This is a genomic window from Streptomyces sp. NPDC057271 (assembly GCF_042668715.1).
Taxonomy (GTDB): Bacteria; Actinomycetota; Actinomycetes; order Streptomycetales; family Streptomycetaceae; genus Streptomyces.
This window is the reverse complement of record NZ_JBHUYJ010000036.1, coordinates 1-55,449: the sequence shown is the minus strand read 5'-3', so window position 1 is coordinate 55,449 and position 55,449 is coordinate 1. Positions and strand designations below refer to the sequence as shown.

Here is a 55,449-nt window from a genome sequence, read left to right as displayed (position 1 = left end):
TCTGTACAGATCGGCACCCCGCCGTCGACGCGGTTCACGCCGTCGATGAAGCGCCGGAAGTCGATCTCCAGATAGCGGTGGACGGGCGTGCCCGTCATCCGCTCGACGGCCTCGACGGTGAACGCGGGTCCGCCCTCCGTGTGTGCCGCGTTGATCTTCGCCGGGTGCGGCTTGTGCGTCTTGCCCGTCCGCTGGTCGACGTGCTCCCGGGGGAACTCGGTGAGCGAGTCGCGGGGCAGACTCACCACGCTCACCCGGTCGTTCGCGGCCGAGATGTGCACCAGCATCATCACGTCGGTGCAGTCGCACCCCGTGCCGCCGGCGCGATAGCGCTTCAGCTCCGCGGACGTGAGGCCCTCCCTGCTGTCCACCCCGGCCACCAGGATGGTCAGCCCGTGCCGGGGGGCCGGCAGGTTCGGCAGGGCCGGGGCGCCGGCGATCGCCCCCGACGCGAGGGTGACGAGCGCCGCGGAGGCGAACACGAGCCGGCCTGGGCGGCGGAATCTGCTGACGGTCACGGGGCACACCACCTGACTGCGGGAAATGGGATGAGCGCACGATAGGTCTATATGCCTCGCACACAGGTTCGCGACGCGACATGGGGCGGACGAATCACTCGGCTGCGGAGTGTGTGTAATGATGCGAGAACCGCTGTGGATGGGAGGGAAGATGGCACCCGATCCCGGGAAATGGGAACGGATGGCCTTCATTCCGAAGAGCCGTTATGTGGCGGACCCGCCGCCCGCCGACCGGGGACCCTTCCCCGTCTATTCATCGCTGGTCCAGCAGTGGGCCCTGGCCGGGCGCACCGTTCCGGGGATGCCGGACCGTGAGTGGGAACGGCTGGTCTCGACGCCGGTCTGGCCGCGATGACACCTCCCCTCGAGGGGGCCGGGGCTCAATGGAGTGAATACCGGCCGGTCGGCGATAAGCCGGTTTCCTTTTCGGGGCATGGTCGTTGTGATGTGTGCGGCGGAGGCCGGGAGACTTCTTTGTCCACCGGCGATTCGCGAAATCCGTGAAATTCCGTCCGCCGCGGAAGGGACGTAAGAGAAATGAAGTGCAAGAAGGCCGCGGTCGTCGTCGCCGGACTGTTCATGGCCCTGGGTGCCGCCGCCCCCGCGATGGCGGACGCCGACGCGTACGGCGCGGCCATCGGTTCGCCGGGCGTGCTGTCCGGGAACGTCGTCCAGGTTCCGATCCACGCTCCCATCAACGTCTGCGGCAACTCCGTGAACGTGATCGGGGTCCTGAACCCGGCCGCCTTCAACACCTGCGTCAACGCCTGACGCACGCTCAGGGCCGGTCCCCGGGAGAGTCCTTCGACACCCCGGGGACCGGCCCTTCGTCATGCCCGCGCCGACGGCGTCCGCGCCTGGCCCGTCCGAGGACGGCCCACCACGCCACGGGACGAGGCCCGCAGTCGCTGCCGCACGCCCCGCACCAGCCGCCCCGCCGTGTAGCCCGCGCCGAACACGAACCGCATCGACGGGCCGTACGAGGGCGCCGTCAGCAGCCCCGCGAGGAACAGGCCCGGCCGGGACGACTCGAACAGCGCCCCCACCTCCGGTGCCCCGCCCGCGCCGACCGTCCGCAGCGACGCGCGCAGCTCGGGCGCCAGTACCTCCGCCCGCGCCAGGCTGGGGGTGAACCCGGTCGCCGCGATGACGTGGTCGGTCTCCAGGACGGTGGTGCCGTCCTGGCCTGCCACGTCGAGGCGCAGCCTGTCGTCCCGGGTGAGGGTGGCGGAGGTGATGCGCCGACCCAGCCGTACGTCGGTGACGGCCGCGAACCGCTCGCGCAGCCACCACGCGCCCGCCGGACCGAGTGCCGAGTCGAAGACGCGCTCACGGGTGGGGGCGGGCAGCCGCCGGAAGAGCCCGGGGGTGTCCGCGTACAGCCGGTTGTGCCAGCCGCAGCCCAGGCCCGTGTGCGGAGCGCGCAGCGACTGCCACGGGCCGCGGTCGAGGGCGGGCGGGAGGGTGTTCCAGTTCAGCCGGTCCGAGCGCGCCAGGACGCGGGTCCGCGCTCCCTGTTCGGTGAGGATCGTCGCCGTCTCCAGTGCGGCCTGTCCGGAGCCGACGACGGTGACGTCCCGCCCGGCGAAGCCGTCCAGTTCGCCGTGGTGGCTGCTGTGGGTGACGTACCGGCGGGGGAGTCCGCGCAGCGGGCCGGGGATCTCCATGAACGGCAGGACACCGACGGCGAGGGCCACCGTGCGGGTACGCAGGCGCTCGCCGTCCTCCGTGACGACCTCGAAGCCGTCCGCGTGCGGGGCGACCGAGGTGATCAGGCGCTCGTCGAGAGCGGGGACCGCCCGGCGGGCGAACCAGTCGCCGTAGTCGGCGAAGAACCCGACCGGGAGCGGGACACCGTGCTCGGCGCGGACGCCCCGCGTGGCCGCGTACGCGTCGAGCCCGAGGGCGCCGCGTGGGTCGGAGAGGTGCGAGGCCCACGGCTCGGACTTCAGGAACATGCCCGAGGGCATGGCGTGCCAGGAGGCCATCGGGCGGCCGAAGGTCCGCAGGTTCAGGCCGTGGGCCGCGGCGTGGGCGGCCACGGAGAGACCGTAGGGTCCGGCGCCCACAATCACCAGGTCGTACATCGTGCCTTCCGTCTTCATCGTCGGGTCGTGCGGTCGGAGGCGGTACGGGACCGGGGCCCCGGCGGCGGAGACACGGCGGTCACGCTCCGGTGGGGGCTGCCCGGCCGCAACAGCCGGCGGAGCGTCGTCCGTCCCTTGCGCAGGGCGTGGAGGAACCAGGCGGCGACCATCGCGAACGCGGGCGCGAGGTCGTCGGCGGCGAACCAGGCCGTCTCCGTGCGTCCGCGCGGGGCGCCGTCGGGCTCGGCGCCGTCCCGCCGGCGGGGTGAGGCGAGCACGGAGAGGGCGGCGTAGTTCTCGACCACGAACCGGCGCCCGTACGAAGGGGAGTGCGCCGGGATCCGACGGCCGGTCAGGTCCAGATGCATGGCCCGGACGACATCGAGCCCGGCCGGGTCCGCGAAGAGCCTGAACTGGGCGCCGGGCCGGGGGTTGAAGTCGAGCAGGTGGTACGCCCCGGTGGAGCGGTCGAGCCGGAAGTCCAGGTCGAACACGCCCCGGTAGCCGAGCGCGGAGAGCAGTTCGCCCGCCATCCGCTCGATCACGGGGTTCGCGACCCAGCGGCCCACGGCCGTGAGTCCCGCCCGGTGCGGCCATGACCGCTCCTTGCGCCCGGCCGCCCGTGCGGCGCAGCGCCCTGCGGAGTCCGCGTAGCCGTGCACGAACCAGTCCAGATCGCGCCCCGGGGGCAGCAGTCGCTGGAGCAGCAGCCGACTGCCGGCCTCCGGTGTACGGGCGTACAGGGCGCGGACCTCGGCGAGCGACCGCGCGATCGATGTGCTGCGCAGTCCGGCGCCGGGCGGGAGCAGCCAGGGCCGGCTCCACTTGGCGACCACCGGAAGCCCGAGCGACCAGGCCATGGCGGCGGCGTCGTCGGCGCTCTCCGGGAGTTCGGTCGGGGGGTGGGGGAGGGAGAGGGCGCGGCAGGTCTCGGCGAGGGCGGCCTTGTCGGCCACGGTGGCGAGCTGCACGGCCGACTGGTCCGGCAGGAGGTAGCGGTCCGTCAGTTCGGCCCGGTGCTCGGCCAGGGCGAGAGCGCCGAGGTCGTCGAGCGGGACGAGGAGCGCCGGGCCCGCGTGCTCGGCCGGGAGGCGCAGCAGGAGGTCGGCGAGGGCGGCGGGCAGGGTGGTGGGGGAGGCGGACGCGGGGCGGGTGTGGACGGAGCGGACGTAGCGGGAGCGGGCGGCGGGGCTGGTGGTCGATTCGAGGACCGCGTGGACGGGGACGCCCGCCCGGCCCAGTGAGCGGGCGGCTCCCAGGGTGCCGTGATGAAAGGGGTTCCGGTCGAGCCGTACGAGGACGGCGGGGACACGGGTGTCAAAACTCGGCACGGATTTCCTTCATCTCGGTCCCCCAACTGGGCGATGAAATACACCAATGGACTACTGATCAGGTCGGCGCCGCGTTCACGGTCGGCTCATTAGGAATACTTTCCGAGTATCGGACTGACGGTGCATCAAGCGGCGTGGATCGTGAAGGAGTGGCCATGGCCAACAGGAAGCGGAAGGCATCGAGAATGTGGTTGGGGGTGTTCACCGCAGGTCTCCTCGCCTCAGGTTCCGTCGTGCTGTCCTCTCCCGTTCACGCCGCCGAATCCGTAACGACACGAGACCCCGAACCGACTCTCTCCTCCACCGCACTGGGCGCGTTCCTCGAATCGGGACCGCCCGGCGTCGGCCGGATCGGCCAGCTGGAGCGATGGCTCGGCGGGCGGGAGCTCCGCGTCGGCCACACCTACCTCCCGGGTGACCTCTGGTCGAACATCGAGAGCCCGCCCGGGTTCCTGGACGCCTGGGCGGCCTGGCGCAACCAGCGGGCCGACCGGATGTTCGTCCTGAACGTCCCGATGCTGGAGCGGAACGAGGCCGGAGTCTCCGACCGCGAGGTCCGCCGCCAGCTCCAGCTCGGCGCGGCGGGGTACTACGACCACCACTTCAAGAAGCTGGCCGAGCGGCTCGTCGGCCTGAAGGCCAAGGACACCGTCATCGTCCTCGGCTGGGAGATGAACGGCACGACGTACACCCACCGGTGCGCGCCGGATCCCACTTCGTGGAAGAAGTACTGGACGCGGATCGTCACCGCCATGCGGTCCGTTCCCGGCCAGGAGTTCCGCTTCGACTTCAATCCGAGCCGGGGTACGGACGCCATTCCGTGGACGGAATGCTATCCGGGTGACGACGTGGTCGACATCATCGGCATGGATTCGTACGACCAGCCGGCGGGGTCGGACTTCGACCGGCACATCGACGAGCCGTACGGGCTGCAGAAGCAGGTGGATTTCGCGGCCGAGCACGGCAAGGAGATCTCCTACCCGGAATGGGGTCTCTTCCGGAACGGGGACAATCCCGAGTACATGCGGCGGATGCTCGAATGGATCGACGAGCACCAGCCGCTGTACCACACGATCACGGACTACTGCCCGCACGGCGTCTGGCAGTGCGACGACAACCCGAAGTCCTCGCAGGTGTTCCGGCAGATGCTGATGGGCGTCGAGCCGGAGGTCCCGGAGGTACCCGAGGTACCCGAGGTACCCGAGGTACCCGAGGTACCCGAGGTGCCGGAGGTGCCGGAGATCCCGGCCGAGCCCGAGATCCCGGAGATCCCCGAGATCCCGGAGATCCCGGAGATCCCGGCCGAGCCCGAGATCCCGGAGATCCCCGAACTCCCGGAGATCCCGGCCGAGCCCGAGATTCCCGAGCTGCCTACGCAGCCCGAGGAACCGACGGTCCCCGAGCCGAAGCCGCAGGTCCCGCCCCAGCCGGAGCCGAAGCCGGAGCCGAAGCCCGAGCCGAAGCCCGAGCCGAAGCCCGAGCCCAAGCCGGAACCGAAGCCCGAGCCCAAGCCGGAACCGAAGCCAGAACCGAAGCCGGAGCCCAAGCCCGAGCCGAAGCCGGAACCGAAGCCGGAGCCGAAGCCGGAACCGAAGCCGGAACCGAAGCCGGAGCCCAAGCCCGAGCCGAAGCCGGACTGCTGGACCGTGGGGCTCGGTTCGTGGGTCGAGAACTGGATCGGCGGCCCCGTCTGCGTCCCCAAGGAGAGCTGGAAGGACGAGGACACCCTGGGTCTCGGCGGCGACTGGGAGGAGATGCTGAACGGCATCTGGCCCTTCTGAGGCCATCCCGCACGGCGGCGGAGGAGGTCATCCTCCGCCGCCGCGCGGCCGTACCGGCAGCCGTTCGACCGCCCTCCGCACCCAGGGCCGTTCCCGGGCCTGCCGTGCCGCCCAGCGCCTGCCGTCCGCCGCGGCCGCGCGCAGCCACAGCAGCGGAGCCGTCCCCCGGCCCGTCAGCATCAGCCGCTGGTTGGGTACGGCCTCCGGCCGCCAGCGCCGCTTGTACGGTTCGTCGCCCCGCAGCATGCTCAGCGTGGTCCGTCCGCTCGCACCGGCCTCCCGGGCCCCGTACCGCAGCAGCATCGTCGCCACGTCGACCTTCCGCGCGCGCAGCGCGGGATCGGCGCCGTAGAGATATCCGCCCGCGAGGCGGGGCGACATCAGGGTCAGGTCGGCCGCGACGACGTCCTCACCCAGCCGGAACTCCGTCACGCGCGCGGCCCCGCCCTCGACCATCGGCCGCACCGCCCGCGCGAGATGCTGCGCGAACCGGTCGCTGGTGTGCTCGGCGGTCACGCCCCGCCCCTGCCATTGAAGCCGATGCAGTCTCAGCAGCCGGTCGAGTGCGGCCGGCACCTCGTCCCCGGGCACGATCCGCTCGTCGATCCCGAGCGCGTCCAGCTTGCGCAGCTTCGCCCGCACCCGCTGCTGGGCCTTGCCCGTGGGGATCCGTTCGAGCAGGGTGTCCATCGGCTGGGCGGGCAGCTCAAGGCAGAGCGAGTCCGGGAGCCGTCGACGCGGCCCCCGCCAGCGGGCGAACACCTGCTCGGCCGACGCCCCCGGGCGGACCTCGCGCAGATCGATCACCGCGCCGCGCGCCGCCCCGGCCAGCGCCCCGGCCAGCGCGGCAGCGGCCTCGGGGCAGGCGTCGTCGAGCAGGACGTCCGTGAAGTCGGTGATCGCGCCCCCGAGCTGGGTGAGGACCGGGAGCGGACCGCGGGCGCGCATCAGGGGTGCCGCCGCGACCAGTTCGCCGTCCTCCCGTCGTACGAGCACGACCCGCAGGGCGTCCGGCCTGCCGTACGACACCCACCAGGAGTGCAGCCAGGAGTGGGACTGGAAGGGAGTGGCCGTGGAGCAGCGGGCGAAGAGCGACGCCCACCGCTCGCCGAGCCGGCCGAACTCCGCGCCGTCCCTGCACACCTCGCTTCTCCAGCCATCTCCCGACACCCCGTTCCCCGACACGCCGTCTCTCGACACCCCGTTCCCCGACATGCCGTCCCCCGTCACACCGTCTCCGACGCCGGTTCAGGCTGGGTGCCGCCCGCCGTCGGGCCGGGGACGGAGGCCGTGGCCGGCCGGGAATGCCGGGTCTCCGCGAGCGCCGCGCGCCGGGGGCGTACGAGCAGCGCCAGACCACCGAGCAGCCCGCCCGCGCAGCCTCCGACCAGCGCCGAGAGGGAGGCGGACGGCGAGACGGGCTCCACCGGCCTGGTCGCCCGGGAGAACTGGACGACCTTCACGCCCGTGCTCCCCGAGACCTGCGTGCTGTTGAGGACCAGGGCGCGGGCGACACCGTCCGCCATGGCGACGGCCTTGCCCGGCGTGGTGGACCGTGCCGTGAGGGAGATCATCGGCGCGTCGGGGGAGGTCTCCGCGAGCACGCTCTCGCGCAGGGTCGCGGCGGTGACCCCCGACCACGCCTGGGCGTCGCCGGTCACCGCGATGTCGGTGGCGACCCTGCCGTACGCCTGGGCGAAGCCGAGAGCGGCGGCCGGGTCGGACTTCTCGCCGGGGACCACGATGACGTAGCTCGTGGCCGCGTACTGCGGGGTCTTCACGGCCCCGTAGCCGCCGCCGAGCACCGCGCCGATCAGCACGGACGAGGGCAGCACCCACCAGCGGCGGGGGGTACGCAGGGCCGTCGCGAGACGGGAGCGTCGGGGACTCAGGGAGTTCATCGGTGACTCACTTCGCAAGGGGAGGGGTGCCGTGTACGGCCTGTTCGTAGAGGGACATCAACTGCCGGGCGCTGTGCGCGATGTCGTAGCGGCGTGCCGCGGCGGGCTGCGGCAGCCGGGTGAGCCGGGCGTCGCTGATGCCGCGCAGCGCCGAGATCAGCTCGGGTACGGACTCGCCGACCCGCCGGGCCCCGGGGGCCTCGTCCGGCGGCAGGTCGTCGATCGCCGGGCAGGCCACGTACAGCGCCGGCAGCCCGGCGGCCAGCGCCTCGACGACCGCGAGCCCGAAGGCCTCGTCGGGGGAGGTGGAGACGAAGACGTCCATGGCGGCGAGCAGCGACGGAAGATCGGGGTCGGGTGAGAACGCGGAGGGCGGGTCCTCGCAGGCGCCCGTGAGGAGCACCCGGTCGGCCGCCCCGCACTCGCGCGCGACGGCGAGGAGCCGTGCGCGCTCCTCCCCCTCGCCGACGAGCAGCAGCCGCGCCTCGGGCACCGACGCCGCCGCCCGTACGAGCCGGTCGAAGCGCTTGCCCGGGGCGAGCCGGCCCACCCCGCCCACGACGAACGCGTCCTCGGGCAGGTCGAGCCGCTTCCTGGCCGTCCGCCGTGCGTCCTCGTCGAAGCCGAAGCGGGCCCGCTCGATGCCGTTTGGGACGACCTGGACACGGGAGGGCGCCACCCCCCATGCCTCCAGACGGCGGGCGACGCTGGGCGAGACGGCGACCGTCGCCGAGCCCAGCCGCTCCGTGGCCCGGTAGAGCGCACGGGTGCCGGACGACAGCGGCCGGCCCTCGATCTGGGTCTCCCCGAGGGAGTGCTCGGTCGCGACGACGGCACGGACACCGGCGAGGCGGGCGGCGATCCTGCCGTACACGCACGCCCGGTACAGATGGGTGTGGACGAGGTCGTACCCGCCCCGGCGGACCAGCCCCGTGAGGCGGGGGAGCGCGCTGAGGTCACGGTTGCCTGTCATGCCGAGATGCGTGACCGGAACCCCGTCGGACTCCAGGCCGCGGGCGACCGGGCCCGGGTTGGTGAGCGTGACGACCTCGCTGCTGACCGGAAGGTGACGCAGCATCAGCCGTAGCTGCTGCTCGGCGCCGCCGATGCCGAGGCCGGTGATGACGTGGAGGACCTTCATGACGCCTCCCGACCCGCGTCGCGACCCGCGTCGCGACCGGACGCGGCCGCGAGGCGGGTGCCGGTGCCGACGCCGGTGCCGAGGTCGTCGTCGAGGTCGCGGGGGTGGCGGCGGCGCAGGGGGTGCAGGAGGCGCTTGGCGGTGAGGCGCAAGGGGGTGTCCTGCTCGTCGATGTGGACCCGGGGCAGCGCGTGCGCGCAGGTCAGCGGGCCCGGGTCGATGGCGCAGCCGTACCGGTACCCCGCCTCCCGTACGGACCGCACCGCGCGCGCGTCGATGTGTCCGTACGGGTAGCAGAAGCCGTGCACCGGGCCGCCCGTGATCTCCTCCAGGAGCTCTCGGCTGCGGCGGGTCTCCTCGGCGAGCGTCGCGGTGTCGACCGTGGGCAGCGAGACGTGCCGCAGCCCGTGCGAGCCGATCTCCATGCCGGCCTCGGCGACGGCCACGATGCCGTCCTCCGTCAGCAGCGGTTTGCGCGGGCCGTTGTCGTCCCAGGCGTTCTCGCCGCCGATCCGGCCGGGCAGGACGTAGACGGTGGCGGTGAAGCCGTGGCGGCGCAGCAGCGGCAGGGCCGAGTCGACGAAGTCGGCGTACCCGTCGTCGAAGGTGAGGCCGACGAGCCCCTTCGCGCGGCCCGCCGCCCTCGCGTCGAGCAGCTCGCGCACGGAGACACCGCGCAGCCCCCGGTCGTTGAGCCAGTGCAGCTGCCGGGCGAAGCGCACGGGGGAGACGGTCACCCGGTACGGGTCATCCGTGGTGTCCGCGATCGAGTGGTACATCACCACCCACGGGGGCGGCTTCGGCAGCAGTCGACGGATCGCGGCGGCGCGTGGCGCCGTGGCATCGGGCATGGGCGAGCCTTCGGGACGCGGTGCGGGTGAGGGGAGGGATGTCCGGCGCATGGGCGGAGCAGGCGAGGAGGAGCAGGAAGACGGCGGCGGAGACCACGCCCGCGACGGCGAGGGAGAGGAGCGCGGGCTCGATCAGGACCGAGCACAGCCAGCCGGCGGCGGTGGCCAAGGCGGCTGCGGTGGCGAGCCGCAGCAGTCCCTCGCCGAGGTGGCGGATCCGGACCGGGATGGCCTGGCGGCGCGCGCCCAGCAGCATCATCGCGGCGGTGAGTGTGATCCCGAGTGCGTTGGCGGCGGCGATGCCGACGGCGCCCCAGAGCCGGGCGCCGACCACCCCGGCGACGGCGGTCGCGGCGAGACCGACGGCCATGGCGGCGGCCGGGTACCAGAGCGGGCGGGAGGCGGAGAAGTAGCAGCGGACGAGCGTGCCGACCGTCGTCTGGCCCAGCAGACCGAACGCGTAGACGCGCATCACGGCGGCGGTCGCGGCGGTGTCGGAGTGGTCGAACGCGCCGCGCTGAAAAAGGACTTCGACGATCTGGGGGGCGGCGGCGATGACGATCGAGGCGCCGGCGAGGACGACCACGGCGGCGAGCAGCAGGTCCCGCTCGACGCGGCGGCGCGCGCCCTCCGTGTCGCCCGACGCCATGGCGCGGGCGACGACGGGGAAGCTGACCGTGCACAGCATCAGCGAGAGGATCATCGGCATCTGCGCGACCTTCTGCGCGTAGTTCAGATGCGAGATCGCGCCGGAGGGCAGGGGTGAGGCGAGGAAGCGCTCGATGAGGATCTGCGACTGGCGGGAGACCGTGAAGGCGATGACGGGGGCGATCAGTCCGAGCACGAGGAGCCGTCCGTCGGCGGTCGGCGCACCGTGCGACACCCGCGGTCGGCGCCGCAGCTCCCGTACGAGGTAAGGCGCCTGGACCGCCACCATCAGTACACCGCCGACGGCGACCCCCGCCGCCGCCGCCCGCACGCCGAAGGGCTCGCGCAGCGCCACGATCGTGCCGATGATGCCGACGTTGTACGCGACGTAGATGGCGGCCGGCGGGAGGAAGGAGCCGTGTGCGCGGAGCGCGGCCGAGCAGTAGCCGGCGAGCGTGAAGGTCAGGACGCAGGTCGCGGTCAGCCGGGTGCAGTCGACGGCGAGCCGCGGGTCGGGGAGGCCGGGCGCGAGGGCGGCGACGAGGAGCGGCGCGGCGAGGACCAGGAGGCCGGCGAGGGCTGACATGACGAGCGCGAGCCGGGGCAGCGTGGAGCGTACGAGCGCGCGGACGGCGCCGCGGCGGGTGAGGGCCCGGCTGAACGCGGGTACGAGGATGAGGGCCATCGCGTCCTCGATGAGCAGCGTCGACGCGAACTCGGGCACGGTCCAGGCGACGAGGAACGCGTCGGTCTCCGCCCCGGCGCCGAAGTAGTGGGCGAGGCTCTGGTCCCGTACGAGACCGAGTACGGCCCCCGCCGCGGTGAGCCCGGCCGTCACGGCCGCGGCCCGCGCGAGGAAGCCGCCGGAGCGGGCGGGCTTCGGCGCCCTGTGCCGCGCCCGCCTCGGTGCTCCGCCGTCCGTGTCACGTGGCAGGCGGGGTCGCCAGTCGCCGGGATACTCCACCGCCGCCGGAGCGTCGGCCGCCCGGTGGGCCGGCGGCTGGACGGCCGTCGCGGCCGCACCGGGGCGGGTGCCGGTGGGGCTCATGGCCGTCGGGCGACCGACGGGACGTACCGCTGCCGGGCCCATGGCCCCGCCGTGAGGCCGACGGCCCCACGCATCGGCCTGCGGCTGGTGCCGGACGAACCGCTCGTCCGCGTCCGTCGGTCCGGTGCGCAGGGCGTTCGATGCCGAGCCGTCGGCTCCGCCGTACGGCGGGCGCGGGGGCATCGGGGCGACGGACGGAGGGAGCTGCCCGTCGCCACCCGTCGTGCCGGGCACGACGGCTCCGCCGTACGGCGGCGGGGCCGACGGGGCCGGGCCCGCGCGGTGGCCGGACACGGACCCGAGCCGAGGGGCCGCGGCGGGCCCGCCTTGGGGGTGGCTCCGGTCGGCACCGGCCCGGCCCGTAGGGCCCTCGCCGGACCGGACCACCGGACCACCGGGCCCCCGGCCACCCGCGGTCACCGGACCACCGGGCCACCGGCCGCCCGCGGTCTCCGGGCCACCCGCGGTCTCCGGACCACCGGGCCACCGGCCGCCCGCGGTCTCCGGACCACCCGCGGTCACCGGACCACCGGGCCACCGGCCACCCGCGGTCTCCGGGCCGCTCGCGGCGGGGGCAGGACCCTGGCCGGTCCGGCCCGCGAGGCCGTCCGGGACCGGGGACGTCGTGCCCGCCCAGCGCCGGCCGCCCACCGGGAGGTCGGGCATGGGCCACGGGTCCGCCCAGACGGGTGGTCCCGCGGCCCCCGAGCCCTCCGGAGGGGGCACCCGGTCCGTCGACTCGGGCTCCCCGCCCCAAGGGTCACGCACGTTTCACCTCCGCCAGCGACCACCAGGCCGCGAGCCCGAGGACGACCGACATCAGGACCGTCGAGGGCCCCCCGATGTCCGCGTAGAAGAAGTCGATGAGCTGCCACGACAGCACGCCGATGGCGACGAGCCCCATCCGCCGCACCGCCCCCACCAGCAGCGCCGCCCAGCTGCCCACGAGGGCGAGCAGCCCCAGCAGCCCCTGCTCGCTGAGCACCAGCAGATACATGTTGTGCGGGGAGAGCAGCGGCTGGCGGTGGAACGCGGCGCCCGCGCCCGCCGTGTCGCTGCCGGACGACAGCGCCAGCGAGGCGTGCGAGTCGCGGTACGCGGGGAAGCCCTTGAGCCCCACACCGGTCAGCGGATCCGACCGCCACATCTCCCCGGCCGCCGCCCACATCGTGTACCGGTCCGTCACCGACTGGTCCGGCGCTCCCGCCACCTGCGTGATGCTGGCGACCCGCTCCTTCACCATGGCCGAACCGACCCCGAGCCCGCCCACCAGGACCACCGCGAGCGCGCCCACCGCGAGCGCCACCCGCCCCGCCCGCCGCAGCCCCGACAGCACGAGCTGGATCGCGATCGCCAGCACCGTCGCGATCCATGCGCCCCGGCTGAACGAGAGCACCAGCGGGACGAACAGCAGCCCGGCGCAGACCAGCGCCGCGGTCCGAGCCCGGCCCCGCCCGCTCCCCAGCGCGATCCCCGTGACGATGACCAGGCCGTACGAGACGACCGTGGCCATCCCCATCACATCCGTCGGACCGAACGTCCCGACCGCCCGGATGTCCTCGCCCTGATACGACGCGCCCGTCCCGGTCAGGTACTGCGTGACCCCGACCGCGCCCTGGAGCAGTGCCAGGCCGACCAGCGCCCAGGCGACCGTCGCGAAGTCCCGCCGGTCGCGGATCATCAGCAGCACGGCCGCCGGGACGAGCACGAAGACCTGGACGTAGCGGGCGACCCCCGGCAGACTCGCCGCCGGATCGTTCGAGGTGATCGCCGCCAGACAGATGCCGAGCACCGGCAGCCCGATCACGACCGCGGCCGCGCGGCTCAGCGGCCGCGCCCCGCTGCGAACCACCCGCACCAGACAGATCAGTACGAGCAGCCCCGAGGCCGCGTCCGCGATCGTTCCCGTACCGCCGGTGCCGCCCTCCGTGCCGCCGCCGCCCGGGACGAGCAGCAGCGCGATCACCGCCAGGACCGGGGACAGCGCCCAGGCCCGGCGCGCCCGGTCCCGTACGTCGGTGCCGGCCGCCCCGGGCTGCGCCCAGGCCGCCGTCGCCATCATCAGCTCCCCGCCGGTCGGACCAGGCCGGCCGCGGTGCGCAGCAGGATCCGGACGTCCTGCCAGAGTGACCAGTGGTCGATGTAGTGGTTGTCGAAGCGGCAGCGGTCCTCGATGGACGTGTCGCCGCGCAGCCCGTGCACCTGAGCCAGGCCCGTCAGACCGACGGGCATCCGGTGCCGGTCCGCGTAACCGTCGTGGACACGGCTGAACTGCGTGACGAAGTAAGGACGTTCGGGCCGTGGCCCGACCAGGCTCATGTCCCCGCGCAGGACGTTCCACAGCTGCGGCAGCTCGTCGAGCGAGGACTTCCGCAGGAAGCCGCCGACCGCGCTCATCCGCCGGTCCTCGGCGACGCTCCACCGGGTCGCCGACTCGGTCTCGTCGGCCGGCCGGATCGTACGGAACTTCAGCAGCGTGAACAGCCGCCCGTGCTGCCCGACACGCTCCTGCCGGAAGAGCACCCCGGGCCCGTCGGAGAGCCGTACCGCCAGCGCGCACAGCAGCAGTACCGGCAGGGCCAGCACGAGCGCGGGCCCGGCCAGCACCACGTCGAGCGCGCGCTTCGCGCCCCGCCCGGGCCGCTCGTCCAGCGGGACCAGACGACGGCAGGCGTACCCCCACAGGTGGTCGCCCATCGGCCCGTCCTGATCCCGGCCGCCCACCCGCCAGGTGGTGCAGCCGTAGTGCTGGAACAGCGTCACCAGGCTGCTGTCGTCGGTCAGGAAGACGGCGTCGCGGACCGTGTTCTGGATGACCGCGCGGTGGATCTCCTCGGCCGACGTGAGCACCGGAAGCCCGGGCTCTCCGTCCGGCCGCGACCCGACGATCCCGACCGGCCTGATGCCGTACTCCGGGTGCTGCGCCAGCGCGGCCGTGAACCTGCGCGCGGCGGCGGGACCGCCGACCACCAGCGCGGAGCGCGGATGCGTCCGGGCCCTGCGCCGCCCGAGGGCGTGCACCGCCGCACGGGCCAGGCCGACGGCGGCGAGCTGTGTCGCGTACGCGGAGCAGAGCGCGACCGGCCCGATGGCCAGGGCCGGGGTGAACGCGGCGACGGCCGCCGCGGCCACGCACCAGGCCACGCCGGCGCGCGCCGCGAGCACGGGCAGTTCGTCCAGTACGGAGGCGGTGGCGCCGGCCGGCCGGTGCAGGCCCGCGTGGGCGTTGAGGGCGAGCACGCACGCGGCGACCAGCAGGAACAGCCGGAGCGTGCGCTGCGGTTCGGGCAGCAGCACGGCCGCGAGCAGCACGGCGAGACCGTCGGCCGCGATCAGCGGTACGGCGGTCAGCCGTGGCGGCGCCGGCCGGCGCGGCGGCAGCGCGAGCCGGTCCGGCCTGCCGCGCTGCGGTGCGAGGGAGGCGAGTCCGGGGACGGGGCCCTGGACCGCCGAGGGCCAGGGGCCCGGTGAAGGAGGAACGCTGGTGCTTTCCGTAGTCACGGCGAAATCGGCTCTCTGTGCTCGGTGCACCGCACTCCGGCCAGCTCGCGGTACACGTCCGCGACGGCCGCGCCGGTGCGCCGCACATCGAATCTGCTGAGTACGTGTTCGTGGGCCTCGCGGCCCAGGGTTCGCCGCGGCTCCGGACCGCCGAGCAGGCGGCCGACGGCGGCGGCGAGGGCGGCCGGGTCCTCGGGCGGGACCAGGCACAGGGGTTCGTGGCCGGGCGGCAGGCTCTCGCGCGCCCCGTCCACGTCACTGACCACGACCGGGCGGCCGCTCGCCATCGCCTCCAGTGGCGCGAGCGCCATGCCCTCCCAACGGGACGGCAGGACGACGAGATCGGCCGCCCGGTACCAGGGCGCGGTGTCGTCGACGTTGCCGGTGAACCGCACCGACGGCGGAGCCGCGGCCCGCAGCCGCTCCGCGTCGGGCCCGTCGCCCACCAGGACGAGCCGGGCCGTCGGCACCTGCTCCAGGACGGCGGGCCAGGCGGCGAGCAGGACGTCCTGCCCCTTCTGGCGGCAGAGCCGCCCGACGCAGACGACGGTGGGCCCGTCGGCGGGGCTGTCGGAGCCGTCGGTCCCGAGGTCCGCCCCGGCGGCCGTGGACGTCCCGAACCGCTCGACGTCCACACCGTTGTGGATGACCGACCAGGGCGCGCGAACGCCGGCCGCCTCGCCGGTACGGCGCTCCGCCTCGCTGACGCAGACGATCCGGTGCGTCCAGCGCGCCGCCCACCCCTCCCAGCGACGGGCCGCCGCGGCGACGGCTCCGTCGACCGCCTCGAAGGACCAGGCGTGCGGCTGGTACACCGTCGGGATACGGCCCCGCACGACCAGCCGGGCGCAGAGCCCGGCCTTGGCGCTGTGCGCGTGGACCAGTGCGGGACGGACCGTACGGATCACCCGCGCGAGTTCGCGGGTCTCGCGGACCAGACGGGGGCCGGGGTCGCGCCCGGCCCGCCAGTCGTACGGGTCCGCGCCCTCGGCCCGGACGGCCGAGGCCAGCGGAGTGCCCGGCGGGCACGCGACGGCGACCCGCAGCCCCGCTTCGAGCTGGGCGCGCACGAGGTCGACGACGACCCGCGCGACCCCGCCGTCACCGGGCTGGACCGCGTGGAGAACGGAGAAGGAACGCATGTCAGCGCCCGACGTCCGCCTGGAGGAAGAGCGCTCCGAGCCAGACGGTGTCCTGCCGGGCGCCGAAGCGGACGTGGAATCGGTCGGCTCCATGGCGCAGCGCACCCTCCAGATCGAAGACGTCGGAGTCGTACCCCAGGGTGTTCTGATGAGCGGGAAGTCGTTCGATCCGACCGGCGCCGAAATCGGTGATGCTGGAGTTCATCACGTCGTCCGCGGAATTGGCGGAATCCGAGAGCAGAACACTCCCCGATCCGCTCGTCTCCACCGCCAGGTAATCCCCGCGAGTTCCCCGGTCACCGTCGTAGGCGACCACTCCCAGTCGTCCGGAAGCGCCCTTCGGAACCGCCGTGTCCCCCAACTCGACCCGCAGCTCACCGCTGTTCGGACCGACCGTTTCGAAGCCGTCCCAGAGCGTGAGCCGGCGCAGCGGGTCGGCGGCGTTCTCGTACGCGACGACCAGCGTCCATCCGCCCCAACCACCGACTGCCGAACGGCCCATGGCCACGTTCACCTGGGCTACCGTCCACAGCCCGTCCCGGGCCGACCGGACGAGCTCGGTCACGTCCGCGGAGGCTTGGAAGGCGTCGGCGCCGTCCGCCGTACGGTGGCCGATCGTGGAGTCCGCGAGGACCGCCTTGTACCGGCCCCCCGGCTCGGCGATCAGGACCCGGCCGTTGTCCTTGTGCGGCTTCTGCTCGCCGACCTTCAGGTTCCCGCCCCAGTAGAGACGGGCGTAGCTGACCCGGGAGCCCGCGGGGACACGGACCTCGGCGCTGCTGGAGTTGTAGGTGTTGGGGTCGCTGTCGACGTCGACGTACCCGATGGCGAAGCCGTCGTTGCGCGTTCCCGCGCTCGTGGCGTTCCGGGCGGCCGTGGCCGAGGTGTTGGCGGCGCGGACGATCCCCCCGTGCTGCACCGCCTGGTACCGAGGGGCGAAGGGAACGCGGGGGGCTTCCTCGGGTTGCGGTGCGGCGGCGGAGGCGGCCGGCAGCGCGGCGGACAGGGCCGCACACGACAGGGCACACAACAGACCGCGGCGCACAGCACGAACCACTGAATTCCGCATACAGGTTCTCCGCTTTGATGAGAGAAGCAAGGGAACACCCGTGTAGACCGGGGGAGAAGAAGATGTCGACCGCGCGAAAGGGGTGATCGCGCGGCTGGACCGTAGGCGACGCTCGGGAACGTTATAGCCCCGACGTCGGGCGATAGTAAGCATTAGATGCTCGCGAAAGCTAACTCCCGCATCTGCTCGGCAGTTTCTTCGTTGTGCGTGTTGCGCCATTCTTCGGTCAGTCGCTCGAATGGCCCTCTTATGGCCCAAAGATCGGTTGAACGTCACCCGTTCGGGAGAGCAACCGATGAATTTCCGAAGCGTTGTTGAAGGAGCCGGGCGAAACCGTCCGCGCCGTCTCACAGGTTCGTCAACAATCGAGGAGCGCTTCTCCATGTCCCGTATCGCGAAGGCTGTAGTCCTGTCCGTGGGTGTCGCCGCGTCCGTCGCGGGTGCCACCGGTGTCGCCGCTGCCGACTCCCTGGCCGAGGGCGCGGCCGTGAAGTCCCCGGGCGTCCTGTCCGGCAACCTCGTCCAGGTCCCGGTGCACGTCCCGGTCAACCTGTGCGGCAACACCGTCAGCGTCATCGGCGCCCTGAACCCGGCCTTCGGCAACACCTGCGCCAACGTCTGATCTCGCACGCCGGATCGTGGTCCTTCCGAGGCCGGCGCGCCGCCCCGTACCGGGGGGGGAGCGCTGGCCTTCCGCATCATTCGGACGCACCCTCGTGCGCCGCCCGGTGCAACGGCGCACGCCCCCTCGGAGGGGCAGGTCAGAGGGACGGATTCACCCGAACGGAGGGGGTGGCGCTCCGTAGTTCTCCTGTTGCGGAGCGCTATGTGTGCAGCGCACGGTGGCCGAGATGTTGTCCGACGCATAAGGAAAAGGAACACATATGCGTCCCCTCGCTTGCAGCCGCCTTACCGTCCTGGCGATAACCGCCGCCCTCACCCTCGGCGCGGCCGGAACCGCCCTCGCCGACGAACAGCACCCGTCCCGCGTCCCGGCCGTGACAGCCGAGGCGCCCCACTCCGAGATCGAGGCGCTCAAGGCGAAGGTCACGACGGCGGTCGACGCCGCCGAGGGCATCACGCCGGAATCGCGCCCCGCCTCGGTCGCCGTCGACGGGACGACGGCCGCGAAAGCGGTGGCCGCCGACCCCGTCTCCGACGCCCTCGCAACCGTCCAGAAGGTGATCGCCGATCTCCTCGCGACGGTCACCAGTGGCGTCAGCGGTGTCGTGCCCCAGGTCACCGCGACCCTCACCTCGCTGATCAACTCGGTTCTCTCCGGGGTGCTCGGCGGGCTGCCGGCGCTGCCGACGCTGCCGGAACTCCCCGTCGAGGTGCCCACGCTTCCGGTCGAGCTGCCGGAGGTGGAGGTGCCGGAGGTGGAGCTTCCCGAGGTCGAACCGCCCGAGCTGGAACTGCCCGAACTGGACCTGCCGGTCCGCTGGTAGCTCCGCCTCGCCCCTGACGCCGTGCCGCCCGGTCTCCCCGGACGGCACGGCGTCCGGGTATCCGATCCGTAAATAGCACCAGGTCCAGTCATTCGAGTGCAGTGGAGAGAAATCCCTCCTCTCGGAGTTTCCGTGGAGCGCACCTCTCGTTACAGAAGGCAGAACGACGTACAGGAATCGGCCAAGAGGCCTGTACAGCAAGCGACTTGCTTGCGCAGTGACGCCAAAGAGGAAGGATTCGATTCATGAAGCCCACCAAGGTTGCCGCGGTCGTCGCCGGTTCTGTGATGGCCCTGGGTGCCGCCGCGCCCGCCATGGCCGCCGAGGCGATGACCCCCACCAGCCTGAACGGTGGTCTCGGGGCGCTCGCCAGCGAGGGCCTGAAGACGGATGCGCTGAGCAGCACCACCGACGGCTCCGTCGTCAAGACCGTGGGGGACACCGCGAACCAGCTCAACAAGACGACCCAGAGCGCCCCGCTGCTCGGTGGCCTCCCGATCGGCGGCTGACCGTCCCTCCCCGCAGGACCGCCTGACCCGCGCTGCTTCCCGGCGCGGCGGACCGCGCCATCGGTCCCGACCCTCCTGGATCGAACCCTCGCTCCGCCTGGCCCCGGGCGGACGCTTTCGCCGAGCGTATGCCGCCCCCCACAGTGATCGGCTGATCGAATGATTTTCAGATCAGCTGCCGTGTGGTCGCGGCTCCCGCGGTGTGCCGCTCTCTAGGCTCTCGCCGACCCCTCACGGAAGGTCGGCCCATGGAGAGACCGAGGGCGGCAGCGCTCGACCTCGCGCCGCTGTCCGCGGCGCCGCTGCCCGGTGTCCCTGAGCCTGACGTTCCGTAACCAGTGCGTCAGTAGACCGACGCACTGCGTGCGCGGCAAGGCCGGTCGGAGCGAGGGGGGTCCCGCCGGTCTCTCCCTTCTCCAGAGGAAGATCGGTATGCGATCCAACATCAGCAGGAAGCTGATCACCGCGGCGGCGACGACGGGAATCCTGTCGCTGACGGGAGGTCTCGCCCTGGCGGCGAACTCCCTGAGCAACGCCGGTCATTCGCCCGACCCCGGCGCGGGCCACCACGTCCAGGTCCCCGTCCCTGTCCCCCCGGACCTGTGCGGCGACCACGCGCAGTTCGCCCATGTCCCGCCCTCCGTGGTCGCCGAACTCTGCGGCCCGTCGCACGAGGAAGAGCCGGGCGGTTACGGGGACGACGAGTCCACGCCTCCGACGAAGCCGCCGACGACTCCGCCCACGAAGCCGCCGACGACCCCTCCGACGAAGCCGCCGACCACGCCTCCGACGAAGCCGCCGACGACTCCGCCCACGAAGCCGCCGACCACGCCTCCGACGAAGCCGCCGACCACGCCTCCGACGAAGCCGCCGACGACCCCTCCGACGAAGCCGCCGACCACGCCTCCGACGTCGACGCCGAGCCACCCCGGTGGGCCGGGCGGGCCCGGGGAGTCGCACGGTCCCGACAAGCCCCACCTCCCCGACACGGGCGGTGACTCGGTGACGATGGGCGCGGCCGCGGTCAGCGCGGCCCTGATCATCGGCGGTACCGTCGTCTACCTTCGCGCCGGCCGTGTCGCCGGCGCCGGACGGCGTGAGCGACGGCACTGACGCTCCGTACCGACGCTCCGTACCGACGACGCGTCAACGAAGACCCCCACCGTCACCGGTGGGGGTCTTCGACGTTGCTGCAGACAGGGGAATTTCGCGACGTTCCCGCTGCCGGGCTCGTTCTCAGGACGCAGTACCTCAGTAACGTCGACACCTGCTCTGAAGGGCCTACGCAGTCATGAATCTGCGCTCTCACGCCGGCATGGGAATCCTCATGACCGCCCTCGCCTCCGCGGCCATGGCCTCCCCCGCCGTCGCCGCCGACGCGCCGGTCGTCGTTCCGCTCCAGGGACTGGAGCCGGTGATCCCGATGGACGCTCCCACGGTCGCCACCGGAGTCCCCCTTCCCGTGCCGGGAGGCCCCACCGGCTTCCAGGAGGGGCAGGCCGGACTGCTTCCTGACGTGGCCCTGCCTCGGGTGCCGTTCACGAGCACCCTCCCGGAGACCGTCCTCGCCGCCCAGCTGCCCGAGGTCATCGAGGGCAGCGAGCCTGGCAAGGCCCTCTTCACCACCCCGCGCTCGGAGATGGCGGCCGCCACCCCCGGCGCCACGGTCGGCAACCCGGTCGTCGCGCCGCGCGGCGACCGGCTCGGGCTGCCGGACCTCGCGGTGCCGGAGGTCGGTGTCGTCGCTCCGATGCTGCGCGGAGCGATGGACTCCCAGCTGGGTCTGGCGCAGCCGACGGCCTGACGGCGTTCGTTTGTACGACCAATGGCCCGGCGGGTGAAGACACGATTCTTCCCCGCCACCCGAGGGGTCGTTGCTCGTTACAACGGAAGGCTGGTCGCATGGCCGTGGCCCGCAGATCCCAGGCCCGTTCCGTCGTATCCGACGGCGGGCGGATCCACCGGTTCTGCGGGCCTTCCCTCACTTTCATCCCGTCCGGCGTAATGGCCGTGACCCATGCGCCATTTCGGCGTTGAACGGGAATGTCGGCCGTGATTCTCGCGGTCGCCTTTACACGTCCAAGGAGTTCTTGATGTCTCGCATCGCGAAGGCTGCCGCTGTTCTCGCCGGCACGGGTGCCGTTGCCCTCAGCGGAGCCGGCATGGCCGTCGCCGACTCGGGCGCCCACGGTGTCGCCGCCCACTCGCCCGGCGTCGGCTCGGGCAACGCCGTCCAGGTACCGGTCCACGTCCCGGTCAACCTGTGCGGCAACACCGTCACGGTCATCGGGCTGATCAACCCGGCGTTCGGCAACCAGTGCGCGAACGTCGACGGGCACGGCGACGGCGGCTACGGCGGCTGACCCTCCGACCTCGTCATCGACGTCCCCCCCGGCCGACCGGCCGGGGGGACGTTCTGTCATGCGTACCGGTAGATGGCGCTGTGGTCGAGCATCTCGCCCGGGGTGACCCCCCAGGGGCCCATCTTCTCGTCGCGGGCAGCGATCCGCCGGTACTGGGACTCGCCCAGCTGCGGCGGGCGCGTCGGGAGATACCCGGCCCGTGGGTGGCGCTGCTGCCAGCGCGACCACACGAGGTCCACGAAGGAGTGGTGGAGCCAGAAGACCGGGTCGTTGACGGAGGCGCCGCCGAGCATCAGGCCGCCGACCCAGCGGTGCACACGGTTGTGGATGCGGAACCGTTCGCTGCCCCGGCCCGGCGCCCAGCCCTCCAGCGTGTTCCGGAACCCCGACCGGCTCGTGGAGTTCCACGGTTCCACGTCGTACACGGTCTCCCGCATCACCTCGTCCAGCTGGGCCTTCGTGGGCAGCGTGATCGGGTCCTGGGGGCGGCCGAAGTCCCTGGTCAGGAAGCGGCCTTCGGTCATGCCGTGCTTCACCGCCCACCGTCCGCCCGCGTAGGCGAAGGGGCCGGTCATCACCTGGAGGTCCTCGCGGCGCCCGTTGCCGCCCATGAAGTCGTCGCTCCAGAGGGAGGCGGCGGGGGTGTTGTCCCGGGTCCAGTCCCAGTACGGCACGGTGACCGTCGGGTCGATCCGGCGCAGCGCCCGCTCGAACTCCAGCAGGAACTTGCGGTGCCAGGGCAGGAAGCTGGGGGTCATGTGGGCCACGCGGAGGCGGTTGTCCCCGTCGGCGACGTAGTAGTCGATGTGCGTACGGACGAAGTCGTCGTACCCCCCGGCGCGCTTGAGCTCCAGGACGGCGGCGACGAACTTCTTCCGCTCGACGCTCGTCAGATCGCGCTGGTTCTTACGTGTGTAGGCCACGCGGGCTCCCTCCCTGGTGGATGCCGTGGGCGGCGGCGTAGCGGGTCAGCGGGGCGGGTCCCAGCTCGTCCACGGCCGCGCGGGTGGCCGCCAGCGGTGTCGCATGGGACTCGTAGTGGTCGATGGGGGTGAGATAGCCGCCGTCGGCGCGGCGCATCAGATGGAGCGGCCGGCCGTCGACGAGGACCAGGTGCTCGCCCGAAGGGCCCGCGAGGCTCCGGATGCGGCGGCCGCGGTACATCTCGTCGAAGAGTTCCCCGAACGGCTTCTCGGCGGTGTCGCCCGAGGCGCGGGGTGAGCCCTCGTGTGGTGTGGCGGCGACGCGGGCCAGGGCGCCGCCGGTGAAGGCGGCGACGGCCAGGGTGAAGAGGGACCGCAGTGCGACGCGGCGCGGGACGATCATGAGTGATCTCCAAACGGTCGGAGAATGCCCTCAGGGCACAACGATGGAAACCCGACTTCGTTGCGAGGGAAATGCCAGCGGGTGGAATGTCGGCCGATCGAGTGAATTCAACTCGGGAAGGCGGCTGTTCGACGACTAGCATCCGGATCCATGACTTCTCCCTCCGCCGTTTCCGCGGCGCGCAGTGACAATCCGCTGGGCACGCTCACCGTCGTTCCGTGGACCATCGGTCCGACCGACGACACCCCCGTCACTCCTTTTCTGATGGTGTATTCCCTCGGGGACGGCCGTGACGGTCCCGAGGCCGGCGAGGAGGCCATGCGGGCCGCCCTCGAAGGCATGGGCCTGCCGCTGGGGGACCGGGTCGTCGACGCCTCGGTGGAGCGTGCGACCGGCGCCCATCTGCTCGTCGAGGCCCAGCGGGCCGTGCTCACGCTGCCGTTCATGAAGGCGCAGTGCCCGGTGCCCGCCGAGTGGGAGGCGGCCGCCAAGGAGAACGGGCACGCCTATCTGATCTGCTCGGTGCGCCCCTGGCCCGACGCCGTGCCCGGCGAGGCGGTCACCGAGGAGCGGCTGAAGAGCTTCGTCACCGACGACCAGGTCGTCGGCGCCGCAGCTCACGTCCTGCTGCCGGTGCGGCGCCTGCAGGGCTGAGCGGAGAGCGGCGGAGAGGGGGTGGCGGCATGGCGACGGTGAACGTACGCGGCGGGGTCCCGGGACAGCGTCAGGAGGAGTCCCCGGAGAGCGCCGGGACGTTCGGCGCGAGCCGGGCCCTCGGCCTGCTGCTCGTGATCACCGGGGCGGCCGGGGTGCTGGCCGGCTGGATCATCACGATCGACAAGTTCAAGCTCCTGGAGGACCCGGACTTCCAGCCGGGCTGCAGCCTCAACCCGGTCGTGTCCTGCGGCAACATCATGAAGAGCGAGCAGGCGACGGTGTTCGGCTTCCCGAACCCGATGCTCGGTCTCGTGACGTACGGGATGGTGGTCGCGATCGGCGCCGGGCTGCTCGCCGGGGCCCGCTACCGGGGCTGGTTCTGGCTCGGCCTGAACGCCGGGATGCTGTTCGGCGTCGGGTTCTGCACCTGGCTGATGCAGCAGTCGCTGTACGAGATCAACGCGCTCTGCCTGTGGTGCTGCCTGGCCTGGACCGCGACGCTCGTCATGTTCTGGTACGTGACCTCGCACAACGTCCGTACGGGCGTGCTGCCGGCGCCCGCCGCCGTGAAGGGCTTCTTCGAGGAGTTCACCTTCGCGCTGCCGGTGCTGCACATCGGAATCATCGGGATGCTGATCCTGACCCGGTGGTGGGACTTCTGGACCAGCTGACGTGACCCTCCCCTCCTGGCCGCGGGCCGCACTCACCGTGCTGCTCGCGGCCGTTCTCGCGCTCGTCCTCCTGCCCGCCGACCGGCTCGCGCCCGGGGGCCGGGCGCCCGCCCCCGCGCCGGAGCGGCCGGAGGTGCCGTCCGGGTTCTTCACCGGTTCCGACGCGACCGGGGTGCGGCGGATCGCCGAGGTGCAGCGCTGGCTCGGCGGTGGGGACCTGACCGTCGGGCACACCTACCTGCCGGGCGACCGCTGGTCCAACATCGAGGGGCACCCCGCGCTCTTCGAGCCCTGGGCGCGGTGGAAGGAGGAGGGGCCGGGGCGGCTCTTCGTCCTGAACGTGCCGCTGCTCGACCGCAGCGAGGAGGGGCTGCCGGACGGGGAGGTCCGGGAGGGACTGCGCAGCGGGGCGGCGGGCGCGTACGACGGGCACTTCCGGACCCTGGGGGAGCGGCTGGTCGCGCACCGGCTCTCCGACGCCGTCCTCGTCCTCGGCTGGGAGATGAACGGCACCACCTACAGCCATCGCTGCGGGCCGGACCCCGAGGCCTGGAAGGCGTACTGGAAGCGGGTCGTGGGCGTGCTGCGGGACGTGCCGGGGCAGCGGTTCCGCTTCGACTTCACCGCGAGCCGGGGGCGGGACGCCGTCGAGTGGCCGCGGTGCTACCCGGGCGACGCGTACGTCGACATCATCGGGCTCGACGCGTACGACCAGCCCGAGGGGGTCGGCTTCGAGGAGCAGGTGAGCGAGGAGTTCGGCCTCGCGCACCATGTGCGGTTCGCCGCGGCGCACGGCAAGCCCGTCTCGTATCCGGAGTGGGGACTCTTCCGCAACGGGGACAATCCGGCCTACGTGCGGGGGATGCTCGACTGGTTCGCGCGGTACCGGCCCGTCTACCAGACCTTCACGGACTACTGCCCGCACGGGGTGTACGGGTGCGCGGACAATCCGGAGTCGGGCGAGGTGGTCAGGGGCGTGCTGGGCGGGCGGTGAGGCTCACGCGTTGTAGGCGACCAGGGAGATGCCGACGTAGTGGGCGATGAAGGCCGCGAGGGTGAGGGAGTGGAAGACCTCGTGGAAGCCGAACCAGCGCGGGGACGGGTTCGGGCGCTTCATGCCGTAGACGACCCCGCCCAGGCTGTAGAGCACGCCGCCGACGATCACCAGGACGAGGACGGCGATGCCGCCGGTCCGCATGAAGTCGGGCAGGAAGAAGACGGCGGCCCAGCCCATCGCGATGTAGCAGGGCGTGTACAGCCAGCGAGGGGCGCCGACCCAGAAGACCCGGAAGGCGATGCCCGCGACGGCGGCGACCCAGACCGCCCACATGAGCGGCCGCCCGGTGGAGTCGGGGAGCAGGAGCAGGGTCAGCGGGGTGTAGGTGCCCGCGATGATCAGGAAGATGTTGGCGTGGTCCAGGCGCCGCAGGACGGCCTCGCCGCGCGGACCCCAGTCGCCGCGGTGGTAGAGCGCGCTGATGCCGAAGAGCAGGCAGGCGGTGAGGACGTAGATCCCGCAGGCGATCCGCGCGCGGGGCGAGTCGGAGAGCGCGACGAGTATGACGCCCGCGATGACGACGGCGGGGAACATGCCCGCGTGCAGCCAGCCCCTGAGACGTGGCTTCAGCGCGTGCGACGGGTGGGACGACGTGGGCTCTGTCCGGGTCACGTCCGGCACGGCAGAAGTCATGAGCCGAATGCTACCTACGCACCCGTAGGCCCCGGAGAGGAGTGGCGATGCTCACGTGTGCGGCCCTCTGGACATATGGGCGCAGGCGTCGGATGATCAAATGAGTGTGGTCGGCACCGGATGAGCAGCTACGACGCATCCGGGTCGCAGCCCCCACGGGGCAGACATCTTCAAAACCCCTCATCAAGGAGCAATCGTGGCGCGCGAGAACGCGGCTCCCACCACCGCCGTCCCCACCCAGCACCAGGAACTGGTCGCCTGGGTGAACGAGATCGCCGGGATCACGCAGCCGGACAGCATCGTCTGGTGCGACGGATCCGAGGCCGAGTACGAGCGCCTGTGCGAGGAGCTCGTCGCCAAGGGCACGTTCAAGAAGCTCGACCCCACGCTGCGCCCGAACTCGTACTACGCCGCCTCCGACCCGTCCGACGTCGCGCGCGTCGAGGACCGGACCTTCATCTGCTCCGAGAAGGAGGAGGACGCGGGCCCGACCAACCACTGGAAGGCCCCGGCGGAGATGAAGGAGATCTTCGCCGGCGAGAAGGGGATCTTCCGCGGCTCGATGAAGGGCCGCACCATGTACGTCGTGCCCTTCTGCATGGGCCCGGTCGGCTCCCCGCTCTCCGCCATCGGCGTCGAGATCACCGACTCCGCGTACGTCGCCGCCTCCATGCGCACCATGACCCGCATGGGACAGGCCGTCCTCGACGAGCTCGGCACCGACGGCTTCTTCGTCAAGGCCGTCCACACCCTCGGCGCCCCGCTCGCGGAGGGCGAGGAGGACGTGCCGTGGCCGTGCAACTCCACCAAGTACATCTCGCACTTCCCCGAGACCCGTGAGATCTGGTCCTACGGCTCCGGCTACGGCGGCAACGCCCTGCTCGGCAAGAAGTGCTACGCGCTGCGCATCGCCTCCGTCATGGCGCGTGACGAGGGCTGGCTCGCCGAGCACATGCTCGTCCTGAAGCTCACCCCGCCGCAGGGCGAGTCGAAGTACGTCGCCGCCGCGTTCCCGTCCGCGTGCGGCAAGACCAACCTCGCCATGCTGGAGCCCACGATCTCCGGCTGGACGGTCGAGACCATCGGCGACGACATCGCCTGGATGCGTTTCGGCGAGGACGGCCGCCTCTACGCGATCAACCCCGAGGCCGGCTTCTTCGGCGTCGCGCCCGGCACCGGCGAGCACACCAACGCCAACGCCATGAAGACCCTGTGGGGCAACTCCGTCTTCACCAACGTCGCGCTCACCGACGACGGCGACGTCTGGTGGGAGGGCATGACCGAGAAGGCGCCCGCCCACCTCACCGACTGGAAGGGCAACGACTGGACGCCGGAGTCCGCCCAGACAGCCGATGGATACAGTCCGGCGGCCCACCCGAACGCCCGCTTCACCGTCCCCGCCGGGCAGTGCCCGACCATCGCCCCGGAGTGGGAGGACCCGAAGGGCGTGCCGATCTCGGCGATCCTCTTCGGTGGCCGCCGCGCCTCCGCCGTCCCGCTGGTCACCGAGTCCTTCACCTGGCAGCACGGTGTCTTCCTCGGCGCGAACGTCGCGTCCGAGAAGACCGCCGCCGCCGAGGGCAAGGTCGGCGAGCTGCGCCGCGACCCGTTCGCCATGCTGCCGTTCTGCGGCTACAACATGGGCGACTACATGGCGCACTGGATCAAGGTCGGTGCCGATGCGGACCAGTCCAAGCTGCCGAAGATCTACTACGTGAACTGGTTCCGCAAGAACGAGGCCGGAAAGTTCGTCTGGCCCGGCTTCGGCGAGAACAGCCGCGTCCTGAAGTGGATCGTGGAGCGTCTGGAGGGCAAGGCCGAGGGCGTCGAGACCCCGATCGGCATCCTCCCGACCGCCGACGCGCTCGACACCGAGGGTCTGGACCTGCCCGCGGAGGACCTGGAGTTCCTGCTCAAGGTCGACCGGGACGTCTGGCGCGAGGAGGCCTCCCTGGTCCCCGAGCACCTCAACACCTTCGGCGACCACACGCCGAAGGAGCTGTGGGACGAGTACCGCGCGCTGGTCGAGCGCCTGGGCTGACCCCCCGTACCCCCGAGGTACAACCGAAAGACTCGTGGTGAGTCGCCCCGAACACCGCCCTGACCAGTGGGGTCACGAACGGCTCGCCGCGACGCACACCGGCCCCCGGAGCCCCCTCACGGCTCCGGGGGCCGGTGCGTTCCCGCCTCAGAGCAGCGGCTGGCCGGCCTCGACCGTCGCGATCGCCCGGCGGCAGGCGTCGCGGAACCTCACGAAGTCGCCGTTCCAGCTGCCCGCCCGGCCGCCCCGGCTGTCCGGGTCGTCGAAGAGGCTCTTGCGCAGCTCGGTGGTGAGCTCCAGTTGCCCGCCCATGCCGAGCATGGTCCGGTTGCAGGGGTTCGCGGTGTGGTCGCCGTTGTACTCCGTGAGCAGCGTGGCCCAGGCGGGGGCGAGGGAGTCGATCGCCGGGAATCCGGCCGCGTTCAGCTCCGTCACCAATGCCGTACGGAAGGTCTTGTTGAGGCCGCCCACGACGGCCATCCGGCGGTCGCCGGTCGGGGGGTAGGTGCCGGTGGGCAGCTTCAGCTGGTCGAACGTGCAGCCGTGCAGGCTGAGCACGTTGAGATGGCCCGCCGCCGTCGCCAGGGCGACGTGGTCGTCGCAGTTCTTCGAGGTGACGTGCAGATCCCTGTTGCCGGAGGAGAGCAGGCCCTCGAACATCCAGTAGTCGTGCACGGTCGGCAGGACCGGTGCGCCGCCGGCGTCGCTCGGGCTGTATCCGGCGATGCCCAGGCAGAGTTCGCTGGTGCCGATCTCGATGCCGCCGCCGTGCAGCGCGAGGATCGCGGTGCGCCGGAACGGGGCGACGGTGGTCATCGAGGTGTCGAACTGCTCGTGACGGCGGAACCGGCGGCTGAAGGTGGTGCCCTCCTGGCCCGCCAGCTCGCGGTAGAGGGCGGTGTTCGAGGGGTACTCGACCTCCGCCGCGCCGGCCGTGCTCGCCGCGCTCGCCGGGGCGGCGATGGCTGGTCGGGCGAGCAGCGGGGAGCCCGCCGTCGCGGCCGCGGCGAGCGCCGCGAGGACCGTGCGACGGGAGGCGGAACGCGAGGCGGAGGCGTGGTTCGTGGTCATGGCCGGAACATAACCGATCGTGTCGACGCGGTGTGGATCTTTCCCGGAGATGGTCCGCGACCGGTGTGCGGCGGCGGTCCGGCCCGCATCGGGTGCCCGTGTACCGTGATCGCCCTCTGGGGAGGGGTGGCGCGATGCCGTAGCGGGAGTCGTGCCGGGTCGTGAGGGAGGTGGCACCCGGGCCGTGCGCCTCCCCGGCACGCGGCCCGGGGCCGTCAGGGGGAGCTGACCAGCTCGGACGAGGCCAGCGCCGCGGTGTGCGCGTCCATGCGCTCGGCGGCGAGGATCGCGGCGGCCGTGTCGGCCCGGGAGGCGGCGACAACCAGGGCGCGGCCGGCGAGTGCGTGGGCGCGCCGGTGCAGCGACGGGGTGCCCGAACCGCTCAGTCCCGCGTGCCGGGCCGGCGGCGCGCCGCGCAGCCGCGCGACCTGCCGGGCGATGAGGTCACCTGCCTCCGCGTCGCCCAGCTCGTCCGTGACGGCGAGGAGGGCGGCGAGGTGTCCGGCGAGCTGGATGTCCAGCTCCTCCTCGCGAGAGCGGTGCGGGTACGTGTCCTGGTCGTCGTCGGCCATCCGGTGGACCGACTTCGTGCGGATCGGTTCGTACATGGGACGGCCTCCTGAGGTATCTCCGGATCCATCCTAGCTTGGATTCAATCTAAAGTTGAGTGAGGTCCGGGGATGCGCTCCCGGACGGAACCACGGCGCGGCGGGTCAGTGCTGGCTGTAGCCGTCCAGGAAGGTGCCGATCCGGGTCACCGCGTCCGCCAGGTCCTTGGCGTTCGGCAGCGTCACGATCCTGAAGTGGTCCGGCTCGTGCCAGTTGAAGCCGGTCCCGTGGACCACCATGATCTTCTCGGCCCGCAGCAGGTCGAGGACCATCTGACGGTCGTCCTTGACCTTGTAGACGCTCGGGTCGAGCCGCGGGAAGAGGTACAGGGCGCCCTTCGGCTTCACACAGGTCACGCCCGGGATCTGCGTCAGCAGGTCGTACGCCACGTCGCGCTGCTCCAGGAGCCGCCCGCCAGGCAGCACCAGGTCCTCGATCGACTGCCTGCCCTGCAGGGCGGCGGCCACCGCGTGCTGCGCCGGCATGTTGGCGCACAGTCGCATGTTGGCGAGGATCGTGAGGCCCTCGATGTACGAGGTGGCGTGGGCCTTGGGGCCGCAGACGGCGAGCCAGCCGGAGCGGAAACCGGCCACCCGGTAGTTCTTGCTCATCCCGTTGAACGTCAGGCAGAGGAGATCCGGGGCGATGGCAGCGGTCGGGGTGTGCGTGGCGCCGTCGTAGAGGATCTTGTCGTAGATCTCGTCCGAACAGACGACCAGGTTGTGGCGGCGGGCGATCTCCGTGAGCGAGCGGAGCATCTCGTCGTCGTAGACGGCGCCCGTCGGGTTGTTCGGGTTGATGATCACGATCGCCTTGGTGCGGTCCGTGATCTTCCGCTCGATGTCGGCGAGATCCGGCATCCAGTCCGCCTGCTCGTCGCAGCGGTAGTGCACCGCCGTGCCGCCGGCCAGCGAGACCGAGGCGGTCCACAGCGGATAGTCCGGGGCGGGGACGAGGACCTCGTCGCCGTCGTCGAGCAGCGCCTGCATCGACATCTGGATCAGCTCGGAGACGCCGTTGCCGAGGTAGATGTCCTCGACGGAGAGCGGGACGCCCTTGGTCTCGTAGTGGCTCATCACCGCGCGCCGGGCGGCGAGCAGGCCCTTCGCGTCACCGTAGCCGTGTGCGTCGGCGAGGTTACGCAGCACGTCCTCGAGGATCGCCGGCGGGCACTCGAACCCGAAGGCGGCCGGGTTTCCGGTGTTGAGCTTGAGGATGCGATGACCCGCGGCCTCAAGCCGCATCGCCTCTTCGAGCACCGGACCCCGGATTTCGTAACAGACGTTGGCGAGCTTCGTGGACTGGATCACCTGCATGTCGAGAGCTTACGGGGGTGTGGCGCCGGACGCCTCGTGTTTTGGGACACGTCGGGCAGAACGGAGCACGGCCCCGGAGGGTGAGACATGCTCCCGGGCGTGCTCCCGGGCCGTGCTCCCAGGCGGGCGCCCGGGAGGTGACCTGGCGTGACTCGGCCCGCCGTGCGCTCCGTAGAATGCGCGGCCATGAGCCACCAGCGCGACCGAGCCGCAGACGCCCCCGGCCGCCGCCGTCATGCCACGAAGCGGCGGCGCCCGGGCCCGCGCCGGCTGCTGGCCGGTGCCGGCATCGTCGGCCTCGGGCTGCTGGCCGCGGTCGTCTCCGGGGCGTTCCGGTCGGGCCAGACCGGCGGGGCGCCCACGGGTGACGACGGCCGGCCGGGGATGCCGTCGCTGATCCAGGCCGATCCCTCGGGCGACGGGGAAGCGGGTGCGACCGGTACGCCGGCGCCGTCCTCCTCCGCCGCGCCCGGGTCCGCGTCGCCGTCGGTGTCCGCGTCCGCGTCGGCCTCGGCGTCCGCGCGGGAGAGCGCCTCCGCCACGGGGGCCGCCGCGCCCCCCGCGACCGGGGATTCCGGGAGCGACGGGCCCGGCAAGTCGGGCTCGGCACCCGGGCAGACGAAGCGTCCGAGGTGAGGCAGGCGGCCCTGGCGTGGTGGAGCCGTGTGGAGAGCGGTCCGTGGAGCCGTCCGTGGAGCGCCGCCGGTTGCCGGTGGCTGGGGGCGTTCGGCGCGCTCGCCGTCACCGTGGGCGGCTACGCCGCCGGGACGCTCCCCGCGCGTGAGCCGTGGGGGGTGTGGGCGCCCCGGGGGTCCGCTCCGACCCTGACCGGCGCCCTCCTCGCGTACCTCGGCCTCACCCTGCTCGTCGTGGCCTGGTGGCGGTACGGGGTGCTCCTGGCCCGTGGCGTACGGGACGCCCGGGAGCGGGTGCTCGGCACGCTCGCGTGGTGGACCGCGCCGCTGGTGCTCGCGCCGCCGCTGTACAGCGCCGACGTCTACAGCTACATCGCGCAGGGCGCCATGGTCCTGGAGGGCTACGACGTGTACGGGGCGGGGCCGTCGGTCCTCGGCCCCGGCGACCTCGGGGCGGACGCGGCGGCGAGCGTCGGCGGTCACTGGACGGACACCCCGGCCCCGTACGGCCCGGTCTTCCTCGTCCTCGCCCAGGCCGTCGTCAAGCTGACCGGCGGCGAGATCGTGCCGGCCGTGATCGGCATGCGACTGATCGCGCTCGGCGCGCTCGTGCTCGTCGTCCGGGCCGTCCGGGGGCTGGGCGGTGGCGGCGGGGCGCTGTGGCTGGCCGCGCTCAACCCGCTGCTCCTCATCCACGTCGTCGGCGGGCTGCACAACGACGGGTTGATGACCGGACTCATGCTGAGCGGGGTCCTGCTGGCGGTGCGCGGCCGGTGGGTGCTCGGCTGCGTGCTCGTGGGACTCGCGATGATGATCAAGTCCCCGGCGGCGGTCGCGCTGCTCTTCGTCGGCGTGACGATCGCGCGGCGGGACGGCGGCGTACGGGGTGTGGTGAAGGGGCTCGTACTGCCGGGGCTCGTCGCGGGCGCGGTCGCCGTGGGCGCGACCCTGGCCGCCGGGACCGGGTTCGGCTGGGTGCGCACGCAGAGCGTCGCCGGGGCGATCCACACCGCCCTGTCGCTGACCAGCGACGTGGGGCTCGGGCTCGGGCTGCTCCTCGCGGACGATCCGGACCCGGTGAAGGGCGTGGTCCAGAAGCTCGGGCTGCTGGCGGCGGTGGCGATCATCCTGACGCTCGCACGGCGGGCGTGGCGGGGGCGGATCGATCCGGTCCTGGGGCTGGGGCTGTCGCTCGTGGCGCTGGTCGCTCTCTCGCCGATGGTCCAGCCGTGGTACCTGCTGTGGGGCGTGTGCGGGGTGGCGGCGGTGGCGTGGCGGAGCCGGGCGGGGCAGCTGCTCGCCGTCCTGTCGGCGGCGCTCGTGTACGAGACCGCGCCGTCGGGGTCCACACCCTGGTACGGGTTCGTGGCGGCCGGGGCGGTACTGGCGCTGGGCCTCCTGTGGATGCGCCGCGTCTCGTGGGCACGACCCGGACCGGCCGCCGACCCGGCCGCCGACCCCGCCGACCCGGCCGCAGGCGCGCACACGGGGGTCACCCCACCGGCGTCCGTCTGATCGCGCGGCCCGGTACGGCGTCGGTGCGCCTGCCGTCCTCCATCACGAACGTGCCGTTCACCAGGACGTGCGGGATCCCCACCGGGAGGGTGCGGGGAGCGTCGTACGTCGAGCCCGCCGCCACCGTCTCCGGGTCGAAGAGGACCAGGTCCGCGACGTAGCCCTCGCGCACCAGGCCTCGGTCGGGGAGGCGGAGGCGGGCCGCCGGGCGGGAGGTCAGGTGGGCCACGCACTCCTCCAGCGACAGGACACCCTCGTCCCGTGCGTACGTCCCCAGGTACTCCGGGAACGTCCCGTACGCCCGTGGGTGCGGCTTGGAGCCCTGGAGGATGCCGTCCGAGCCGCCGGTGTGGACCCGGTGGCGCATGATCGCGCGGACGTTCTCCTCGTGGCCGACGTGCTGGAGGATCGTCGAACCGAGCCGGTCCTCGATCAGCAGGCGCCGGGCCGTTGCCCACGGGTCCTCGCCGCGCAATGCGGCGGACTCCAGGACGGTCCTGCCTACGTAGGACGACAGCGCCGGATCGCCCACCCCGGAGACCTCGATCGTGTCCCACTCGATCGGCACCCCGTGGCATCCGTCCGAGCCCAGCTCCTCCAGGTGGTGGCGGATGCGCTCCGAGGTCTCCGCGTCCCGGAGCCGCGCCAGGGTCGCATCCGGGCCGCCCTCGCCCGCCCAGCTCGGCAGCATCGCCACGAGGGTCGTGCAGCCGGGCGTGTAGGGGTAGGTGTCGAGGGAGATGTCGCAGCCGCCCGCGAGCGCCTCGTCCACCAGGGCCAGCAGATCCGGCGCCCTGCCCTTGTTCACGCCGAAGTTCATCGTCGCGTGCGCCAGGTGCAGCGCGCAGCCCGCGTCCCGGGTGAGGGCGACCATCTCCTCGTACGCCTGGAGCGCACCGGCGCCGTACGAGCGGTGGTGCGGGCAGTAGTAGCCGCCGTACTCCGCCACGACCTTGCAGAGTTCGGTGAGTTCGGCGCCCTTCGCGTACATCCCCGGGGTGTAGGTCAGGCCGGAGGACATGCCCACCGCGCCCTGCTCCAGCCCCTCCGCGACGAGCTGCCGCATCCGGTTCAGCTCGGCCTCGGTCGCAGGGCGGTCGTCCCAGCCGACGGCGTACATCCGGATCGTGCCCTGCGGGATCAGGTAGGCGGCGTTCACCGCGACGCCCCGGTCCAGGCGGTCCAGGTACTCGCCGACCGTGCGCCAGTCGAAGTCGACGGTCGTGTCCCCGGGCGCGCCACCGTTCCAGCCCGCGATCGAGCGGCGGACCTCCGCGAGCGTGCGGTCGTCGACCGGCGCGTACGACAGCCCGTCCTGGCCCAGGACTTCGAGGGTCACGCCCTGCGCTGCCTTCGCGGTGTGCTCCGGGTCGCGGAGCAGCGCGAGGTCGCTGTGGGCGTGCATGTCGATGAAGCCGGGGGACAGGGCGAGGCCCTCGGCGTCCAGGACGCGCCGGCCGGTCGGGCGCTGGCAGCCCGCCGCCGCGGCCTCCTTGACGATGGCGGCGATCCGGCCGTTCTCGACGGCGACGTCGGCGCGGTACGAGTCCCCGCCCGAGCCGTCGACGACGTCCACGTCGCGGATGACGAGGTCCATGGTGACCGGCTCCTCTAGAAGAAGGTGCGGATGTAGTCGACGACCGTCCCGTCCGCCTCGACCAGCGGGATCAACTGCCACTTGTCGAAGGACGTGCAGGGGTGGGACAGGCCCATGCCGAGCCAGTCGCCGACCTCGATCTCCGCGCCCGGCTCCGTCCGCAGCCAGCCGTGCTGGTCGGAGAGACCGGTGACCGCGATGCCGTCGGCGGGGCGGACCGCGCCCGTGCGGGCGTCGCGGACGACCTGCGCCTCGGGGAGGTGGAGGTCGTACGCGGCGTCGCGCTTGCCCGCGTTGGTGAACGCCTGCTCGGGCGTCGGGCGGGAGACGACCTGCGCCCAGAGCCGGAACGCGGGCTGCAGCGCGCCCTCCTCGGGGACCCGGTTGAAGGGGGTGAGTGTGCGGTACTGGCCGGAGTCGTGCGACACGTACGCGCCGGAGCGGAGCAACTTCAGTACGGGCAGGGAGAGTCCGGGGATCTCCGCGAAGACGTCGGCGACCGCGTCGAACCAGGCGCTGCCGCCCGCGCTGACCACGATCTCCTCGATCTCGGGGGAGAAGCGGCCCGCCTTGTCGAACTCCGCGGCGAGGGCGGTCAGCCGGCGCAGCCAGGCGTGCACGCGGTCGGTGTCCGCCCGCGGGACCTCGCCCTCGTATCCGGCGACACCGACCAGGCGCAGGGTCGCGGTCGTGGCGACGGCGTCGGCGACGGCGGCGCAGTCGGCCTCCGTACGGGCTCCGGTACGGGCTCCCTCGCCGGCGCCGAGTTCGACGACGACGTCCATGGGGCGGCGGGCACCGGCCTCGGTGAGCGCCGCGTCCATCAGCTCGACCCCGCGCACGGAGTCGACGTAACAGACGAAGCGGAACTCGGGGTCCGCGTCGAGCTCGGAGGCCAGCCAGCGCAGCGCGGAGGTGTCGACCAGCTCGTTGGCGAGGAAGATCCGGGCGATGCCGTGGGCGCGGTAGACGCGGGCCTGGTGCGGGACGGCGGCGGTGATGCCCCAGGCGCCGTGCTCCAGTTGGCGGTCGAAGAGCTGCGGCGCCATGGAGGTCTTGCCGTGCGGGGCGAAGGCGAGACCGTGGCGCTCGGAGTAGGTCTCCAGGAGGCGCAGGTTGTGCTCGACGGACTCGGCGGAGAGGGCGAGGACAGGGGTGGTGAAGCCGCCCGTGAAGAGGTTGCGGCGCTGGGCGGCCAGCTCGCCGACGGTCAGGCCCTCGGCGTCCGGGGGCAGGGCCTTGAAGCGGTGGTCGACGCGCTCGTTGGCCAGCTGAGGGGTGGGCCGGTCGGCGGGCATGGGGTCTCCTCGTCAAGGCGTTGCACTATATGCAACGACTATTGCGTATGTCGCTTACGGCTGTCTAACATCCGGGCCAACGCCGGGTCAACGGACCCGCATGAGCGACGAGGAGTCCGCACGTGACCGGAGCCCCGCCCGTGGACGCGCCGCCCGTGGACGTCGTCTGCCTCGGCGAGTCCATGGTCACCTTTCTGCCCTCCCGGCCGGGCCGCCTCGCCGACACCTCCTCGTTCGCCCGCACCATAGGCGGCGCCGAGTCCAACGTCGCCTGCGCGCTGGCCGCGGCGGGCCACCGGGCGAAGTGGGTGAGCCGGGTCGGCGCGGACGGCTTCGGCGACCATCTGGTGGAGGCGATCGGGGCGTACGGGGTCGACGTGTCGGCGGTGGGCCGGGACGCCGGGCGGCCGACCGGGATCTACTTCCGTACGGCCACGGACCGGGCGACCGCCGGACACGAGGTCGCGTACTACCGCGCCGGGTCGGCGGCGTCGGCGATGTCGCCCACGACGGTCCCGTACGACTCCGTCGGCGACGGGCGGGTGCTCCATGTGTCGGGCATCACGGCCGCGCTGTCCCTGGACTGCCTGGAGCTGGTGCGCGAGCTGACCACGGCACGGACCGGGCGGCCGCTGGTCTCGTTCGACGTGAACTTCCGCGCCGGCCTGTGGCGGGACGCGGTGCGCGGCGGGCGGGTGCTCCTCGAACTGGCGCGAGGCGCCGACGTGGTGTTCGTCGGGGAGGACGAGGCGGAGGAGGCGTGGGGGGTGTGCGGGCCGGAAGCGATCCGCGAGGCGCTGCCGGAGCCGGGGGTGCTGGTCGTGAAGCGGGGTGCGGCGGGTGCGGTGGCCTTCGAGCGCCGCGCGGCTCCCTCCCCCACCCCGCCCCTTCCTGAACGGGGGGCTCCGCCCCCGGACGCCCGCGCCTCAGCCCCCGACGGGGCTGAGATCGCCCCCCGGTCGCCCGACACCGTCACTGTCGTGCCCGCCCCTGTCGCCGACACCGTGACCGTCGTGCCCGCCCCCGTCGTCGACGTCGTCACCTTCGAGCCCGCCCCCGTCGTCGACGTCGTCGATCCCGTCGGCGCCGGGGACGCCTTCGCCGCCGGGTTCCTCTCCGGGACCCTCCGCGGGCTCGACGTGACCGCCCGGATCAGGCACGGGCACCTGATGGCCGCCGCCGCGCTCACCGTTCCCGGAGACCTCGGCGAGCCCGCCCGTACCGAAGACGCCGACCGGCTCGTCGCCCTCGACGACGAGAGCTGGGGGAGACTGCACCTCGCCCCCGGCTGGACCGGGGAGGACCAGGAGGTACGTACGCCATGAGCCAGACCGTCGACCGCGCTCTCAGCATCCTGCCGCTGCTCGCCCAGGGTCCCGCCGACCTCGGGCAGGTCGCCGACCGGCTCGGGGTGCACAAGTCCACCGCGCTTCGGCTGCTGCGCACCCTGCACGAACACGGACTCGTCTACCGCCAGCAGGACCAGCGCTACCGCCTCGGCGCCCGCCTCTTCGCCCTCGCACAGGAGGCCGTCGAGAACCTCGACGTCCGGGAGATCGCGCACCCCCACCTCGCCGCGCTCAACGAGCAGATCGGACACACCGTCCACCTCGCCGTGTACGAGGAGGGCGAGGTCCTCTACATCGACAAGGTCGAGAGCCGTTACCCCGTCCGGATGTACTCCCGTATCGGCAAGCCCGTAGCGATCACCGTCGCCGCCGTCGCCAAACTGCTGCTCGCCGACCTCCCCGAGCCCGAGCGCCGCGCCGTCGCCGCCAAGCTCGACTACCCCATGTACACGCCCCGTTCGACCCCCAACGCCGCCGCGTTCCTCCAGGAGCTCGCGACCGTACGCGAACAGGGCTGGGCCACCGACCTCGGCGGCCACGAGGAGTCCATCAACTGCGTCGGCGCCCCCGTCCGCGGCGCCGACGGCCGCGTCGCCGCCGCCATGTCGGTCTCGGCGCCCAATGTGGTCGTGACGGCGGAGGAACTCCTCACCCTGCTCCCCCTGGTGCGCCGCACCGCCGACGCCATCAGCCGGGACTACTCAGGCAACACCCCTACCAAGGACCGGACATGACCGAGAAGACCGCGCTCACCCCCGCAACCCACACCGCCCCGCCCGCGAGGTTCTCGCACGGCGTCAGGAAGGGCAACATCCTCCAGGTCGCCGGCCAGGTCGGATTCCTGCCCGCCGAGGACGGCAGGCCCCCCACGCCCGCCGGCCCGACGCTGCGCGAGCAGACCCTCCAGACCTTCGCCAACGTCAAGGCGATCCTGGAGGAGGGCGGCGCGAGCTGGGACGACGTGATGATGATGCGCGTCTACCTCACCGACGTGGACCACTTCGCCGAGATGAACGAGATCTACGACGCGTATTTCGCGGACCTGCGGGAGGCGCCTGCCGCCCGCACCACTGTGTACGTCGGCCTGCCGCCGGGGCTTCTGATCGAGGTCGACGCCCTGGCCGTACTCGGCTGAGGGGTGTCGCGGCCCGGCGAGGGGCGCCCCGCCGAGTCCGGGGCGCCCCTGTCCGTGCGTCAGGTCAGGCGGTGCAGTACTGCGAGGCCTTGCCGATCGAGCGGTACATGCAGTCCGCGTTCTCCAGGAGCTGGAGGACGGCGTCCCTGTTGCGGCTCGTCTCGCGCTCGATCACCTCGTCGGGCGGGTAGAAGCCGCCGTTCCAGGACGAGGCCGGATACATCTCGAAGGTGTAGCCGAAGATCTTGTGCGAGCCCCAGAGGTAGTCGTCGATCGACCCGTCCGTGATGTAGAGGTCGCTGGACTGCTCGGGGGTGTAGCCGTTGCTGGCCGCCATCTTCTCGCCGACGGTCGCGAACGCGTCGCGGTCGTCCTGGGTCATGCCCGGCGCGGTGTTCGCGGTGGTCCAGCCGAAGGGCCAGAGCACCAGTTCGCTGTACGTGTGGAAGTCGATCCCCGCCTTGATCTGCTGCTTGCCGCCCACCACACGCGAGCGGACGAAGTCGGCGACGACCTTCACCTCGGGGGCCGACTCGGGGGCCGCGCCCCGGTAGGTCGCGGAGCTCTTGGAGCCGGAGGAGCCGCCGCAGCAGCCCCACTTGTAGTCCCAGTTCCGGTTCATGTCCGTACCGATGTAGGACGAGCCGGAGTTGGGCTGCCGGTTCTTGCGCCAGCTGCGGTAGGAGCCGGAGGCGATGTCGTACTCGCCGCCGTCCGGGTTGAGGTCCGGCACGATCCAGATCTCGCGGCTGTTCACCAGGTTGGTGACGCGGGAGTCCGTGCCGTAGCCGGCGCCCAGCTCGCGCAGCAGGTAGAGCGCCATCTCGACGGTGAGGTGCTCGCGGGCGTGCTGGTGGTGGGTGAAGAGGACCTCGGGCTCGGCCTCGTCCGTGCCGACGTTGTCGCTGATCTTGACGGCGACGATGTCCCGGCCCTGGTACGTCTTCCCGATGACCCGCTTGTTCATGATGCCCGGGTACTGGGTGAGGCGCTGGTCGATCTCCGCGTTCATCTCGGCGAAGTTGTGGTACTTCGCGTCGGCGGGGGGGAAGTCGAAGGGCTTGGCGGCCAGGCCCTTGACCGACCGGTCCGGCGGCGCGGGCAGCGCCTCGGGGTGGTGGCCGAGCGCGCGGAGCTTGCGCAGCTGGGCGGCGTTGGCGCTGACGACGACGCTGTGGTCGTCGGCCTCGTCGATCGAGACGCCGATCGCGGCGAGCTCGGTGCGTTCGGAGGTCGTGGACGGGCCGTGGATCTCGTACTGGCGGATCACCTCCTCGGTGGCGGGCGTGGGCTCCGAGTCGGCTCCGGCCTGGTACGCGCCGGCGGAGAGCGGTGCCGCGAGGGCTAGCGTCAGAAGGGCCGCGAGGGTGGCGGACCTTCTTCCGCGGGTTCGAAGTCGCATGCTGTCTCCTGGGTGGGGAGTGTGGGGGTGTGCGACAGGCTGTGCGGGTGTCCGGGCACATCGTCCGGCGATGACATGAACTGGTCAAGAGGAAGTTCGGCCACGCCCTCTTGTGCTGTCGCGTCGCACCCGCTTTGGTGACCTGGGCCAACCAGCAGATCACACAGGACGGTGAAAGGCGGTCGGACATGGCGGAGATCGCTCGGGAGGAGGGCACCGGTGACGCCGCTGCCCGCCCGCGCAAGGCCGCGTGGCGGTACGTGGGCCCCGGCATCGTGGTCGCGGCCACCGGCGTCGGCGCCGGAGACCTCGTCGCGACCCTGGTCGCGGGCTCGAAATTCGGCTACACCCTGCTCTGGGCCGCCGTCATCGGTTGCCTCGTCAAGATCTCCCTCGCCGAGGCCGCCGGCCGCTGGCACCTGGCCACCGGCCGCACTCTCTTCGACGGCTGGCGCAGTCTCGGCACGTGGACCACCGTCTACTTCGCCGGCTACGTCGTCGTCTGGGGCTTCGTCTACGGAGCGGCGGCGATGTCCTCCAGCGCCCTCCCGCTCGGCGCCCTCTTCCCCGGCCTCATGGACCTCAAGGTCTGGGCGGTGCTGTGCGGCCTGGTCGGCCTGGTCTTCGTCTGGTTCAACCGGTACGCCGTGTTCGAGAAGGTCATGACCGTCCTGGTCGGCGTGATGTTCGTGGTCACCGTCTATCTTGCCGCCCGGGTCACCCCCCGCCTCGGCGACGCCGTCGCCGGTCTGGTCCCGGCCCTCCCCGAGGGTTCCCTCGTCTACACCCTCGGCCTGATCGGCGGTGTCGGCGGCACCATCACCCTGGCGGCGTACGGCTACTGGATCAACGCCAAGGGCTGGCGGGACAGCGGCTGGATGAAGGTGATGCGGATCGACAACCGCGTCGCCTACGTCACCACCGGCATCTTCGTCGTCGCGATGCTCTTCGTCGGCGCCGAACTGCTGCACTCCTCCGGGCTCGCGATCGCCAAGGGCGACAAGGGGCTGCTCGACCTCGGCGGCATCCTGTCCGAGCGGTACGGGAACGCCACCGCCAAGCTCTTCCTGATCGGCTTCTTCGCCACCTCCTTCACCTCGCTCATCGGGGTCTGGCACGGAGTCAGCCTGATGTTCGCCGACTTCGTGTCGCACTACCGGCCCGGCCTCGTTCCCGCCGGCACGGAGCGCGACAAGTCGCTGCCGTTCCGCGCGTACCTCCTCTGGCTGACCTTCCCGCCGATCGCGCTGCTCTTCCTCGACCAGCCGTTCGGGCTCGTCATCGTGTACGGAGTCATCGGCGCGTTCTTCATGCCGTTCCTGGCACTGACCCTCATCCGGCTCCTCAACTCCTCCCGTACCCCCGCCGAATGGCGCAGCGGACCGCTGAGCAACACGATGCTCGCGGCGGCCGGACTGCTCTTCGTCGTGCTCTGCGTCCAGCAGGTGCGCGAGCTGCCCTGGTGAGTGGGGAGCGCGGTGGGGGGAGCTTGGCCGGTGGGCCGGGTTGGTGAGCCGCTGGTGGGCCGGGCTGGTGAGCCGGGCCTGGGGCCGGGTGGTGAGCGGGGTGGTGAGCGGGGTGGTGGGCCGGGCCTGGGGGCCGGGATGGTGCGCCGGGTTGGTGAGCCGCTGGTGGCCCGGCTGGTGGGCCGCGCACATGCGAACAGCGCCGCCGGGGGAAGCGGCGGCGCTGCTCGGTACACGGATCGCGAGCCACGCGTGGCGCGTTTCCCGCTACGGGAGGTTGTGGACGTGCGGTCCGACCGCGTTGGACCAGGCGTTGCCGGCCGTCGCGTCCCAGTTGGTCGACCACGTCATCGCACCGCGCAGATTCGGCCAGGTCTGCGAGGGCTTGAAGGAGCCGCAGCCGGTGCCGCGGGTCAGGCAGTCGAGGGCGTTCTTGACGATCGACGGGTCGACGTAGCCGCTGCCCGCGCCGCGGGTCGAGGCCGGCACGCCGAGCCCGACCTGGGAGGCGTCAAGGCCGCCCTGGAGCTGGATGCAGGCGAGTGCGGTGAGGAAGTCCACCGACCCCTGGCTGTACACCTTGCCGTCGCAGCCGAGCATCGAACCGCTGTTGTAGTACTGCATGTTGACGACCGTCAGGATGTCCTTCACGGCCAGCGCGGTCTTGAAGTACTCGGTGCCCGTGTTCTGCATGTCGATGGTCTGCGGGGCCATCGTGAGCACCATCGACGAGCCGGCCTTGGCGGAGAGCTGGCGCAGCGCCTTCGTCAGGTACGTGGAGTTGATGCCGTGCTCCAGGTCGATGTCGACCCCGTTGAAGCCGTACTCCTGCATCAGGGTGTACGCGCTGTTCGCGAAGGCGGTGGCGGAGGCGTCACTGTTGATCGTGACGTTCCCCTTCTCGCCGCCGACCGAGATGACGACCGACTTGCCGGCCGCCTTCTTGGCCGCGACGTCGGCCTTGAAGTCGGCGACGGAGGCGTAGCCGACGGCCGGGTCGAGGTTGAAGACGATCTGGCCGGGTGTGGTGGTCGAGTCGGCGAAGGAGACGGCGATGATGTCGTACTGCGCCTGCACGTCCCGCAGCTTCTGGACGGTGGCCCCGTTGTCGAAGTTCTGCCAGTAGCCGGTCAGGGCGTGCTTGGGCACGGACGGGCCGGGGCCCGGGTCGGTGGTGCCGGTCCGCGCCGAGACGGCGGTGGACTTGGCCGACTCGCCCGCCGCGTTGGTCGCGGAGACCTGGAACTGGTACGAGGTGTTCGCGGCGAGACCCGTCACGGTGGCCGAGGTGCCGGAGACGGTCTGCGCGAGGGCGCCGTCGCGGTAGACCTTGTAGCCGGTGGCGCCCGAGGCGGCGTTCCAGGTCAGCGCGACCGAGGACGAGGTGACCGTGCCCGCGGCGAGGCCCGCCGGGGTCGGCGGGACGACCGGGTCGGGGTCGGTGCCGCCACCCCCGTCGGGACCGAAGACGGAGACGTCGTCCACGTGGTAGGCGGCCTGGCCGTACCAGCCGTGGGTGTAGACCGTCACCGAGGTGGTGTTCGCGCCGGTGGTGAAGCTGGTGGTCAGCTGCTTCCAGGAGGAGCTGTCGGGGGTCCAGGTGGAGACGTCCGTGGTGCCTGTCCCGGTCGCGCCGAGGTAGGCGTACCCGCCCTGCACCCAGGCGCTCAGCGTGTACGTCGAGTTGGGCTTGACGGTGACGACCTGACTGCAGCGGGCGTTGTCCTGGCCGGCCGGGGTCGCCTTGAGGGCGCCCGCCCCGGTCCGTACGGGCGAGGAGACGGCGGCGCCGCTTCCCGCCGTACAGGTCCAGTTGGCGGTTCCGGACTCGAAGCCCGCGTTCTTGGCCACGTTGACGTCCGCGGCCTGGGCGGTGCCCGCGCCGCCGACGAGTACGAGCCCGGAGCCGACGGCGAGCGCGAGGGCGCTGCCGATCCATCTGCGCGAGCGTGTGGTGGTGCGGTCCACTTGCTGCCTCCGGTGGGGGAGTGGGGGAGGGGTCGGGAACGGTGGCCACCGCTTTGGGACAAGCTGGTCCAGACCAATCGACTTGTCAAGACCTCTGGCGCCGCAGGGAAGTTGGCGTCGTGGGTCCCCGGACCCAGGGGTGGACCCACGGCCGGACCCAGGCGTGGACCCATGGCCGGGCCCAGGCGTGGACCCATGGCCGGGCCCAGGCGTGGACCCATGGCCGGGCCCAGGCGTGGACCCACGGCCGGGCCCAGGCGTGGACCCACGGCGGGGCCAGGCGTGGGCCCTCGCGAGACCCGTCCGGGCCCAGATTTCTCGTTGTGCTTGGCGGATTGTGTGTTCACCACCCCGCGGGACGTGGATAAAGTGCAGAAGCACCGCCGTGCAGTGACGCGGTGAACGCAGTGAGTCATGGGGACATGGGGACGGGGAGCCCGACGTGCCGACAGCGATCGCGGTCACCAGCGCCGACCTGGTGCTGCCACCGACCGACCAGCAGACACCCACCGCCGCCGTCCTGCCCGCACTCGACACCCGGCCGCTCGCCTCCGCCGTCGCCGACCTCCAACTCCTCCTCGACCGCTACGGCCATGTGATCGTGGTCTGCCCCACCTCCCTGCCCAAGGTGGCCGAACAGCGCCTCCATGCCGGCCGCGCCCTCCTGGAGAGCGACCGGATCGCCCTGGTCAAGACGGACCTGCCGCCCCTCGGTGTCGCCGTCCTCGCCCGGCAGCTGCGTCAGCTCTCCGTCTGCGACTTCAGCCCCGGCGTCGTCGCCTCGGCGGCCCGGCTGCTCACGCACTACGTCTACGCCGGGGCCGTCCTCGGCTCGGTCGCCAAGCTCGACCGCGTGCCCGTCGGCCTGAAGTCGCACCTCAAGGGCTGGCTGCCCGGCTCCCAGTTCGCCGTACTGGCCGGCCCCGTTCCGGAGCTCGTCCGCGTCGGTCCGGGGGTCGAACCGCCCACGGGACCCGAGTTCGCCACCCGGCTCCTCCTGGCCAGGGGGCACCTGCAGACCGACTGGCCCACCGGCACCCTCGCGCCACGCTGGCAGGTCCAGGCGGTGCAGGAGGCGCCGCTGCCCGCCGAGTCGCCCGGGTGGTGGGGGACGGGGCGGCTGGTGGAGTTCGCCGCGTACCTGCCGGACATCGCCGTCCTCCACCAACTGGTCTCCTCCGTACGGCGGGAGAACTGCCACTGGTGCGGGATGGAGCTCATCGGCGACCGTTGCGCCTTCTGCTGCGCGCCGCTGACCGCCCCCCTGCCCGCCGGACCCCATTCCGCGGGGTCCCGGGCCGCCGGGTCCCAGGCCGCGGGGTCCCAGGCCGCCGGGTCCCGTTCCGTCGGGTCCCAGGCCGCCGGACCGCCCTCCGGAACGCCGGAGCCGCGGGCGCTCCGGTCGTCCCGAGTGCCCCGGGCGCTCACGTCCCCCGTCCGCTGAGCCCCACGTACCCCCGATCGAGGTTGTCCGGCAATGAACTCCCGCCAGCGTCGTGGCGTCATCCTGCTGCTGCTGTCCGTCCTGTGCGCCCTCGCTGCCTTCGCCGGCGTCCTCTCGGTGATCGACGACGTGAACTCCAAGGTCGGACCCGAGGTGACCGCGTACCGGATCAAGGACAGGGTGGCGCCCTACACCCCGCTGAAGGCAGGGCAGTTCGAGAAGATCTCGATGCCGGAGCGATGGCTCCCGGCCACCGCCGTCACCGACCTCGACCAGATCAACGGGAAGATCGCCGTCACCACGCTCGCATCCGGCTCGCTCCTCCAGTCGGACATGATCGTCTCGCGCCCCGCCCTCCAGCCCGGCCAGCAGGAGATCGCCATCATGATCGACGCCGCCACGGGAGTCGCCGGCAAGATCACCCCCGGCGCCACGGTCAACATCTACGCCACGTTCGCCGGCGAGAAGGGCGGCCAGGCCGCCCAGTCCAAGGTCATCGTGAGCAACGCCCGGGTCCTCGACGTCGGCGAGCTCACCCCCATCTCCCAACGCAACGACCGGACCAGCCGACCCACCGAGGCCGTCCCGATCACCTTCGCGCTCTCCACCATCGACACCCAGCGCGTCGCCTACGCCGAGTCCTTCGCCGAACACGTCCGGCTCGCCCTCGTCGCGCCCGGCAGCGAGCCCACCCTCGCCCCCGGCGACCGCACCTACACGCTCGACAAGGACAAGTGAGGCCGGTATGACCACCAGGATCCTGCCTGCCGTCGCCGACCCCGACGCGGCCCGGGCCGTCACCAGCCTGCTCAGCCAGCTCCCCGACGCCGAACCCGCCCCGCCCGTCGCCGACTCCACCCAGCTCGTCGACACCCTCGCCCGGCTGGCCGCCGAGTCCGTCTCCGAACTCCCCGAAGTCGTCCTGGTCCACGAACGGATCGGCCCGGTCCCCGCCCTCGAACTGGTCCGCGAGGTCGCGCTCCGCTTCCCCGCCGTCGGCGTCGTCCTCATCACCGCCGACGCGAGCCCGGTGCTCTTCTCCGCCGCCATGGACTCCGGCGCCCGAGGCCTCGTCACCCTCCCCCTCGGATACGAGGAGCTGGCCAGCCGCGTCCAGGCCGCCGCCCAGTGGTCCGTCGGCGTCCGCCGCCACCTCGGCACCGGCGCCGACGTCCTCACCGGCCCCGGCGGCACGGTGGTCACCGTAAGCGGCGCCAAGGGCGGCGTCGGCACCACCATCACCGCCGTCCAGCTCGCCCTGGCCTCCCGGGCCTCGGGGCGCAACGTGGCCCTCGTCGACATGGACCTCCAGGGCGGCGACATCGCCTCGTACCTCGACGTCCAGTTCCGCCGCTCCGTCGCCGACCTCGCGGCCGTCGACGACATCTCGCCCCGCGTCCTCCAGGACGCCCTGTACGTCCACGAGACGGGCATCGCCCTGCTCCTCGCCCCGGCGGAGGGCGAACGCGCCGAGGACGTCGCCGACCGGTCCGCCCGCCAGATCGTCAGCGCCCTGCGCTCCCGCTACGACGTCGTGGTCGTCGACTGCGGCACGTACCTCAACGGCGCCAACGCGGCCGCCGTGGAGATGGCCGACGCGGCGATCCTGGTCACCACGCCCGATGTCGTCACGGTGCGGGCGGCGAAGCGGATGGTACGGATGTGGGACCGGCTCCAGATCCGCAAGGCGGAGGAGAGCACGCTCCTGGTCAACCGGTACACGCGGTCCAGCGAGATCCAGCCCGCCCTCATCCAGAAGATCACCGGGACCCGGATCGCGGGCGTCGTGGTCCCCGCCAACTTCAAGGAGCTCCAAGGCGTCGTCGACGCGGGCCGCCTGCACGAACTCGACGCCCGCTCCGGCGTGAAGCAGGCCCTCTGGTCCCTCGCGGGCGAACTGGGCCTGGTCGGCACGCCCGCCCAGGCCGGGCAGGGCGGGCGGAACGGGCGGAACGGGCAGGGCGCGGTCGCGGTCGGGTCGGGGAAGCAGCTCGCACGGCTGACCCGCGGCAAGGGCGGGCGCTGAGCCATGCCGACAGCCGGGCGTACACCACGGCTCGCCCTTCGGGACGACAGAGGGCAGGTGGCCGTCGAGTTCCTCGGCATGGTGCCGCTCATCCTGCTCACGCTCGTCCTGCTCTGGCAGTGCGTCCTGGTCGGCTACACCTTCACGCTCGCGGGGAACGCGGCGGACGAGGCGGCCCGGGTCTGCGCGGTGGACGGCGACTACGGCGAGGCGGGGAGGCGGCATGTGGGCGACTCGTGGTCGGCGGAGGTGGACTGCGACTCGTCGGGCGACCTTGCCCAGGCGAGGGTGAAGCTGAAGGTCCCGGTGCTCTTCCCGGGCGCGATCGACTTCCCCTTCTCGGTGACGAGCGAGGCCGGAGCGGTACGGGAAGAGGGGGCCGGAGAGTGACACCACGGCACGCGGCCGCCGGAAGGCGCGACGAGCTGGTCGGGTCCTGGGGCGCGACGAGCGGCCTGGCCGAGACCGTCGGGCTGGTCGGGCCGGCCGAGCTGGCCAGGCCGCCCGAGCGGGTCGGGCCCTGGGGCGAGACGAGCGGGCTGGTCGGGCCGGCCGAGATGGGCAGGCCGACCCGGCCGGTCGGGTTCTGGGGCGAGACGAGCGGGCTTGTCGGGCCGGCCGAGCCGGGCGGGACGACCCAGCCGGTCGGGCCGGGCGACGGGCTGGTCGGCGACGAGGCGACCCAGCCGGTCGGGCCGGGCGACGGGCTGGGCGAGCCGGGCGGGACGACGATGCCCGTCGCGACGCGAGTCCCGCCCGTCGCGGCGGCCGAGCCGTCCGTCCCTGGTGACGGGCGCCGCGACCGGGGTCAGGTCGCCGTCGAATACCTCGGCTTCCTGCCCATCCTGCTGCTCGTCGGCCTCGCCGGCATCCAGCTCGGCATCGCCGCGTACGCCGCCCAGCAGGCGGGTACCGGCGCGCGGGCCGCCGCGCGGGCCGCCACGCACGACGAGGCGACCATCGGCCCGCAAGAGGCCGGCCGCGCCGCCATGAGCGACTGGATCGCGGAACGCAGCGTCGTCTCCCCCTCGGAGGGGGCCGGCGAGTTCACCGCGACGGTGAGAGTACGGATCCCGTCCGTCGTCCCCTTCTGGGACGGATTCGGGTCCGTGACGAGGAGCGCCACCCTGCCGCAGCCCGAGGAGGACGAGTAGCCATGAGTCTGCGGGCCCGTATCCACACGCCCGAGGAAGGCGGAGCCGGAACCAGGGAGGACGGCCACCTGGTCGCCTCCTTCCGCGCCAAGCTCCTCGAGGAGATCGACCTCACCGAGATGTCGGCGCTCGCCGCCGCCGAGCGGCGCGCACGGCTAGAACGCGTCCTCGGCCACATCATCAGCCGCGAAGGCCCGGTCCTCTCGACCGCCGAACGGGCCCAGCTGATCCGCCGCGTCGTCGACGAGGCGCTCGGCCTAGGCGTCCTCGAACCGCTCCTCGAAGACGCCTCGATCACCGAGATCATGGTCAACGGCCCCGACCAGATCTACATCGAGCGGGCGGGCCGGGTCGAACTCCTCCCGCTCCGCTTCGCCTCGCACGAGCAGCTGATGCAGACCATCGAGCGGATCGTCTCCACCGTCAACCGGCGGGTGGACGAGTCCAACCCGATGGTGGACGCCCGGTTGCCGTCCGGCGAGCGCGTCAACGTGATCATCCCGCCCCTCTCGCTCACCGGGGCGACCCTGACGATCCGCCGCTTCCCCCGCGCGTACACGCTCCGCGAGATGGTCGGCCTCGGCTCGCTGGACGAACAGATGGTCCTGCTGCTCGCCGGACTCGTCCAGGCCAAGTTCAACGTGATCGTCTCCGGCGCCACCGGCACGGGCAAGACCACCCTCCTCAACGCGCTCTCCGAACTGATCCCGGACGGCGAACGGGTCATCACCATCGAGGACTCGGCCGAACTCCAGCTCCAGCAGTCCCACGTCATCCGCCTGGAGAGCCGCCCCCCGAACATCGAGGGCCGCGGCCAGGTCACCATCCGCGACCTCGTCCGCAACTCACTGCGCATGCGCCCCGACCGCATCATCGTCGGCGAGGTCCGCGGCGGCGAGACCCTCGACATGCTCCAGGCCATGTCCACCGGACACGACGGCTCGCTCGCCACCGTCCACGCCAACTCTGCCGAGGACGCGTTGATGCGGCTTCAGACCCTGGCGTCGATGTCCGAGGTCAAGGTCCCCTTCGAAGCCCTCAGGGACCAGATCAACAGCGCCGTCGACGTCCTCGTCCAGCTCACCCGGCACGCCGACGGCACCCGCCGCGTCACCGAGATCGCCGTCCTGGCGTCGAACGGGCGCGAGCGCTTCACCCTTGCCACGGTCTGCGCCTTCCGCGCCAGGCCGCTCGCGGCCGACGGGCGGGTCTACGGCGTGTACGAGTACCACCCGCTGCCCCGCCGGGTCGCCGACCGCCTCTACCTGGCAGGCCAGCCGATCCCGCAGGCCTTCGGCGTCGCGGCGTCCGACGACCAGCTCGCCACCCGCGAAGCGAAGTGACAGAGGCAGTGGCAGCGGCAGTGGCGACGGCAGACGCAGAGACAGACGCAGAGACAGACGCAGACGCAGAGACAGACGCAGAGACAGTGGCAGTCGCAGAGACAGAGACAGAGGAACGGAGATGAGGCGGAGATGAACCCCCTCACCTGGCTGGTGACCGGCGTCGCGCTGCTCTGCTGCGTCCTCGGCGTGCTCGGCGTCCACCTGTACGCGCGCGGGGCCGCCGACCGAGCCGCCCTCGTCGCCCGGCTTACCCAGAGCGGCGGCCCGGACGGCACCGGCCACCGCAGGCGGCGCTTCCGCGGCATCGACCGGCGTCTCCGGCGTACCGCGTTCGGACGGAAGCTGGACCTGCGGATCTCCGCCACCGGCCTCGACGTGACACCCGGCGAGTTCGTCGTCGCGATGTCCGTGCTCGTGATCGCACTGTGGACCGCCGGACAGGCGGCGCTCTCCCCGTTCTTCGGCCCGATCTGCGGACTCCTCGGCCTCTGGGTGGCGATGGGGTTCCTCAACTGGCAGCGTCAGAAACGCATCGAGAAGTTCATCAACCAGCTGCCGGAACTGTCGCGGATCCTCGCCAACGCCACTCAGGCCGGCCTCGCCCTGCGGATGGCACTCAGCATGGCCGCCGACGAGATGGAGGCACCGGCCGGCGACGAGCTGGAGAAGGTCGCCCAGCAACTCGCCGTCGGCACCTCCATCGACGACGCGCTGGGCGAACTCGCCGAACGCCTGCCCTCCCGCGAACTCGTCGTCCTCGTCACCACGCTCGTCCTCGCCAACAAGGCGGGCGGCACCGTCGTCTCCTCGCTGCGCAACCTCACGGAGACCCTGGAGGAGCGCAAGGAGACGCGCAGGGAGGTCCGTACACAGCTGTCCCAGGTGAGCATGACGGCGTACGCGGTCCCGGTCATCGGCATCGGCTCGCTGCTCCTCATCGACAACATGCAGCCGGGCGCCCTGGACCGGATGACCGGCTCGGGCCTCGGTCAGTTCGCCGTCGTCACCGCGTTCGCGCTGTATGTGGTCGGCTTCGTCGTCATCCGCCGCTTCTCGAAGATCGACGTGTGAGGGGCCGGCCGGACATGGAACTTCTCCTCGCCCTGGCAGCCGGCATCTCGGTTGCCGGCATCTTCTACGGCATCCGCCTCTACCGGGCCGACGCCAAGCTCCCCGACGACCTGCAACTCGCCCTGGAGGTCGGCTCCACACGCACCGGCGCCGTGTACTCCGTCGTGGACCGGCTCGGCATGCGCTACTCCGCCGTCGTCCTGCGCGCGATGGGACCCAAGCGGGTCAACGCCGTCCGCCGCCGCATCGACCTGGCGGGCAACCCCGGGGGGCTGACCATAGACCGGTACGGAGCCAGGCGCGCCGTCTACGGCTTCCTCGGCGGCCTCGGCGGCCTGGTCATGCTCTCCAACGGTGACGTCCTCGTCGCGCTGCTGCTCTTCGCCTTCGCCGCCTTCTGGACCGAGGTCGGCATCTGGTCGGCGATCCGCATCCGCAAGGACCAGATCGAGCGGACGCTGCCGGACTTCCTCGACGTCCTCGCGGTGGTGGTGTCGGCGGGACTCGCCTTCCGTCAGGCACTCGACCGGGTGGCGGACCAGTACGAAGGACCCTGGTCCGACGAACTCCGCATCACACTCCGCCAGATGGACATGGGTGTCAGCCGGAGACAGGCCTTCGACGAACTGCGCCGGCGCAACGACAGCGAGCAGGTCGCCCAGTTCGTCACGGCGCTCCAGCAGGGCGAGGAGCTGGGCGCGCCGATCGTGGAGACGCTGATTCAGATCGCCAACGACATGCGGCGGACGGACGCCCAGAACGCCCGCCGCAAGGCGGCGAAGGCGGTCCCGAAGGCGACGATGGTGATCACGACGCTGATGGTCCCCGCGACGATGATCCTGCTGGGTGCGGGTCTGTTCCTGGGCACGGGGACGAACCTCGGCTCGATCACGGGGGAGTGACGTCGGTGACGAAGACCCTGCGCCGGGCCGAGGGGGTGGACGCACGATGACGCTGACGGTGCTCGTCGCCGACGACAACCCTGTCGTACGGGCGGGTGTGCGGGCCCTGCTCGACGCCGCCGGCACGGGCATCCGCGTCGTCGCGGAGGCGCCCGACGGCCGCACGGCGATGGACGAGACGCGCCGCCACCGCCCGGACGTGGTCCTCCTCGACGTCCGCATGCCGATCGTGGACGGCCTCACGGCCCTGCCGCACCTGGTACGGGTGGCCCCGGTGCTGATGCTGACGTACAGCGGCGAGAGCGAGGTCGTCCAGGAGGCGCTGCGGCTGGGCGCGGGGGGCTACCTGGTCCACGGCGAGTTCACGGCGGAGGAACTGGTCACGGCGGTCTGCGACGTACGGGCGGGCCGGGCGCGCTTCACACCGACGGCGGCGAACGCGTTGGTGGGGGTGGTGCGGGGTGCGACTGCACATGATTGCGGAAGGCCAATCGTCTCGGATTCATCGCGATTTGGCAGAATGGCTTCGCATGTGCAACCAAGTGTGGCACGGTTTGGGCTGAGCGTGAGGGAGGGGGAAGTGATGGACTTGATCGCGTCGGGCCTGAACAACCGGCAGATCGCCGACACGTGCTTCATCAGCGAGAAGACGGTCAAGAACCACATCAACCGCATCTTCGCGAAGCTCCACGCCACCACCCGCAGCGAGGCCATAGCAGCCTGGCTGGGCACACGGGCGGCGTCATGACAGACATGGCGAGGTGGGCCCGTGTTTGGGCCTACGGGCCCTGTGGGGAGGAGGGGTTGGGGGCGTACCGTGCACCCGCCGAGTTCGGCATCGGCACGGGGACGTACGAATCCGGAGGGGACGACCATGAGCGACCTCATGCTGAAGGCTGCGATGACGGCGAGGGTGCGCCTCGACGGCTGGATCCGCGCGAGGGCGGCGAACGACCGTGGGCAGACGGCGGTCGAGTATCTGGGGATCATCGTGGTGGTGGTGGCGATCGTGGTGGCGATCAGCGGCACGGACATCGGCAACACGATCAAGACCGCAATCTCGAACGAGATCGCCGATCTCCTCGACTAGCGCTCATCGGAAGGCAGAAAGATTCCGGGCAGGCGTTCCCCGTCTACATCGCCGTGATGGCTGGCCTGCTCTTTCTGGCTTTCGCGTACTTCGCCGTCGGCCAGGCCGCGGCGCATCGGAACGGTGCTCAGACTGCGGCCGACGCGGCGGCACTGGCCGCGGCCCAGGATGCGCGCGACCAGCTGCGGGACGGCTGGTTGGCGGTCATCCTCCACCCAACGCAGTGGGACGACTTCCTCTCGGGCGGCGCGTACGACGAGTACGCAGCGTGTCAGCGCGCGGCTTCCTTCGCCGCCAAGAACGGCGCGGAACTCCCGGACGGTGGTTGCGACCCCCTCCCTCTTGGCTTCCGGGTGGAGGTGCGCTCTCTCGACAGCATCGGTCGATCAGTGGTACCCGGTACGGAGAACCAGCACGCCACGGCGACGGCCACGGCCGTCCTCGAGCCGCTGTGCGCCTTCGAGGCTCCCGAACCGACCGAGGACCCCGAACCGACCGAGGAACCCGTGCCGGAGCCCGAGCCGGACCCGAGCCCCACGCCGACAGAACCCTCCCCGATCCTCGGCCTCACATGCGACGGTGTTCCGTGGACGATCGACCCCGACCGGCCGGAGCTCCCCAGCGCAGCTGACCTCTTCACCGTTCGACTGACCGACTGACAAGCGAAGGATTCCCGTTCATGAGTGTTCGGTACGCAACGACGGCCCTCAGGAGGTGTGCCGTGGCGTTCACCGCGGTCGGCCTGGTCCTCGGCGTAGCCGGCTGCGGCAGCGAGGACGAGCCTCCGAAGAGTCGGCCGACCGCGAGTTCCTCGACTCCTGGCATGAGCGAGAGCAACGAGAAGCCTCAGTCGGAAGCGCCGGAGGAGACTCTGGCCGTCCTCAAAGGGCAGGATGGCTTCGAGCTGACCATCACCTCGGCCAAGCGGGACCTCGGCGGCTTTGTCACGGTGAAGGGACGGTTGACGAACACCGGCGACAAGGGTCGGGCGATTCCGGCCGGAGTGAAGGGGAACGAGACCGAAGTTCTGAAGCATGGCAGTTCCTTGGGGGGCGCGACCCTCGTGGACACGGTGGGAAAGAAGCGCTACTACGTCCTCCGCGATACCGACGGCAGGCCGCTGACGACGACCGGTCTTGACATCCTCGGCTCCGAAGACGCGGCCGAGGTCTTCATGCAATTCCCCGCCCCCGCGGAACAAACCACCGAGGTCACCTTCCAGCTACCCACCTTCGAGCCCGGCACCATCAAACTCTCCTGACGGACGCCGCCATGACTCCCCACCGCCTCGTCACCCTCGCCGCCGCCTCCCTTCTCCTCGTCGCCGGTACGGCCACCCCCGCACTCGCCGACGATCCCCCCAACTCCACCTCCAGCGCCTCCCCGCCCCCCGAGATCGACGCCAACTCGCCCGAACTCATGCTTCCCGACGGGGCCACCCTCGCCGCGCCCAAGGTTCTCGACATCAAGCAGGTCGTCGAGGAGGAGGGCGGGGAACAGCGGCGGGAGGACACCAATGTCGACGTGACCTTTGCCCTTCAGGCCGAGGTTCTCTTCGGCAAGGACAGCGCCAAGCTCAGCCCCGCCGCCACCGCCCGTATCGCCGCCATCGCCGTGGAGATCAACAAGCAGAACTCCAGCCGCGTCCGAGTCTTCGGGTTCACCGACAACCTCGGGACGTACGAGCACGGACTCAAGCTCTCCAAGCAGCGCGCCGACGCCGTGCAGCAGGAGCTGTCCAAGACGCTCGATCCCGGCAAGACCTTCGACATCCGCGGGTACAGCGAGGACTACCCGATCGCCGACAACGCCACCGAGGAAGGCCGCACCAAGAACCGCCGCGTCGAGATCTCGTTCCCCCGTACCGGCCCGTAGCGGAACTCCCCAAGGGGCAGGTCAGCGCCGGTGGTTCGCCGTCGGTCGTCCCATACGCTGCCGAATGGAGTGGGAGTCCGAGTCGGTCTTCGCACACCGGTCATGGACTCCCTCGCCTCATGTCGGTACCTCACCTACGTGCGCGTCCTGAGTTCGGAACGGCTCCCTCGCCGCCGTACCCACGATCCGGATCTCCGGGACCATGGGTACGGGCGACTGAAGGTCCGCCACGTGAAGCGCTGAACCCCGACCACCCGCCCTGCCCCACTCGCTCGCCCCTTACGGACCTTCGCTCACGTGCCCAACTGCCCCAGCACCCCCAGGGTCGTCGCGATCACGGCCTCCGGGCGGAGGAAGACGTCCCGCGCCGTGAAGCGGAGGACCCGACGGACCTCCGGACAGTCCGCGAGGTCGTTGTAGCGGCGGATGTCCCGGTCGTGTGCCTGACGGCTGCCGTGGAAGGCGTAACCCTCGATCTCGACCGCCAGGCCCTGGGGACGGAAGAGGAAGTCGGGACGCAGGGATCGACCCCCGCGAGTGTGGAGCAGCGGCTGGGACTCGGGGCGCAGACCCGCGTCCCGCATACGGAGGCGGGCGACCGTCTCCGCCGGGAAGCCGCACGCCGGGTCGGCGAACGGCAGCCAGCGGCGGGCCCGGGTCGCGCCCGGCCGGGGCGCGGACAGCTCGGCCACCAGCGCCTCGCGGTGGACGAGCGGCTCCCGGCGGACGCCCCGGACCGTGCGGCGCGACAGGGCCGAGTCCGCGACCACGACCGCGTGCTCGCGCGTGCCGCAGCTCCGTATCAGGTCGCCGACCGTCCGCGCGGGGCTTGTCGCCCGCAGGCCCCCACGCATGACGCAGTCGCCGGCCGCGAGGAACTCCGTGGAGTGGACGCGCACTCCCTCCGCGGTACGGGAGGACCGGCCCGGACGCGGCACGGTGAAGTCCAGCACCTCCGGGGCATCCAGTCCCAGCGGGGGCCCCACCCCCACCCCCCTCCCCCCGATCCCTCCGAGTACCTCGATCCGGTGCAGTGCCGCAGCCGTGCCGTGGCTGCACACCAGCTCCGGGCGGAGCAGCTGGTGGGCTCTGGCGCGGACGCGCCAGTCGACCTGCATACCGGGGGCCGCCCAGGCTCCCTGGCAGATGCGCTGCCACCCTTCCGCGTGGAGCCGTCTCGTCGCCAGGCCCCGCGACCAGCCCGCTCCGTACGCCCACACCGTGAGAAGCACCCCGCCCCGGGCGACCCTCACCAGCTCCTCCGTCTCTCCTTTCATCTGAGTCCTTTCGTGGATACGCCCACCTTCAGGTGGGGGAGGAAACGAAACCCCTGCGGAGCGGGGCAGTGAGCGGTCTTTCGCCCCCAGGGCGAAAGACCGGGCCCTGACCCGTAGGTTTGATCTTTACCTGTGGCCTCGCTAGTTTGTGAGCTGTGGCCACGACTCACGTGAAGCGGG

Annotated in this window: 54 protein-coding genes and 1 pseudogene (1 of these 55 only partly in view); 32 read left to right on the top strand and 23 right to left on the bottom strand. The window is 71.9% G+C overall.

Features of this window, described 5'->3' with window-relative positions:
• Positions 1–518: the 5' end (the start) of an LCP family protein gene (locus ACFUJR_RS18610; protein WP_383171241.1), read on the bottom strand. The gene continues 526 nt to the left of window position 1, outside the view; 518 of the gene's 1,044 nt are visible here — the first part of the coding sequence; its start codon is at positions 516–518; the stop codon falls past the left edge of the window.
• 181 nt (positions 519–699) lie between these two features.
• Between ACFUJR_RS18610 and ACFUJR_RS18605 the strand changes: the two genes are divergently transcribed.
• Together ACFUJR_RS18605 and ACFUJR_RS18600 are read left to right on the top strand one after the other, a co-directional pair.
• A complete protein-coding gene (locus tag ACFUJR_RS18605) occupies positions 700–873 on the top strand; it encodes a hypothetical protein (protein ID WP_383171238.1) in 174 nt (57 codons plus the stop codon).
• A gap of 182 nt (positions 874–1,055) precedes the next feature.
• On the top strand, positions 1,056–1,289 hold the full coding sequence (locus ACFUJR_RS18600) for a chaplin (protein ID WP_383171236.1): 234 nt from the start codon (positions 1,056–1,058) through the stop codon (positions 1,287–1,289).
• A gap of 59 nt (positions 1,290–1,348) precedes the next feature.
• On the opposite strand, the gene ACFUJR_RS18595 is transcribed toward ACFUJR_RS18600, so the two are convergent.
• The gene (locus ACFUJR_RS18595) at positions 1,349–2,605 is read right to left on the bottom strand and encodes an NAD(P)-binding domain-containing protein (protein WP_383171275.1); all 1,257 of its coding nucleotides are present in this window, start codon (positions 2,603–2,605) and stop codon (positions 1,349–1,351) included.
• 14 nt (positions 2,606–2,619) lie between these two features.
• Positions 2,620–3,936: an ATP-grasp domain-containing protein gene (locus ACFUJR_RS18590; protein WP_383171234.1), complete on the bottom strand. Its 1,317-nt coding sequence runs from the start codon at positions 3,934–3,936 to the stop codon at positions 2,620–2,622.
• 185 nt (positions 3,937–4,121) lie between these two features.
• Here ACFUJR_RS18590 and ACFUJR_RS18585 point away from each other — a divergent pair.
• Positions 4,122–5,093: pseudogene (locus ACFUJR_RS18585) on the top strand (glycoside hydrolase family 26 protein); the annotation flags it as partial.
• Positions 5,094–5,744: 651 nt separating this feature from the next.
• Here the strand turns inward: ACFUJR_RS18585 and ACFUJR_RS18580 are convergent.
• The 9 genes from ACFUJR_RS18580 to ACFUJR_RS18540 form a co-directional block, all read right to left on the bottom strand.
• A complete protein-coding gene (locus ACFUJR_RS18580; RefSeq protein WP_383171231.1) occupies positions 5,745–6,860 on the bottom strand; it encodes a GNAT family N-acetyltransferase in 1,116 nt (371 codons plus the stop codon).
• A gap of 83 nt (positions 6,861–6,943) precedes the next feature.
• Complete coding sequence (locus ACFUJR_RS18575) at positions 6,944–7,618, bottom strand: lipopolysaccharide biosynthesis protein (RefSeq protein ID WP_383171228.1); 675 nt, start codon at positions 7,616–7,618, stop codon at positions 6,944–6,946.
• 7 nt (positions 7,619–7,625) lie between these two features.
• Complete coding sequence (locus ACFUJR_RS18570; protein ID WP_383171225.1) at positions 7,626–8,759, bottom strand: glycosyltransferase; 1,134 nt, start codon at positions 8,757–8,759, stop codon at positions 7,626–7,628.
• Complete coding sequence (locus tag ACFUJR_RS18565; protein WP_383171223.1) at positions 8,756–9,610, bottom strand: polysaccharide deacetylase family protein; 855 nt, start codon at positions 9,608–9,610, stop codon at positions 8,756–8,758. The genes ACFUJR_RS18570 and ACFUJR_RS18565 overlap by 4 nt, the downstream gene beginning before the upstream one ends.
• Entirely contained in the window at positions 9,507–11,600 is a 2,094-nt protein-coding gene (locus ACFUJR_RS18560) for a lipid II flippase MurJ (RefSeq protein WP_383171220.1), read from the bottom strand. Before ACFUJR_RS18560 ends, ACFUJR_RS18565 begins: the two co-directional genes overlap by 104 nt.
• Positions 11,601–12,066: 466 nt before the next feature.
• Positions 12,067–13,365: an O-antigen ligase family protein gene (locus ACFUJR_RS18555; protein ID WP_383171272.1), complete on the bottom strand. Its 1,299-nt coding sequence runs from the start codon at positions 13,363–13,365 to the stop codon at positions 12,067–12,069.
• Positions 13,366–13,367: 2 nt separating this feature from the next.
• Positions 13,368–14,807: a sugar transferase gene (locus tag ACFUJR_RS18550; protein ID WP_383171217.1), complete on the bottom strand. Its 1,440-nt coding sequence runs from the start codon at positions 14,805–14,807 to the stop codon at positions 13,368–13,370.
• Positions 14,804–15,949: a glycosyltransferase gene (locus tag ACFUJR_RS18545; RefSeq protein WP_383171213.1), complete on the bottom strand. Its 1,146-nt coding sequence runs from the start codon at positions 15,947–15,949 to the stop codon at positions 14,804–14,806. Before ACFUJR_RS18545 ends, ACFUJR_RS18550 begins: the two co-directional genes overlap by 4 nt.
• Position 15,950: 1 nt before the next feature.
• A complete protein-coding gene (locus ACFUJR_RS18540; protein ID WP_383171210.1) occupies positions 15,951–17,018 on the bottom strand; it encodes a DUF3344 domain-containing protein in 1,068 nt (355 codons plus the stop codon).
• A gap of 382 nt (positions 17,019–17,400) precedes the next feature.
• On the opposite strand from ACFUJR_RS18540, the gene ACFUJR_RS18535 reads away from it, so the two are divergent.
• From ACFUJR_RS18535 to ACFUJR_RS18510, 6 genes are all read left to right on the top strand, one after another.
• Positions 17,401–17,640, top strand: a complete 240-nt coding sequence (locus tag ACFUJR_RS18535; RefSeq protein WP_383171207.1) for a chaplin — start codon at positions 17,401–17,403, stop codon at positions 17,638–17,640.
• 262 nt (positions 17,641–17,902) lie between these two features.
• The gene (locus ACFUJR_RS18530; RefSeq protein WP_383450542.1) at positions 17,903–18,466 is read left to right on the top strand and encodes a hypothetical protein; all 564 of its coding nucleotides are present in this window, start codon (positions 17,903–17,905) and stop codon (positions 18,464–18,466) included.
• A 245-nt stretch (positions 18,467–18,711) separates the two neighbouring features.
• Positions 18,712–18,975 carry a hypothetical protein gene (locus ACFUJR_RS18525; RefSeq protein WP_383171201.1) on the top strand — a complete coding sequence of 88 codons (264 nt, stop codon included), beginning with the start codon at positions 18,712–18,714 and terminating at the stop codon, positions 18,973–18,975.
• A gap of 432 nt (positions 18,976–19,407) precedes the next feature.
• Entirely contained in the window at positions 19,408–20,088 is a 681-nt protein-coding gene (locus ACFUJR_RS18520) for a hypothetical protein (RefSeq protein WP_383450539.1), read from the top strand.
• A 178-nt stretch (positions 20,089–20,266) separates the two neighbouring features.
• Complete coding sequence (locus tag ACFUJR_RS18515; protein ID WP_383171027.1) at positions 20,267–20,779, top strand: hypothetical protein; 513 nt, start codon at positions 20,267–20,269, stop codon at positions 20,777–20,779.
• A gap of 289 nt (positions 20,780–21,068) precedes the next feature.
• The gene (locus ACFUJR_RS18510) at positions 21,069–21,338 is read left to right on the top strand and encodes a chaplin (RefSeq protein WP_361668066.1); all 270 of its coding nucleotides are present in this window, start codon (positions 21,069–21,071) and stop codon (positions 21,336–21,338) included.
• Positions 21,339–21,394: 56 nt separating this feature from the next.
• Here ACFUJR_RS18510 and ACFUJR_RS18505 read toward each other — a convergent pair whose 3' ends face one another.
• Positions 21,395–22,261, bottom strand: coding sequence for a tyrosinase family protein (locus ACFUJR_RS18505; protein WP_383171024.1), 867 nt, complete (start codon positions 22,259–22,261; stop codon positions 21,395–21,397).
• On the bottom strand, positions 22,245–22,664 hold the full coding sequence (locus tag ACFUJR_RS18500; RefSeq protein ID WP_383171021.1) for a tyrosinase family oxidase copper chaperone: 420 nt from the start codon (positions 22,662–22,664) through the stop codon (positions 22,245–22,247). The genes ACFUJR_RS18505 and ACFUJR_RS18500 overlap by 17 nt, the downstream gene beginning before the upstream one ends.
• A gap of 150 nt (positions 22,665–22,814) precedes the next feature.
• Between ACFUJR_RS18500 and ACFUJR_RS18495 the strand changes: the two genes are divergently transcribed.
• From ACFUJR_RS18495 to ACFUJR_RS18485, 3 genes are read left to right on the top strand one after another with little or no spacing between them, the layout of a single operon-like run.
• On the top strand, positions 22,815–23,318 hold the full coding sequence (locus ACFUJR_RS18495) for a DUF5949 family protein (protein WP_383171018.1): 504 nt from the start codon (positions 22,815–22,817) through the stop codon (positions 23,316–23,318).
• 29 nt (positions 23,319–23,347) lie between these two features.
• A complete protein-coding gene (locus ACFUJR_RS18490) occupies positions 23,348–23,992 on the top strand; it encodes a vitamin K epoxide reductase family protein (RefSeq protein WP_383171015.1) in 645 nt (214 codons plus the stop codon).
• Between the two features lies 1 nt (position 23,993).
• Entirely contained in the window at positions 23,994–24,986 is a 993-nt protein-coding gene (locus tag ACFUJR_RS18485; RefSeq protein ID WP_383171012.1) for a glycoside hydrolase family 26 protein, read from the top strand.
• 3 nt (positions 24,987–24,989) lie between these two features.
• On the opposite strand, the gene ACFUJR_RS18480 is transcribed toward ACFUJR_RS18485, so the two are convergent.
• Positions 24,990–25,682 (bottom strand): hemolysin III family protein, encoded by a 693-nt coding sequence (locus tag ACFUJR_RS18480; protein ID WP_383171009.1) that lies wholly within the window; start codon positions 25,680–25,682, stop codon positions 24,990–24,992.
• A 196-nt stretch (positions 25,683–25,878) separates the two neighbouring features.
• Between ACFUJR_RS18480 and ACFUJR_RS18475 the strand changes: the two genes are divergently transcribed.
• On the top strand, positions 25,879–27,723 hold the full coding sequence (locus ACFUJR_RS18475; protein WP_383171006.1) for a phosphoenolpyruvate carboxykinase (GTP): 1,845 nt from the start codon (positions 25,879–25,881) through the stop codon (positions 27,721–27,723).
• 147 nt (positions 27,724–27,870) lie between these two features.
• Here the strand turns inward: ACFUJR_RS18475 and ACFUJR_RS18470 are convergent, their stop codons facing one another.
• The 3 genes from ACFUJR_RS18470 to ACFUJR_RS18460 form a co-directional block, all read right to left on the bottom strand.
• Positions 27,871–28,794, bottom strand: a complete 924-nt coding sequence (locus tag ACFUJR_RS18470; RefSeq protein WP_383171003.1) for a poly-gamma-glutamate hydrolase family protein — start codon at positions 28,792–28,794, stop codon at positions 27,871–27,873.
• A gap of 215 nt (positions 28,795–29,009) precedes the next feature.
• The gene (locus ACFUJR_RS18465) at positions 29,010–29,402 is read right to left on the bottom strand and encodes a hypothetical protein (protein WP_383171000.1); all 393 of its coding nucleotides are present in this window, start codon (positions 29,400–29,402) and stop codon (positions 29,010–29,012) included.
• 105 nt (positions 29,403–29,507) lie between these two features.
• Positions 29,508–30,719, bottom strand: coding sequence for a pyridoxal phosphate-dependent aminotransferase (locus ACFUJR_RS18460; protein WP_383170997.1), 1,212 nt, complete (start codon positions 30,717–30,719; stop codon positions 29,508–29,510).
• Positions 30,720–30,905: 186 nt separating this feature from the next.
• On the opposite strand from ACFUJR_RS18460, the gene ACFUJR_RS18455 reads away from it, so the two are divergent.
• Both ACFUJR_RS18455 and mptB read left to right on the top strand, forming a co-directional pair.
• Positions 30,906–31,355: a hypothetical protein gene (locus ACFUJR_RS18455; RefSeq protein ID WP_383170994.1), complete on the top strand. Its 450-nt coding sequence runs from the start codon at positions 30,906–30,908 to the stop codon at positions 31,353–31,355.
• Complete coding sequence (mptB, locus tag ACFUJR_RS18450) at positions 31,352–32,869, top strand: polyprenol phosphomannose-dependent alpha 1,6 mannosyltransferase MptB (RefSeq protein WP_383170992.1); 1,518 nt, start codon at positions 31,352–31,354, stop codon at positions 32,867–32,869. The genes ACFUJR_RS18455 and mptB overlap by 4 nt, the downstream gene beginning before the upstream one ends.
• Here the strand turns inward: mptB and ACFUJR_RS18445 are convergent.
• Positions 32,847–34,466, bottom strand: coding sequence for an amidohydrolase family protein (locus ACFUJR_RS18445; RefSeq protein WP_383170989.1), 1,620 nt, complete (start codon positions 34,464–34,466; stop codon positions 32,847–32,849). The two genes, mptB and ACFUJR_RS18445, sit on opposite strands and share 23 nt — an antisense overlap.
• 14 nt (positions 34,467–34,480) lie before the next feature.
• Positions 34,481–35,764, bottom strand: a complete 1,284-nt coding sequence (locus ACFUJR_RS18440; protein ID WP_383170986.1) for an amino acid deaminase — start codon at positions 35,762–35,764, stop codon at positions 34,481–34,483.
• Between the two features lie 182 nt (positions 35,765–35,946).
• Between ACFUJR_RS18440 and ACFUJR_RS18435 the strand changes: the two genes are divergently transcribed.
• Genes ACFUJR_RS18435 through ACFUJR_RS18425 form a run of 3 tightly spaced genes read left to right on the top strand, consistent with a single transcriptional unit; the run spans position 35,947 to position 38,248 of the window.
• Complete coding sequence (locus tag ACFUJR_RS18435; RefSeq protein ID WP_383171035.1) at positions 35,947–37,089, top strand: sugar kinase; 1,143 nt, start codon at positions 35,947–35,949, stop codon at positions 37,087–37,089.
• The gene (locus ACFUJR_RS18430; RefSeq protein ID WP_383170983.1) at positions 37,086–37,847 is read left to right on the top strand and encodes an IclR family transcriptional regulator; all 762 of its coding nucleotides are present in this window, start codon (positions 37,086–37,088) and stop codon (positions 37,845–37,847) included. The genes ACFUJR_RS18435 and ACFUJR_RS18430 overlap by 4 nt, the downstream gene beginning before the upstream one ends.
• Positions 37,844–38,248 carry a RidA family protein gene (locus tag ACFUJR_RS18425; protein WP_383170980.1) on the top strand — a complete coding sequence of 135 codons (405 nt, stop codon included), beginning with the start codon at positions 37,844–37,846 and terminating at the stop codon, positions 38,246–38,248. Before ACFUJR_RS18430 ends, ACFUJR_RS18425 begins: the two co-directional genes overlap by 4 nt.
• 64 nt (positions 38,249–38,312) lie before the next feature.
• Here the strand turns inward: ACFUJR_RS18425 and ACFUJR_RS18420 are convergent, their stop codons facing one another.
• Positions 38,313–39,650 carry a M14 family metallopeptidase gene (locus tag ACFUJR_RS18420; protein ID WP_383170977.1) on the bottom strand — a complete coding sequence of 446 codons (1,338 nt, stop codon included), beginning with the start codon at positions 39,648–39,650 and terminating at the stop codon, positions 38,313–38,315.
• A 188-nt stretch (positions 39,651–39,838) separates the two neighbouring features.
• Between ACFUJR_RS18420 and ACFUJR_RS18415 the strand changes: the two genes are divergently transcribed.
• Positions 39,839–41,116 carry an Nramp family divalent metal transporter gene (locus tag ACFUJR_RS18415; protein ID WP_383170974.1) on the top strand — a complete coding sequence of 426 codons (1,278 nt, stop codon included), beginning with the start codon at positions 39,839–39,841 and terminating at the stop codon, positions 41,114–41,116.
• Positions 41,117–41,383: 267 nt separating this feature from the next.
• On the opposite strand, the gene ACFUJR_RS18410 is transcribed toward ACFUJR_RS18415, so the two are convergent.
• Positions 41,384–43,084, bottom strand: a complete 1,701-nt coding sequence (locus ACFUJR_RS18410) for a chitinase (protein ID WP_383170971.1) — start codon at positions 43,082–43,084, stop codon at positions 41,384–41,386.
• Between the two features lie 442 nt (positions 43,085–43,526).
• On the opposite strand from ACFUJR_RS18410, the gene ACFUJR_RS18405 reads away from it, so the two are divergent.
• The 13 genes from ACFUJR_RS18405 (at position 43,527) to ACFUJR_RS18345 (ending at position 53,992) form a co-directional block, all read left to right on the top strand.
• Positions 43,527–44,528, top strand: coding sequence for a hypothetical protein (locus ACFUJR_RS18405; RefSeq protein WP_383170968.1), 1,002 nt, complete (start codon positions 43,527–43,529; stop codon positions 44,526–44,528).
• A 33-nt stretch (positions 44,529–44,561) separates the two neighbouring features.
• A complete protein-coding gene (gene cpaB, locus ACFUJR_RS18400) occupies positions 44,562–45,266 on the top strand; it encodes a Flp pilus assembly protein CpaB (RefSeq protein WP_383170966.1) in 705 nt (234 codons plus the stop codon).
• A 7-nt stretch (positions 45,267–45,273) separates the two neighbouring features.
• Positions 45,274–46,554: a CpaE family protein gene (locus tag ACFUJR_RS18395; RefSeq protein WP_383170963.1), complete on the top strand. Its 1,281-nt coding sequence runs from the start codon at positions 45,274–45,276 to the stop codon at positions 46,552–46,554.
• A gap of 3 nt (positions 46,555–46,557) precedes the next feature.
• Positions 46,558–46,944 carry a TadE/TadG family type IV pilus assembly protein gene (locus tag ACFUJR_RS18390; protein ID WP_383170960.1) on the top strand — a complete coding sequence of 129 codons (387 nt, stop codon included), beginning with the start codon at positions 46,558–46,560 and terminating at the stop codon, positions 46,942–46,944.
• Positions 46,941–47,708, top strand: coding sequence for a TadE/TadG family type IV pilus assembly protein (locus ACFUJR_RS18385; protein WP_383170957.1), 768 nt, complete (start codon positions 46,941–46,943; stop codon positions 47,706–47,708). The genes ACFUJR_RS18390 and ACFUJR_RS18385 overlap by 4 nt, the downstream gene beginning before the upstream one ends.
• A 2-nt stretch (positions 47,709–47,710) precedes the next feature.
• Entirely contained in the window at positions 47,711–49,051 is a 1,341-nt protein-coding gene (locus tag ACFUJR_RS18380; protein ID WP_383170954.1) for a CpaF family protein, read from the top strand.
• Between the two features lie 132 nt (positions 49,052–49,183).
• Positions 49,184–50,125, top strand: a complete 942-nt coding sequence (locus tag ACFUJR_RS18375; RefSeq protein WP_383170952.1) for a type II secretion system F family protein — start codon at positions 49,184–49,186, stop codon at positions 50,123–50,125.
• Positions 50,126–50,139: 14 nt separating this feature from the next.
• Complete coding sequence (locus tag ACFUJR_RS18370) at positions 50,140–51,027, top strand: DUF5936 domain-containing protein (RefSeq protein WP_383170949.1); 888 nt, start codon at positions 50,140–50,142, stop codon at positions 51,025–51,027.
• Positions 51,028–51,073: 46 nt separating this feature from the next.
• Entirely contained in the window at positions 51,074–51,775 is a 702-nt protein-coding gene (locus ACFUJR_RS18365; protein ID WP_383170947.1) for a response regulator, read from the top strand.
• A 126-nt stretch (positions 51,776–51,901) separates the two neighbouring features.
• A complete protein-coding gene (locus ACFUJR_RS18360) occupies positions 51,902–52,117 on the top strand; it encodes a Flp family type IVb pilin (protein WP_383171032.1) in 216 nt (71 codons plus the stop codon).
• Positions 52,118–52,122: 5 nt separating this feature from the next.
• The gene (locus tag ACFUJR_RS18355) at positions 52,123–52,776 is read left to right on the top strand and encodes a pilus assembly protein TadG-related protein (protein ID WP_383171030.1); all 654 of its coding nucleotides are present in this window, start codon (positions 52,123–52,125) and stop codon (positions 52,774–52,776) included.
• A gap of 62 nt (positions 52,777–52,838) precedes the next feature.
• Positions 52,839–53,378: a hypothetical protein gene (locus tag ACFUJR_RS18350; protein WP_383170944.1), complete on the top strand. Its 540-nt coding sequence runs from the start codon at positions 52,839–52,841 to the stop codon at positions 53,376–53,378.
• Between the two features lie 11 nt (positions 53,379–53,389).
• Positions 53,390–53,992, top strand: coding sequence for an OmpA family protein (locus tag ACFUJR_RS18345; protein WP_383170942.1), 603 nt, complete (start codon positions 53,390–53,392; stop codon positions 53,990–53,992).
• A 293-nt stretch (positions 53,993–54,285) separates the two neighbouring features.
• Here ACFUJR_RS18345 and ACFUJR_RS18340 read toward each other — a convergent pair whose 3' ends face one another.
• On the bottom strand, positions 54,286–55,269 hold the full coding sequence (locus ACFUJR_RS18340; RefSeq protein WP_383170940.1) for a hypothetical protein: 984 nt from the start codon (positions 55,267–55,269) through the stop codon (positions 54,286–54,288).
• Positions 55,270–55,449: the final 180 nt, after the last annotated feature.

Excerpts from the sequence above, each read along its gene's own strand:
- ACFUJR_RS18605 (WP_383171238.1), top strand. The coding sequence starts at position 700 with ATGGCCTTCATTCCGAAGAGCCGTTATGTGGCGGACCCGCCGCCCGCC.
- ACFUJR_RS18600 (WP_383171236.1), top strand. The coding sequence starts at position 1,056 with ATGAAGTGCAAGAAGGCCGCGGTCGTCGTCGCCGGACTGTTCATGGCC.
- ACFUJR_RS18595 (WP_383171275.1), bottom strand. The coding sequence starts at position 2,605 with ATGTACGACCTGGTGATTGTGGGCGCCGGACCCTACGGTCTCTCCGTG.
- ACFUJR_RS18575 (WP_383171228.1), bottom strand. The coding sequence starts at position 7,618 with ATGAACTCCCTGAGTCCCCGACGCTCCCGTCTCGCGACGGCCCTGCGT.
- ACFUJR_RS18570 (WP_383171225.1), bottom strand. The coding sequence starts at position 8,759 with ATGAAGGTCCTCCACGTCATCACCGGCCTCGGCATCGGCGGCGCCGAG.
- ACFUJR_RS18565 (WP_383171223.1), bottom strand. The coding sequence starts at position 9,610 with ATGCCCGATGCCACGGCGCCACGCGCCGCCGCGATCCGTCGACTGCTG.
- ACFUJR_RS18555 (WP_383171272.1), bottom strand. The coding sequence starts at position 13,365 with ATGGCGACGGCGGCCTGGGCGCAGCCCGGGGCGGCCGGCACCGACGTA.
- ACFUJR_RS18545 (WP_383171213.1), bottom strand. The coding sequence starts at position 15,949 with ATGCGTTCCTTCTCCGTTCTCCACGCGGTCCAGCCCGGTGACGGCGGG.
- ACFUJR_RS18540 (WP_383171210.1), bottom strand. The coding sequence starts at position 17,018 with ATGCGGAATTCAGTGGTTCGTGCTGTGCGCCGCGGTCTGTTGTGTGCC.
- ACFUJR_RS18535 (WP_383171207.1), top strand. The coding sequence starts at position 17,401 with ATGTCCCGTATCGCGAAGGCTGTAGTCCTGTCCGTGGGTGTCGCCGCG.
- ACFUJR_RS18530 (WP_383450542.1), top strand. The coding sequence starts at position 17,903 with ATGCGTCCCCTCGCTTGCAGCCGCCTTACCGTCCTGGCGATAACCGCC.
- ACFUJR_RS18525 (WP_383171201.1), top strand. The coding sequence starts at position 18,712 with ATGAAGCCCACCAAGGTTGCCGCGGTCGTCGCCGGTTCTGTGATGGCC.
- ACFUJR_RS18520 (WP_383450539.1), top strand. The coding sequence starts at position 19,408 with ATGCGATCCAACATCAGCAGGAAGCTGATCACCGCGGCGGCGACGACG.
- ACFUJR_RS18515 (WP_383171027.1), top strand. The coding sequence starts at position 20,267 with ATGAATCTGCGCTCTCACGCCGGCATGGGAATCCTCATGACCGCCCTC.
- ACFUJR_RS18510 (WP_361668066.1), top strand. The coding sequence starts at position 21,069 with ATGTCTCGCATCGCGAAGGCTGCCGCTGTTCTCGCCGGCACGGGTGCC.
- ACFUJR_RS18500 (WP_383171021.1), bottom strand. The coding sequence starts at position 22,664 with ATGATCGTCCCGCGCCGCGTCGCACTGCGGTCCCTCTTCACCCTGGCC.
- ACFUJR_RS18495 (WP_383171018.1), top strand. The coding sequence starts at position 22,815 with ATGACTTCTCCCTCCGCCGTTTCCGCGGCGCGCAGTGACAATCCGCTG.
- ACFUJR_RS18490 (WP_383171015.1), top strand. The coding sequence starts at position 23,348 with ATGGCGACGGTGAACGTACGCGGCGGGGTCCCGGGACAGCGTCAGGAG.
- ACFUJR_RS18480 (WP_383171009.1), bottom strand. The coding sequence starts at position 25,682 with ATGACTTCTGCCGTGCCGGACGTGACCCGGACAGAGCCCACGTCGTCC.
- ACFUJR_RS18470 (WP_383171003.1), bottom strand. The coding sequence starts at position 28,794 with ATGACCACGAACCACGCCTCCGCCTCGCGTTCCGCCTCCCGTCGCACG.
- ACFUJR_RS18465 (WP_383171000.1), bottom strand. The coding sequence starts at position 29,402 with ATGTACGAACCGATCCGCACGAAGTCGGTCCACCGGATGGCCGACGAC.
- ACFUJR_RS18460 (WP_383170997.1), bottom strand. The coding sequence starts at position 30,719 with ATGCAGGTGATCCAGTCCACGAAGCTCGCCAACGTCTGTTACGAAATC.
- ACFUJR_RS18455 (WP_383170994.1), top strand. The coding sequence starts at position 30,906 with ATGAGCCACCAGCGCGACCGAGCCGCAGACGCCCCCGGCCGCCGCCGT.
- ACFUJR_RS18445 (WP_383170989.1), bottom strand. The coding sequence starts at position 34,466 with ATGGACCTCGTCATCCGCGACGTGGACGTCGTCGACGGCTCGGGCGGG.
- ACFUJR_RS18440 (WP_383170986.1), bottom strand. The coding sequence starts at position 35,764 with ATGCCCGCCGACCGGCCCACCCCTCAGCTGGCCAACGAGCGCGTCGAC.
- ACFUJR_RS18435 (WP_383171035.1), top strand. The coding sequence starts at position 35,947 with ATGGTCACCTTTCTGCCCTCCCGGCCGGGCCGCCTCGCCGACACCTCC.
- ACFUJR_RS18430 (WP_383170983.1), top strand. The coding sequence starts at position 37,086 with ATGAGCCAGACCGTCGACCGCGCTCTCAGCATCCTGCCGCTGCTCGCC.
- ACFUJR_RS18425 (WP_383170980.1), top strand. The coding sequence starts at position 37,844 with ATGACCGAGAAGACCGCGCTCACCCCCGCAACCCACACCGCCCCGCCC.
- ACFUJR_RS18420 (WP_383170977.1), bottom strand. The coding sequence starts at position 39,650 with ATGCGACTTCGAACCCGCGGAAGAAGGTCCGCCACCCTCGCGGCCCTT.
- ACFUJR_RS18415 (WP_383170974.1), top strand. The coding sequence starts at position 39,839 with ATGGCGGAGATCGCTCGGGAGGAGGGCACCGGTGACGCCGCTGCCCGC.
- cpaB (WP_383170966.1), top strand. The coding sequence starts at position 44,562 with ATGAACTCCCGCCAGCGTCGTGGCGTCATCCTGCTGCTGCTGTCCGTC.
- ACFUJR_RS18395 (WP_383170963.1), top strand. The coding sequence starts at position 45,274 with ATGACCACCAGGATCCTGCCTGCCGTCGCCGACCCCGACGCGGCCCGG.
- ACFUJR_RS18390 (WP_383170960.1), top strand. The coding sequence starts at position 46,558 with ATGCCGACAGCCGGGCGTACACCACGGCTCGCCCTTCGGGACGACAGA.
- ACFUJR_RS18380 (WP_383170954.1), top strand. The coding sequence starts at position 47,711 with ATGAGTCTGCGGGCCCGTATCCACACGCCCGAGGAAGGCGGAGCCGGA.
- ACFUJR_RS18375 (WP_383170952.1), top strand. The coding sequence starts at position 49,184 with ATGAACCCCCTCACCTGGCTGGTGACCGGCGTCGCGCTGCTCTGCTGC.
- ACFUJR_RS18370 (WP_383170949.1), top strand. The coding sequence starts at position 50,140 with ATGGAACTTCTCCTCGCCCTGGCAGCCGGCATCTCGGTTGCCGGCATC.
- ACFUJR_RS18365 (WP_383170947.1), top strand. The coding sequence starts at position 51,074 with ATGACGCTGACGGTGCTCGTCGCCGACGACAACCCTGTCGTACGGGCG.
- ACFUJR_RS18360 (WP_383171032.1), top strand. The coding sequence starts at position 51,902 with ATGAGCGACCTCATGCTGAAGGCTGCGATGACGGCGAGGGTGCGCCTC.
- ACFUJR_RS18345 (WP_383170942.1), top strand. The coding sequence starts at position 53,390 with ATGACTCCCCACCGCCTCGTCACCCTCGCCGCCGCCTCCCTTCTCCTC.
- ACFUJR_RS18340 (WP_383170940.1), bottom strand. The coding sequence starts at position 55,269 with ATGAAAGGAGAGACGGAGGAGCTGGTGAGGGTCGCCCGGGGCGGGGTG.